The sequence below is a fragment of the Streptomyces paromomycinus genome, assembly GCF_003865155.1.
Lineage (GTDB): Bacteria > Actinomycetota > Actinomycetes > Streptomycetales > Streptomycetaceae > Streptomyces > Streptomyces chrestomyceticus.
This window is the reverse complement of the sequence record NZ_BHZD01000001.1, coordinates 2,449,171-2,506,841: the sequence shown is the minus strand read 5'-3', so window position 1 is coordinate 2,506,841 and position 57,671 is coordinate 2,449,171. Positions and strand designations below refer to the sequence as shown.

At 71.7% G+C, this 57,671-nt stretch carries 39 protein-coding genes, 1 tRNA gene and 5 pseudogenes (2 of these 45 only partly in view); 16 read left to right on the top strand and 29 right to left on the bottom strand.

All coding sequences use genetic code 11. The annotated features are described in order from the left end of the window. Positions 1 to 683, top strand: the 3' portion of a protein-coding gene (locus tag OEIGOIKO_RS10040) for a threonine aldolase family protein (RefSeq protein WP_125053753.1). Its footprint begins 343 nt before the window's first position; only the last 683 of its 1,026 coding nucleotides appear in the window; the start codon falls outside the window, past its left edge; the stop codon is at positions 681 to 683. Between the two features lie 138 nt (positions 684 to 821). On the opposite strand, the gene OEIGOIKO_RS10035 is transcribed toward OEIGOIKO_RS10040, so the two are convergent. Next, positions 822 to 1,535 (bottom strand): TetR/AcrR family transcriptional regulator, encoded by a 714-nt coding sequence (locus OEIGOIKO_RS10035; protein WP_170251681.1) that lies wholly within the window; start codon positions 1,533 to 1,535, stop codon positions 822 to 824. Between the two features lie 133 nt (positions 1,536 to 1,668). On the opposite strand from OEIGOIKO_RS10035, the gene OEIGOIKO_RS10030 reads away from it, so the two are divergent. Then, the gene (locus tag OEIGOIKO_RS10030; protein WP_170251680.1) at positions 1,669 to 3,195 is read left to right on the top strand and encodes an MFS transporter; all 1,527 of its coding nucleotides are present in this window, start codon (positions 1,669 to 1,671) and stop codon (positions 3,193 to 3,195) included. 256 nt (positions 3,196 to 3,451) lie between these two features. On the opposite strand, the gene OEIGOIKO_RS10025 is transcribed toward OEIGOIKO_RS10030, so the two are convergent. From OEIGOIKO_RS10025 to OEIGOIKO_RS09965, 13 genes are all read right to left on the bottom strand, one after another. Further along, positions 3,452 to 7,318, bottom strand: a complete 3,867-nt coding sequence (locus OEIGOIKO_RS10025; RefSeq protein ID WP_125053751.1) for a non-ribosomal peptide synthetase — start codon at positions 7,316 to 7,318, stop codon at positions 3,452 to 3,454. Further along, positions 7,315 to 8,361, bottom strand: a complete 1,047-nt coding sequence (locus tag OEIGOIKO_RS10020; RefSeq protein ID WP_125053750.1) for a TauD/TfdA family dioxygenase — start codon at positions 8,359 to 8,361, stop codon at positions 7,315 to 7,317. The genes OEIGOIKO_RS10025 and OEIGOIKO_RS10020 overlap by 4 nt, the downstream gene beginning before the upstream one ends. After that, positions 8,358 to 9,404 (bottom strand): TauD/TfdA family dioxygenase, encoded by a 1,047-nt coding sequence (locus OEIGOIKO_RS10015; protein WP_125053749.1) that lies wholly within the window; start codon positions 9,402 to 9,404, stop codon positions 8,358 to 8,360. The genes OEIGOIKO_RS10020 and OEIGOIKO_RS10015 overlap by 4 nt, the downstream gene beginning before the upstream one ends. 84 nt (positions 9,405 to 9,488) lie before the next feature. Then, the gene (locus tag OEIGOIKO_RS10010) at positions 9,489 to 10,298 is read right to left on the bottom strand and encodes a thioesterase II family protein (RefSeq protein WP_125053748.1); all 810 of its coding nucleotides are present in this window, start codon (positions 10,296 to 10,298) and stop codon (positions 9,489 to 9,491) included. 112 nt (positions 10,299 to 10,410) lie between these two features. Then, positions 10,411 to 11,745 carry an aspartate aminotransferase family protein gene (locus OEIGOIKO_RS10005; RefSeq protein WP_125053747.1) on the bottom strand — a complete coding sequence of 445 codons (1,335 nt, stop codon included), beginning with the start codon at positions 11,743 to 11,745 and terminating at the stop codon, positions 10,411 to 10,413. Further along, on the bottom strand, positions 11,735 to 13,531 hold the full coding sequence (locus tag OEIGOIKO_RS10000) for a fatty acyl-AMP ligase (protein WP_125053746.1): 1,797 nt from the start codon (positions 13,529 to 13,531) through the stop codon (positions 11,735 to 11,737). The genes OEIGOIKO_RS10005 and OEIGOIKO_RS10000 overlap by 11 nt, the downstream gene beginning before the upstream one ends. Next, the gene (locus tag OEIGOIKO_RS09995) at positions 13,528 to 13,737 is read right to left on the bottom strand and encodes an MbtH family protein (protein WP_031004704.1); all 210 of its coding nucleotides are present in this window, start codon (positions 13,735 to 13,737) and stop codon (positions 13,528 to 13,530) included. The genes OEIGOIKO_RS10000 and OEIGOIKO_RS09995 overlap by 4 nt, the downstream gene beginning before the upstream one ends. Next, positions 13,734 to 14,576 carry a methyltransferase domain-containing protein gene (locus tag OEIGOIKO_RS09990; RefSeq protein WP_125053745.1) on the bottom strand — a complete coding sequence of 281 codons (843 nt, stop codon included), beginning with the start codon at positions 14,574 to 14,576 and terminating at the stop codon, positions 13,734 to 13,736. The genes OEIGOIKO_RS09995 and OEIGOIKO_RS09990 overlap by 4 nt, the downstream gene beginning before the upstream one ends. Continuing rightward, positions 14,573 to 18,973, bottom strand: coding sequence for a non-ribosomal peptide synthetase (locus tag OEIGOIKO_RS09985; protein WP_125053744.1), 4,401 nt, complete (start codon positions 18,971 to 18,973; stop codon positions 14,573 to 14,575). The genes OEIGOIKO_RS09990 and OEIGOIKO_RS09985 overlap by 4 nt, the downstream gene beginning before the upstream one ends. Continuing rightward, entirely contained in the window at positions 18,970 to 21,924 is a 2,955-nt protein-coding gene (locus tag OEIGOIKO_RS09980; RefSeq protein WP_170251679.1) for a type I polyketide synthase, read from the bottom strand. Before OEIGOIKO_RS09980 ends, OEIGOIKO_RS09985 begins: the two co-directional genes overlap by 4 nt. Further along, positions 21,908 to 28,477 (bottom strand): non-ribosomal peptide synthetase, encoded by a 6,570-nt coding sequence (locus OEIGOIKO_RS09975; protein ID WP_125053742.1) that lies wholly within the window; start codon positions 28,475 to 28,477, stop codon positions 21,908 to 21,910. The genes OEIGOIKO_RS09980 and OEIGOIKO_RS09975 overlap by 17 nt, the downstream gene beginning before the upstream one ends. Further along, on the bottom strand, positions 28,474 to 32,961 hold the full coding sequence (locus OEIGOIKO_RS09970; RefSeq protein WP_125053741.1) for a type I polyketide synthase: 4,488 nt from the start codon (positions 32,959 to 32,961) through the stop codon (positions 28,474 to 28,476). Before OEIGOIKO_RS09970 ends, OEIGOIKO_RS09975 begins: the two co-directional genes overlap by 4 nt. Before the next feature lie 168 nt (positions 32,962 to 33,129). Beyond that, entirely contained in the window at positions 33,130 to 33,570 is a 441-nt protein-coding gene (locus OEIGOIKO_RS09965; protein ID WP_170251678.1) for an ester cyclase, read from the bottom strand. A 939-nt stretch (positions 33,571 to 34,509) separates the two neighbouring features. Between OEIGOIKO_RS09965 and OEIGOIKO_RS09960 the strand changes: the two genes are divergently transcribed. Beyond that, positions 34,510 to 35,043, top strand: a complete 534-nt coding sequence (locus OEIGOIKO_RS09960; RefSeq protein ID WP_125053739.1) for a MerR family transcriptional regulator — start codon at positions 34,510 to 34,512, stop codon at positions 35,041 to 35,043. A gap of 110 nt (positions 35,044 to 35,153) precedes the next feature. On the opposite strand, the pseudogene OEIGOIKO_RS43905 reads toward OEIGOIKO_RS09960, so the two are convergent. Both OEIGOIKO_RS43905 and OEIGOIKO_RS09950 read right to left on the bottom strand, forming a co-directional pair. Beyond that, positions 35,154 to 35,246, bottom strand: a pseudogene (locus OEIGOIKO_RS43905) (CorA family divalent cation transporter); the annotation flags it as partial. A 296-nt stretch (positions 35,247 to 35,542) separates the two neighbouring features. Further along, the gene (locus OEIGOIKO_RS09950) at positions 35,543 to 37,765 is read right to left on the bottom strand and encodes a helix-turn-helix domain-containing protein (protein WP_246177290.1); all 2,223 of its coding nucleotides are present in this window, start codon (positions 37,763 to 37,765) and stop codon (positions 35,543 to 35,545) included. A 253-nt stretch (positions 37,766 to 38,018) separates the two neighbouring features. Here OEIGOIKO_RS09950 and OEIGOIKO_RS09945 point away from each other — a divergent pair, with 253 nt between their 5' ends. Further along, positions 38,019 to 38,984, top strand: a complete 966-nt coding sequence (locus OEIGOIKO_RS09945; RefSeq protein WP_125053737.1) for a ribosome-inactivating family protein — start codon at positions 38,019 to 38,021, stop codon at positions 38,982 to 38,984. 1,183 nt (positions 38,985 to 40,167) lie between these two features. On the opposite strand, the pseudogene OEIGOIKO_RS09940 reads toward OEIGOIKO_RS09945, so the two are convergent. After that, a pseudogene (locus OEIGOIKO_RS09940) lies at positions 40,168 to 40,359 on the bottom strand (CorA family divalent cation transporter); the annotation flags it as partial. A gap of 151 nt (positions 40,360 to 40,510) precedes the next feature. On the opposite strand from OEIGOIKO_RS09940, the gene OEIGOIKO_RS44090 reads away from it, so the two are divergent. Together OEIGOIKO_RS44090 and OEIGOIKO_RS09925 are read left to right on the top strand one after the other, a co-directional pair. Continuing rightward, positions 40,511 to 41,595, top strand: a protein-coding gene (locus OEIGOIKO_RS44090) for an IS630 family transposase (RefSeq protein WP_461791925.1) whose coding sequence is annotated in 2 segments (ribosomal slippage) — positions 40,511 to 41,036 and positions 41,036 to 41,595 — 1,086 coding nt in all. Because the reading frame shifts where the segments join, the coding sequence is not laid out codon by codon here. A 67-nt stretch (positions 41,596 to 41,662) separates the two neighbouring features. Further along, a pseudogene (locus OEIGOIKO_RS09925) lies at positions 41,663 to 42,863 on the top strand (IS3 family transposase). Between the two features lie 81 nt (positions 42,864 to 42,944). On the opposite strand, the gene OEIGOIKO_RS09920 reads toward OEIGOIKO_RS09925, so the two are convergent. The 3 genes and pseudogenes from OEIGOIKO_RS09920 to OEIGOIKO_RS43900 all read right to left on the bottom strand — a co-directional run. Next, positions 42,945 to 43,424 (bottom strand): SCO4402 family protein, encoded by a 480-nt coding sequence (locus OEIGOIKO_RS09920; protein ID WP_170251676.1) that lies wholly within the window; start codon positions 43,422 to 43,424, stop codon positions 42,945 to 42,947. Positions 43,425 to 43,705: 281 nt separating this feature from the next. After that, positions 43,706 to 43,981: a hypothetical protein gene (locus OEIGOIKO_RS42635; RefSeq protein ID WP_246177289.1), complete on the bottom strand. Its 276-nt coding sequence runs from the start codon at positions 43,979 to 43,981 to the stop codon at positions 43,706 to 43,708. Between the two features lie 328 nt (positions 43,982 to 44,309). Beyond that, positions 44,310 to 44,531: pseudogene (locus OEIGOIKO_RS43900) on the bottom strand (methyltransferase domain-containing protein); the annotation flags it as partial. A 490-nt stretch (positions 44,532 to 45,021) separates the two neighbouring features. Between OEIGOIKO_RS43900 and OEIGOIKO_RS43895 the strand changes: the two are divergent. Next, complete coding sequence (locus OEIGOIKO_RS43895; protein ID WP_371859015.1) at positions 45,022 to 45,267, top strand: hypothetical protein; 246 nt, start codon at positions 45,022 to 45,024, stop codon at positions 45,265 to 45,267. 351 nt (positions 45,268 to 45,618) lie between these two features. Further along, positions 45,619 to 46,521 carry an SCO4651 family lipoprotein gene (locus OEIGOIKO_RS09900; RefSeq protein WP_125053735.1) on the top strand — a complete coding sequence of 301 codons (903 nt, stop codon included), beginning with the start codon at positions 45,619 to 45,621 and terminating at the stop codon, positions 46,519 to 46,521. 554 nt (positions 46,522 to 47,075) lie between these two features. On the opposite strand, the gene OEIGOIKO_RS09895 is transcribed toward OEIGOIKO_RS09900, so the two are convergent. From OEIGOIKO_RS09895 to OEIGOIKO_RS09865, 6 genes and pseudogenes are all read right to left on the bottom strand, one after another. Next, positions 47,076 to 47,151: transfer RNA gene (locus OEIGOIKO_RS09895), tRNA-Trp, on the bottom strand. Positions 47,152 to 47,298: 147 nt separating this feature from the next. Next, positions 47,299 to 47,547 (bottom strand): hypothetical protein, encoded by a 249-nt coding sequence (locus OEIGOIKO_RS09890; RefSeq protein ID WP_125053734.1) that lies wholly within the window; start codon positions 47,545 to 47,547, stop codon positions 47,299 to 47,301. An 18-nt stretch (positions 47,548 to 47,565) separates the two neighbouring features. Beyond that, positions 47,566 to 47,844 carry a hypothetical protein gene (locus OEIGOIKO_RS09885; RefSeq protein WP_125053733.1) on the bottom strand — a complete coding sequence of 93 codons (279 nt, stop codon included), beginning with the start codon at positions 47,842 to 47,844 and terminating at the stop codon, positions 47,566 to 47,568. Between the two features lie 780 nt (positions 47,845 to 48,624). Further along, on the bottom strand, positions 48,625 to 48,954 hold the full coding sequence (locus OEIGOIKO_RS09880; protein ID WP_125053732.1) for a hypothetical protein: 330 nt from the start codon (positions 48,952 to 48,954) through the stop codon (positions 48,625 to 48,627). Positions 48,955 to 49,320: 366 nt separating this feature from the next. Next, positions 49,321 to 49,765, bottom strand: a pseudogene (locus OEIGOIKO_RS09875) (transposase). Between the two features lie 395 nt (positions 49,766 to 50,160). Further along, a complete protein-coding gene (locus OEIGOIKO_RS09865; protein ID WP_246177288.1) occupies positions 50,161 to 50,631 on the bottom strand; it encodes a DUF4262 domain-containing protein in 471 nt (156 codons plus the stop codon). Here OEIGOIKO_RS09865 and OEIGOIKO_RS43890 point away from each other — a divergent pair. From OEIGOIKO_RS43890 to OEIGOIKO_RS09835, 7 genes are all read left to right on the top strand, one after another. Beyond that, positions 50,621 to 51,208: a winged helix-turn-helix domain-containing protein gene (locus OEIGOIKO_RS43890; RefSeq protein ID WP_125053730.1), complete on the top strand. Its 588-nt coding sequence runs from the start codon at positions 50,621 to 50,623 to the stop codon at positions 51,206 to 51,208. The genes OEIGOIKO_RS09865 and OEIGOIKO_RS43890 overlap by 11 nt on opposite strands. Continuing rightward, entirely contained in the window at positions 51,205 to 51,780 is a 576-nt protein-coding gene (locus OEIGOIKO_RS09855) for an IS630 family transposase (protein ID WP_125053729.1), read from the top strand. The genes OEIGOIKO_RS43890 and OEIGOIKO_RS09855 overlap by 4 nt, the downstream gene beginning before the upstream one ends. Positions 51,781 to 52,113: 333 nt before the next feature. Further along, the gene (locus OEIGOIKO_RS41530) at positions 52,114 to 52,290 is read left to right on the top strand and encodes a hypothetical protein (protein ID WP_170251674.1); all 177 of its coding nucleotides are present in this window, start codon (positions 52,114 to 52,116) and stop codon (positions 52,288 to 52,290) included. Between the two features lie 83 nt (positions 52,291 to 52,373). Then, positions 52,374 to 52,886: a hypothetical protein gene (locus tag OEIGOIKO_RS09850; RefSeq protein WP_148112428.1), complete on the top strand. Its 513-nt coding sequence runs from the start codon at positions 52,374 to 52,376 to the stop codon at positions 52,884 to 52,886. Further along, positions 52,883 to 53,452: a hypothetical protein gene (locus tag OEIGOIKO_RS09845; RefSeq protein ID WP_125053727.1), complete on the top strand. Its 570-nt coding sequence runs from the start codon at positions 52,883 to 52,885 to the stop codon at positions 53,450 to 53,452. Before OEIGOIKO_RS09850 ends, OEIGOIKO_RS09845 begins: the two co-directional genes overlap by 4 nt. 28 nt (positions 53,453 to 53,480) lie before the next feature. After that, complete coding sequence (locus OEIGOIKO_RS09840; RefSeq protein ID WP_125053726.1) at positions 53,481 to 54,062, top strand: hypothetical protein; 582 nt, start codon at positions 53,481 to 53,483, stop codon at positions 54,060 to 54,062. 3 nt (positions 54,063 to 54,065) lie between these two features. Then, positions 54,066 to 54,635, top strand: coding sequence for a hypothetical protein (locus OEIGOIKO_RS09835; protein WP_125053725.1), 570 nt, complete (start codon positions 54,066 to 54,068; stop codon positions 54,633 to 54,635). 457 nt (positions 54,636 to 55,092) lie between these two features. Here the strand turns inward: OEIGOIKO_RS09835 and OEIGOIKO_RS09830 are convergent, their stop codons facing one another. The 3 genes from OEIGOIKO_RS09830 to OEIGOIKO_RS09820 all read right to left on the bottom strand — a co-directional run bounded on the left by OEIGOIKO_RS09830 (position 55,093) and on the right by OEIGOIKO_RS09820 (position 57,358). Further along, positions 55,093 to 55,452 (bottom strand): hypothetical protein, encoded by a 360-nt coding sequence (locus OEIGOIKO_RS09830; RefSeq protein WP_125053724.1) that lies wholly within the window; start codon positions 55,450 to 55,452, stop codon positions 55,093 to 55,095. A gap of 182 nt (positions 55,453 to 55,634) precedes the next feature. Then, the gene (locus OEIGOIKO_RS09825; protein ID WP_125053723.1) at positions 55,635 to 55,820 is read right to left on the bottom strand and encodes a hypothetical protein; all 186 of its coding nucleotides are present in this window, start codon (positions 55,818 to 55,820) and stop codon (positions 55,635 to 55,637) included. Positions 55,821 to 56,197: 377 nt separating this feature from the next. Further along, entirely contained in the window at positions 56,198 to 57,358 is a 1,161-nt protein-coding gene (locus tag OEIGOIKO_RS09820; protein WP_125053722.1) for a magnesium and cobalt transport protein CorA, read from the bottom strand. Positions 57,359 to 57,538: 180 nt separating this feature from the next. On the opposite strand from OEIGOIKO_RS09820, the gene OEIGOIKO_RS09815 reads away from it, so the two are divergent. Beyond that, positions 57,539 to 57,671: the 5' portion of a cell division protein SepF gene (locus tag OEIGOIKO_RS09815; protein WP_241268080.1), read on the top strand. 302 nt of this gene lie beyond the right edge of the window; 133 of the gene's 435 nt are visible here — the first part of the coding sequence; it begins with the start codon at positions 57,539 to 57,541; its stop codon lies beyond the right edge, outside the window.

The following is a 57,671-nucleotide window of genomic DNA, read 5'->3' as shown; positions in this document are numbered from 1 at the left end:
GGCGGCCGTCGCCGGAGGCCGTGACGGCGGCGGCGGGTTCCCAGGGGCCGTACTACCGGCTGCGTACGCCGTTGCTGTGCCTGGAGAACACGCACAACGCGGCGGGGGGTGCCGTCACGGCACCGGCCGAGCACGCCCGGCTCGTCGAGGCGGCCGACGCCGCCGGGCTGAAGGTGCACCTGGACGGTGCGCGCATCTGGAACGCCGCGGCGGCCCTCGGTGTGAAGCCGGCGGAGCTGACGGCCGGCGTGGACAGTGTGCAGGCGTGTCTGAGCAAGGGGCTCGGTGCGCCGGTCGGTTCGGTGGTCGCGGGCCCGCAGGGCTTCGTCGACGAGGCGCGGCGGGTGCGCAAGATGCTCGGCGGCGGGGTACGCCAGGGAGGCGTCCTGGCGGCGGCGGGGCTGGTGGCGCTGAACCGGCTGGACCGGCTGCACGAGGATCACGAGGCGGCCCGGGAGCTGGCCGGCGGCCTGGCGGAGCTCGGTCTGCGGGTGCGGGGGCCGCAGACCAACATCGTGCTGGCCGAGGTGGACGATCTCCAGACGTGGCTGACGCGGCTGCGGGCGGCGGGGGTGCTGGCGTCGTCGATGGACGGCTGCGTACGGTTCGTCACCCACCGGGACGTGTCCCGTGCGGACATCGGCGAGGCGCTGCGGCGGACGGCCGAGGTCGCCCAGGGGTGACCGGGCCGCCCGGCGTCGCCCTGAGCTGATCACCGCACCGGTCACGCCCGCTGGAATTCTCCGGCGTGGCCGGTGTGCCGGTCGCGGCGTGCCGGGTGCACCGGCCTTTCCCGGTGAAAGGCCGACAGGCCGCGGCGGTCACTTCTCCAGATCGTTGCTGATTCCCGCCAGCAGCCGGTCCAGTCCGAATGCGAAGCTCTCCTCGTCGTTGGCCGTGACGAGCAGGCCGCTGAGCCGGACGAAGTTCGGGAATTCCTCGCCCGGCAGCGATTCCACGAACGAGCGCATGGTGTCGGCGTCCTCGGAGGATTCCCCGGAAGGGGCGTCGGGTCCGGTGAGCCGCTTGCGGGAGAGTTCCACCAGTACGCCGCCGATGGTGTAGTCGGCGATCAGGTTGTAGGCGTGCGCGATGGATTCCTCGGGATATCCGGTCCGCAGCAGCGCGCCGAGGGTGTACTCGACCACGCGGAGCGCGCGGGGGCCCAGTGTCGGGCGGCTCGCCGCCAGGCGCGCGGCCTCCGGGTAGCGGCTCAGTACCCGCCGCACCTCGTGCATGACCCGGCGGAGGTCCTCCAGCGGCTCGCCGTCCTTCTCGGGAAGGCGCACCTCGCCGAAGATCTCGTCGAGCACGAGGTCGAACAACTGGTCCTTGGTGACCACGTGCCAGTACAGCGACGTCGCCGCGGTGCCGAGGTGGGCGGCGAGCTTGCGCATGCTCAGCTCTTCCAGCCCGTGCTGCTCCAGGTATTCCACCGCGCCGCGGACGATCTGCTCCCGGGAGAGCGGCTGCTGTCTGCGGGGCGGCTTGTCCTCCAGCCAGGCCGCGCTCACCTTGTGCTTGCCGTCCGTCACTGCGCCTCCATCGGGGCCGGGGTGTGCATTGCGTGTGCTGGTGGTGCCAGCGTGCGATCTAGAGTACAGTGCCCGAGAGTCGTACGCTGTACTAGCGCTCGAACGGCGTACCGGAGGGGAAGTCGGAGGGGAAATGGAACAGGGACATCCACGCCGCTGGGCGATTCTGGCGGTGCTGTGCCTGGCCGTGTTCGTGGTGTCGATCGACACCACGGTGCTCAACGTCGCGCTGCCGACGATGAGCCGTGAACTGGGGGCCGGGACCGAGGAACTCCAGTGGTTCGTGGACGCGTACACCCTGGTGCTGGCCGGTGTCCTGCTCACCGCGGGCAGTTTCTCGGACCGCTTCGGGCGCAAGAGGATGCTGCTCGTGGGCCTGGCCGTCTTCGGCATCGCCTCCGCGCTGGGCGGCTTCGCGCAGGAGCCGTGGCAGGTCGTCGCCGCCCGCGGACTGATGGGTGTCGGCGGTTCGTTCTTCATGCCGGGCACCCTGTCGATCCTGGTCCACGTCTTCTCCGCCGAGGAGCGCGCCTCCGCCATCGGACGCTGGGGCGCGGTCACCGCGCTGGGCATGGTGCTCGGCCCGCTGCTCGGCGGCGTGCTGCTGGAACACTTCTGGTGGGGCGCCGTCTTCGTCCTCAACGTCCCCGTCGTGGTGCTGGCGCTCATCGGCGTCGCCTGGATCGTGCCGGAGTCCAAGGACCCCGTGGCGCGCCGGGCCGACCTCCCGGGCACCGTGCTCTCCACGGCCGGTATGGGCGGCGTCCTCTTCGGCGTCATCTCGGCGCCGACGCGCGGCTGGGGTTCGGGCGTCGTGCTCGGCCCGCTCCTCGGCGGACTGGTGGTGCTGGCGCTCTTCTTCCTGCGCCAGGCGACCGCCAAGGAGCCCATGCTCGACCTGCGGCTGATGTTCTCCCGGCAGTTCCTCGGGGCCAGCGGCACCATGGCCTTCCTGATGTTCTCCCTGCTCGGCGGGGCCTTCGTGGTCACCCAGCAGCTCCAACTGGTGCTGGACTTCTCGCCGATGTCCGCGGGGCTGGCCACCGTGCCGCTCGCCGCCGCCATCGTCGTCTCCTCCCCGCTGTCCCCGGCCGTGGCCAAGGCGATCGGCGCCCGGGTCACCATCGCGCTCGGCCTGGCCACCATGGCCGCGGGCCTGGCCGTACTGGCCTTCTTCGCGCCCGGCGCCGGGTATCCGCCCACCGCCGTGGGGCTGGTGCTGCTCGGCGCCGGCATGGGCCTGGCCGTGGCGCCGGTCAACGACGTCCTCATGAGTGCCGGGCCCCCGGAGAGTTCGGGACGGCTGTCCGCCATGAACGACACGGTGCAGGAACTCGGTTCGGCGTTCGGCGTCGCCGTCATCGGCAGCGTGCTGGCCCTCGCGTACGGGAACGCGCTGCCGGGTACGGTCCCGGCCGGGATGCGCCACTCCCTCGGGGAGGCGGCCGACGCGGTGCGGGGCATGCCCGCCGGGCAGGGCGGCCCGCTCCTCGACACGGCCCACCGCGCCTTCGCCCACGGCATGACCCTGTCCATGGCCGTGTGCGCGGCGACCGCCCTGCTGGGTGCCGTCATAGCCTTCCTCCTCATTCCCGGTGCCAAGAAGGCGCAGCCCGATCACCGGGCCGCCGAGCCGCAGGGGGAGAGCGTGCCCGCGTGACCCGCTGCCCGCCGTACGGCGGGCCCCGGACACCGGCCGGTGTGCAACCCCCGTGAACACCGCACACCGGGCCGGTACAGCCGGGTGGTGACGTCGCAGCCCGCGCGACGACCGTGGAGGCCGCCACGATGTCGCGCCGCTCCGTCACCGCCCGGCGCTTCTCGTCCGTAGTACGGGAGCAGGACGGGAGCACGGCGAACGGCCGGTGGGGACCCCTCCCCACCGGCCGGACCACGCCGCCGGACGGGCGAACCGGCTACCGCGCCGGCGCGGTCTCCGTGAGGACCGTGCCCTCGGCCTCGGCCAGTTCACGGATCGTGGCGCAGCTGAAGATGTCCCGCAGCTGGATCTCCAGCCCCCTGCTGCCGGCCGCCACCTGCACCTGGATCGCCCGGATCGAGTCCCCGCCGAGGCGGAAGAAGTCGTCCTCCACACTCACCCGGTCCAGCCGCAGCGCCTCCTGCCACACCTCGGCCAGCACCTCCTCCGTACGGTTGCGGGGCGCCACCAGCTCCGCGGCCGCCCGGTCCCGCTCGGCGGGCTCCGGCAGCGCCGCACGGTCGATCTTCCCGTTGCGGGTCAGCGGGAAGGCGTCGAGCGTGACCACCGCGCCCGGTACGAGGTGCGCGGGCAACCGCTCGGCCAGCCAGTCCCGCAGCACCCCGCCGTCCACGGGCGCCTGGGTGCGGGCGTCGGCGACGACGGGGCGCGGGTCGTCGGCGTATCCGGCGCGGACCGCGTACAGGGAGTGCCGGTCGGTGCCTTCGAGGAGGCTGTCCTGCTCCGCCGTGACCGTGAAGCCCTGCTCCTCCAGGAGGGCGACGATCTCGCCGAGGCGCCCCTCGGTGGCGCTGCCGGCGCCGTCGTGCACCTCCATCACGACCTGCTGCACCAGGCCCCAGTGGCGGGCGTCGATGCCCCGCAGCACGTCCAGTTCGGCCCGCTGGACATCGATCTTGAGGAGGTCGACACGGGTGAGGTGTTCCTCGTCGGCGAGGTCGGAGAACCGCCGTACCCGCGCGTGCAGTTCCTGGCCGCGGAACCGGTCCGCCAGCAGCTCGTCGGCCCGGTCCAGGAGCCGGCCGCTGTCCTCCAGGCCCTGCCCCCGCTCGTTGGCCAGGTAGCGCTTGATGACCTCGACCTCGGAGTCCGCGTCGGAGTACGCGCTGACGCCGGACATCATCGAGTAGCCGGGGTAGTAGGTGAACGACAGCTCGCCGTCCGCGGCCCCCAGACCGTACGGGAAGGTCTTCGCCCGCACCCCGAACCGGCCGGTGTTGGTCCGCAGGTGCTCGTACACCGGGGCCAGCGGCTCGAAGGCGTACAGCGAGGCGCTCGGGCACAGCTGGTGGACGAAGAGCGAGAACATCCCGATGTTGGCGCCGACGTCGACGACGACGGCGTTCTCGCGCAGGGTCACGTCCCCGCGCAGATAGGTGCGCTGGAGGAAGATCTCGTCGTACAGGTAGCGGGTCTCGTGCGGATTGACGCCCGCGACGCGGTCCGGGTCGAGGCCGGGCACGGCTTCGGCGACGGGCCGGGCGTAGCCGGTCAGCGAGGTGCCGTCCGCGCTCTCGCGGGCCACGACCACCGCCTGCGCGACGCCCGGGTGGGTGTCGAGGACGGCCTGGATCTCGCCGGGCTCGACCCGGAAGCCGCGGACCTTCACCTGGTCGTCGGTACGGCCGAGGTAGGCGAGGGTGCCGTCGGCCAGGTACCGCACCCGGTCACCGGTGCGGTAGACCCGCCGGGCGCCGTCCGGCAGCGCCTCGGCGGTCACGAAGCGGCGCGCGGTGGTCTCCGGGTCGCCGAGGTAGCCGCGGGCCAGCTGCGGGCCCGCGACGCACAACTCGCCCGCCACGCCCGGCGGTACGGGCCGCAGGTCAGCGTCGAGGACCAGGACGTCGTTGCCGGGCAGCGGCCGGCCGACGGTGGGCCGGGTGCCTTCGGTGATCTCGGCGGCGGTGGCGTCGACGGTGCACTCGGTCGGTCCGTAGACGTTGACGGCACGCACCCCGTCGAGGGCGGCGAGGGTGTCCCACAAGGACGGGTCGACCGCCTCGCCGCCGATCAGGACGGTGGCGGGCAGGGTGGCCCCGGTGCCGGCCGTGGCCGCCAGCACCGCGCGCAGGTGGGAGGGCGTGCAGTCGAACACGTCGACCCGCTGCTCGGCGAGGTGGGCCAGCAGCTCACCGCCGTGGTGGCGGATCTCGTCCGGCACCAGGCACAGCGTGTGCCCGGCGGCGAGCTGGATCAGCTGCTTGACGGAGGCGTCGAAGGTCAGCGGGGCGTTCACCGCGACCCGCAGCCCCGGCCCGGCGTCGGCGTACACCGTCGCCTTCAGTGCCCGCAACAGGTGTGCCACCGCGCGGTGCTCGACGACCACGGGGCGCGGCGCGCCGGTGGAGCCGGAGGTGAAGATGATGTACGCGGCATCGTCCGGCCGGACCTTCGGCAGTGCGACGGGTGCCGGCGCCTCGGCCGAGGGCGGGGTGAGGATGTCGAACTCCCCGGCCAGCCCGGCCGGTACGCCGTGCCCGTCCGGGGCCACCAGCCGCCGCGCCGCGACCGCCCGCAGCAGCGACACCTGCCGCGCCGTGGGCGCCGCGGTGTCCAGCGGTACGTACACGGCTCCGGCCCGCAGCACACCGATCAGCGCGGCGACGGTGCGCCAGGAACGCCCGGCGGGCACGGCCACCGGCTCCTCGGCGGCGACACCCGCCCCGACGAGGGCGGCGGCCACGGCGGACGCGGCGCGGTCCAGCTCGGCGAAGGAGACCGTGCCGTCGGCGGACACCACCGCCGGTGCCGTGGCGCCGGCCGCCGCGAAGGCCGCGTCGAACGCCTCGACGAGGGTGCCGGGGGCCTCCTCCGTGAGCGTGCCGCCCCGGCTCCACCGCGCCAGGAGAGCGGCCTCCTGCTCGCCGCAGACGTGCAGCGCGCGTTCGTCCTCGAACGCGGCGGGAAGGGTGGTCAGGATCGCGACGGTGCCGTCCAGCAGCCGCTGTACGGCCTCGCCGCCGTAACGGGCCGGGTCGTGGTGCAGCGCGAGCCGGACGGCCTCCGGTCCGATCTCGGCACTCAGGTGGAGCGGGGACACCGGCGCCGGGCCGTCCACCGTCAGGCCCGCGACGGGCAGACCCGCCCACTCCCGTACGGCGTCCGGCTCGGTCGCGGCGAACCCGGCGGCGAACTCGTCGTTCCCGGCGGGACCGGCGTACACGGCCGCCTCGACGGCCTGGGAGACCTGCCGCTGGACGACGTCGAGCAGCTCCTTGGGGACCGCGGGAAGCGGCAGCGGGACGCTGACGGCGAGCCGGCTGTCCAGGGCCCCCACCACGGTCTCGGTTCCGGGTGCCGAGCGGCCGTCGACGTGCAGGCCGAGCGGGAAGGCAGCGTCGTCGGCCCCGGCCCCGGACTCGTTACGGCCTGCCAGGGCCAGCGCCCAGGCGGCCAGGACCAGCGACCGTACCGGTACGCCCTGGATGGCGGCCCGGCGGTGGAGCGCTTCGGTGGCGGCGCGGCCCAGCTCGGCACGGAACACGTCCGGTGCCTGCGCCGGTCCGTCGTCGGAGAACGGCAGGGACAGCCGCTCGACCACCGTGCCCGGCGTGGCCGGTACGGTCCGTGCGCCGGCCTCGTCGGCCTGCTCCAGCAGCCACTCCGAGACGTCGAGGAACTGGAGCCGGTCGGGGTCGTCTTCGAGGCTGCCGCCCTGGTAGGCGGTGGCCAGTTCGCCGAGCAGGACCCGCAGCCCGGTGGAGTCGCTGAGCAGGGCGGACGCCCGCAGGACGAGTTCCTGTCCGCCGTCGGGCAGGTCGACCAGCGCGGCGTGGAACAACGGGCCGCCGAAGAGGTCGCCGATGGAGGCCGGTTCGGTGTCCGCCAGCGGGACCGTGGCGTCCTCGTCGATGCCCTGGAGCGGAACCCGCACGCCGGGGTACTGGAGCAGCCGCAGGCGCAGCACTTCGTGCCGCCCGGCGACCGTCTCCAGCGCCGACCGCAGCCGGTCGCGCTCCGCCGGGGCGGTCAGACGCAGCCGCGCGGTCACCTGGCGGTCGCCGCCGCGCTGCCACTCCCGGAGCTGGGCGGGCGAGAGACGGGAGCCCTCGACGCTGGTCATCGGTTACCTCGATTCACATGAAGGTCGGACATGGCGACGAGAATCCGGCGGTCGCCGGAGAAGGGCTCCCGCGCATGGGTGGCAAGGAAGTTGTCGACGACGAGGACGTCGCCCCGTTCCCACGGGAAGGACACCGCGGCCTCGCGGTACAGGCCACGGATCATCTCCGCGACGTCGTCCTCGATGGCGGCACCGTCGCCGTAGTAGGCGTTGCGCGGCAGCCCTTCCGTGCCGAACTCCCCGGTGAGCGCCGCGGCCACCTCAGGGGGGAGGTTGGAGACGTGGAAGAGATGGGCGTGGTTGAACCAGGCGGTCTCGCCCGTGCGCGGGTGCCGGGCGGTGGCCTGGCGGACGGACCGGGTGCGCAGACCGTCCCGGCCGGTCCAGGTGAACTCGGTGCGGGAGGCGCGGCAGTACGCCTCCACCTCGGCCCGGTCGGTGGTCTGGAAGACCTCCTGCCAGGGCAGGTCGAGGTCCGGGCCGTAGTTGCGGACGTAACGGACGCCGTGCCGCTCGAACCGTTCGCGGACCTCGGCGGGAATCCTGGGCAGGACGGCCCGTTCGCTGGCCACGGGGGTGGCGCCCCGGTCGGCACTGGGCAGGTCGCAGTAGAAGTACAGCCGGCTCGGCCAGTTGTGGGAGTAGGACATCTCGTGGTGGAACGGAATCCACTGGTCCTCGTTGAACTCCGTCGAGGTGAAGACCTTGTCCGCGACCTCGGTGCGGGGCGCGGCCCGCTCCAGGTAGTCCAGCAGGTCGGGGGAGATGGCGCGGGCCGCCCGTCCGAAGGCTTCCGGTCCGTCGACGGCGAAACCCCGGTAGAGAACGGCGCCGTACCGGTCGAGATCCGCGGTCACCCGGTCGTGGTGGCCGGTGATCCACCGGTCCAGCTCCAGTCCCTCGACCGCGGCGTCCACCCGCAGCAGGAACGGTTCGTCGTGCAGCGGGCGGCTGCGGACCAGTTCGGTGGCCGACCCGGCGCCGGCGCGGCGGCGCCGGGGGCCGGGGCCGGCCGTGGCGGCGGGGACGGTCGTCGCGGTCATGCGGTTCTCCCGTTCGTGTCGAAGTCGCTGATCGGGTCGGCCATGGCGGTGAGGATGCGGCGCGGGCCCTCGAAGGGCTCCCGCGCGTGCGCGCTGAGCATGTTCTCGACGAGCAGGACGTCACCGGGCTGCCAGGCGAAGGAACGGGTCTCCGCGTCCAGCGCGGCGCGGACCTCGGCGAGGGTGCGGTCCTCGATGGGCGTCCCGTCGCCGTAGTACGTGTGGTACGGCAGGTCCGCCAGCGGCAGCGAGTCGAGCAGCCCCCGGGTCACCTCCTCGGGCAGCGAGGTCACGTGGAAGAAGACCGCGTGGTTGAACCAGGTGCGCTCGCCGGTCACCGGGTGGGTGCGGACGGCCGGCCGTACCTGGCGGGTCCGCAGGTGGGTGTCGCTCAGCCACTCGGCGGTGATGCCCGCCCCGGCGCAGTAGGCGTCGACGTCCGCGCCCCGCTCCGTCTGGAACGCCTCCTGCCAGGAAAGGCTGATGCCGGGCAGGTAGTTGCGTACGTAGGCGACGCCCAGCTCCTCGAACCGTGCCACGGTCTCGGGGCGCAGCCTGGCCAGCACCTTGCGGGAGTCGGCCAGGGGGGTGCGTCCGCCGCTGGTGGCGGCCAGTTCGCAGCAGAAGACGATGCGCACCGGCCAGTTGTCGGTGTACGACTGCTCGTTGTGCAGCTGGATGTGCTGGTCGGCGGGGTGCTCGGTCGAGGTGTAGACGCCGGCGGTGACCTCGCTGCGCGGTGAGGAGCGCTCACCGTAGTCCAGGACGTGCGGGGACAGGGCGTTCATCGCGGTCTGGAACGCCGCCGCCCCCGGAACGTCGAATCCGCGGAAGAGCACGGCCGCCGCCCGGTGGGCCAGTTCGTCGACGGTGCTCTTGTTGGTGGTGATCCAGGCCGCCAGGTCGAGGCCCGGCACGTCGGCGCGGACCAGGGCGGGCAGGGTGGCGCCGTTCCACTCCTCGGACACCGAGAACAGGGAGCGGCCGCCGGAGCGGCGCCGGACGGCCGGGCCGGGGCGGGGTGCGGCGTGTGTGTGCGTCATGGGGATCCTCCGTCGTGCGGTGGCGTGGTCGAACAGGGCGCCGGGGAGCCGGGGCCGCCGGCGTGCGGGGCTCGGAGGCCAGGCTCAGGGGACGGGGAGCGCGCCGCCCGGCACGGGCCGCGGGGCGAACCGGGGCAGCAGCAGCTCGATCAGCTCCCGGGCCCGGGAGGCGAGGTAGAAGTGGTCGCCTGGCAGCGTGACGAGCCGGAAGCCGCCTCCCGCCACCTCGGCCCAGGCGCGCAGATCGCCGGCCGGGTGGGAGTGGTCCTGGTCGCCGCGCACCGCCGTGACGGGACACTCCAGAGCCGGGGTGGCCGTCGGCTGGTACGTCTCGACGAGCCGGTAGTCGCTGCGCATCGGCCGCAGGACGAGGTCGCGCAGCTCACGGTGTCGGAGCACCTCCTGGCTGATGCCGCCGAACGCCGCGAGTTCCCGCAGGAACGCCTCGTCGTCCAACAGGTGGACGGTGCCGGGGCGTTCGCGGCTGGGGGACAGCCGGCTGGAGGCCACCAGGTGGTGGGGGGTACGGCCGTGTTCCTGGAGACGGCGGGCGACCTCGTAGGCGATCGAGGCGCCCATGCTGTGGCCGAACAGGATCAGCGGCCGGTCCGCCAGGGGCATCAGCACCTCGGCGATCCGGTCGGCGAGCGGAGGCATCTCGCCCACGCACTCCTCGCCGATGCGGTCCTCGCGGCCCGGGTACTGCACCGCGAGGTGGTCGTAGGTGTCGGGCAGGAGGGCCGCCCAGCGACGGTAGAAGCTCGCGCCGCCGCCCGCGTGCGGGAAGCAGACCAGGCGCGCCGCGGCGTGCGGGCGCTCCGGTCCGTAGCGCCGCAGCCAGTCCCGGGCGGCGGGCGGCGCGTGGGTGGACGCGGCGGAAAGTGAAGTACTCATGGAACGAATTCGCCCTCCTGCGGCGAGTCGGATGGGGTCGGGGTGGGGGAGACGGGGGAAGCGGTGCCGGGCGGGGCCGGTCCGGCCGCCGGGGGAACGGCCGGACCGGCGGTCATCGGGTGGCGTACGCGTCGGCGGTGTCCAGGGCGGCGTCGACGGCCTCCAGACCCCGGCGCAGCTCCTCCTCGGTGATCACCAGGGGCGGTGCCAGGTGCACGCGGTTCATCTGGCACATCGGCCAGACGCCTCCGGCGACACAGGCGTCCATCACCTCGGCCATCGGCCGGGCCTCGGCGCCGGCGGCGTTGAACGGCACCAGCGGCTCCCGGGTCTCCCGGTCGCGGACCAGCTCGATCGCCCAGAACAGGCCGCGGCCGCGCACCTCGCCGACGCTCGGGTGCCGGGCGGCCATCTTCTCCAGCGCGGGCGCCATCACCTCCCGGCCCAGGCGCCGTACGTGCGCCAGCAGACCGGTCTCCTCGAAGACCTCGATGGTGGCGATGCCCGGCGCGCAGGCCAGCGGGTGCCCGGAGTAGGTCAGACCCCCGGGGTAGACTCGGTCCTCGAACGCGGCCGCCACCCGCTCGGAGACGATGACCCCGCCCAGCGGTACGTAACCGGAGTTGACGCCCTTGGCGAAGGTGATCAGGTCGGGGGTGACGTGCCAGGCGTCGACGGCGAACCACTCGCCGATACGCCCGAAGCCGACCATGACCTCGTCGCAGATGAGCAGCGCCCCGTAGCGGTCGCACAGGTCGCGTACGCCCTGGAGGTAGCCGTCCGGCGGGACGAGCACGCCGTTCGTGCCGACCACCGTCTCCAGGAGGACGGCGGCGACGGTGTGCGGGCCTTCCATGCGGAAGACCTCTTCGAGGTGGCCCAGCGCCCGCTCGCACTCCTGCTGTTCGTCCCGCGCGTGGAAGGCCGTGCGGTACGCGTACGGCCCGAAGAAGTGCACGACGCCGGGCAGGCCCGGCTCGTTGGGCCAGCGGCGGGGGTCCCCGGTGAGGGTGATCGAGCCGCTGGTGGCCCCGTGGTAGGAGCGGTAGGCGGTGAGCACCTTGGACCGGCCGGTGGACAGCTTGGCCATGCGGACGGCGTGTTCGTTGGCCTCGGTGCCGCCGTTGGTGAAGAAGACCCGGTCCAGGTCGCCGGGGGCGCGTTCGGCGATCAGCCGGGCCAGCCGGTCGCGGGTGTCGTTGGAGAAGTGCGGCCCGACGGTGCACAGACTGGCGGCCTGCTCGGTGACGGCCGCCAGCAGCCGCGGGTGCCGGTGCCCGAGGTTGACGTTGACCAGCTGGGACGCCAGGTCGAGGTAGCGGTTGCCGTCGTGGTCCCAGAACCAGCTGCCCTGGGCACCGGCCACGGTCAGCGGCCGGCTGCCGCCCTGTGCGGACCAGCAGCGGAACACCTGTCCGCGGGCGTCGGAGGAGGTGTCAGGCTCCACGGGCCCCGTCCTTTCCGTCCGGTCCGTGCTGCGCGGCGTACTGGAGCGTGCCGTCCAGATAGCTCTGCTTGCAGGCACGGCGCTGGATCTTCCCGCTGGTGGTCTTGAGCAGGCTGCGGCGCCGGACGAGGACCACCTCGGCCGGCAGCACCTCGTGGTGCTGCCCCACGGCGGTGGCGACCCGGGCGGCGAGGTCGTCGCCGGAGGCGGTCACACCGGGGCCGGTCTCGACCAGCACCACGAGCTGTTCGCGTCCGTCGCGCTCGACCGGGAAGGCGGCGGCGCAGGCGGGGTGCAGCGCCGGGTGGCACTTCTCCACGGTCAGTTCGATGTCCTGCGGGTACAGGTTGCGGCCGTCGACGATGATGAGGTCCTTCCACCGGCCGGTCGGGTACAGCTCGCCCTCGTGGAGGAACCCGAGGTCGCCGGTGCGCAGGAACGGGCCGGACTCCTCGTCCGCGATGCGGGCCCGGAAGGTCTCCCGGGTCTCCGCGGGCCGCCGCCAGTAGCCCTTGGCGACGCTGCCGCCCTGCACCCAGATCTCGCCGACCTCACCGTCCGGGCGGGCCCGGCGGGTCACCGGGTCCACGACGCGTACGGTCGTGCCGGTCTGGTGGGGGCCGTTGCAGACGACCGGTACGGCTCCGTCGGTGTCCGCGGTGACCGGCTCGGCGCGGCCCGCGGCGAGGGCGGTGCCGGAGACCCACAGGGTGCGGTAGTCCTGGTCGGCCGGGGTCGCGGACACCTTCAGGGTGTTCTCGGCCAGCCCGTAGCCGGGGGCCAGCGCGCGGTGCGCGAACCCGGCCGCCGCGTAGGCCGCGGCGAAACGTTCCATGCTCGGCATGCGCACCGGCTCGGCGCCGCAGACCGCCATCCGCCAGGACGACAGGTCCAGCCCTTCGGTGCCCTCCGCCTCGGCCACCCGGCTGCACATGTCGTAGGCGAAGTTGGGGCCCGCCGACAGGGTGCCGCGGTGGCGGCTGATCGCCTCCAGCCAGCGGCGGGGCCGCCGGACGAACGCCTGCGGCGCCATCAGGTAGACCCGCATGCCGCGCCACAGCGGCATGACCACGCCGTACATCAGGCCCATGTCGTGGAACGTGGGCAGCCACGAGACGCCGATGTCGTCGTCGCTGACGTGCCACACCTCCTGGTTCTCGGCGGCCTGCACGCAGAAGTTGCGGTGCGAGACCATCACGCCCTTGGGGCGGCCGGTGGAGCCGGAGGTGTACTGGAGCAGGGCGGTGTGCTCGGGGTCCGGTTCCGTCTCGGTCCACCGCTCGGCCGCGGCCGGGTCGACGGTGTCCGTGGTGAACCAGGTCAGCTCCGCCACCCCCGGGGTGCCGCCGAACTGGGCGAGGATGTCGTCGCGCGTCCCGGTGTCGGTGAGGACGACCGGGGAGCCGGTGTCCTCGACGACCCGCAGCAGCCGTTCCACGCCCGCGGCGTTGTGCGGCACCTGGAGCGGCGCACCGGCCGTCCCGGCGTAGAGGCACCCGGCGAACGCCTTGACGAACTCCAGCCCCGGCGCGTGCAGGAGCACGGCGTTGCGGCCGCCGAGACCGGCGTCCTCCAGCGCCACCGCGCGGGCCCGGGCGGCCGCGTCCAGCTGCTGGTAGGTCAGCTCCTCACCGATCGTCTCGCCGTTGTGCAGGAAGGTGTACGCCACCCGGTCCGGCTGCTTGCCGCTGCGCGTGCGCAGCGCCTCCACCAGCGTGTCGGGGGCGAAGTCACGCAGCTCGTCGGTGTCTTCCCCGACGGGCGGGGCATCGCTTCCGTACGTCATGCCGGCCTCTCCATCCGGTTCCGCAGGCTCAGCGGCCGCATGTCGGTCCACACCTGGGCGATGTGCTCCAGGCACTGTTCGCGGGTGGCGTGGCGGCTCTCCTCCCGCCAGCCCGGCGGGGCCGGGCGGTCGCCGGGCCACACCGAGTACTGCTCCTCGTGGTTGACGACGACCGCCCAGGCCGTCGCGGGCGCGTCGCCGCTCACCGGCGCTCACCGCCCTGCTTGACGCCGCTGTAGAGGAACATCAGCAGCATGAAGGAGGAGGCCGGGTCGGCCAGGAACTGCTCGACCTCCTCCTGGGTGCGCTCCACCTGCTCCTCGGAGATCACGCCCTCCTTGACCATCAGGGCGGTGCGCGCCCGCACGTCCAGCTGGCCCGCGAGGGCGTCCATGCCCAGCTCGTCGCTGGTGACGGCCACGGCCTCGACGGTGATGCCGGTGAACCCGGCGGCCCGCATCATGGCGGGCACGGCGCGCCCGACGTGACGGTTGCCGCCGCGCTGCGACTGATGCCGGCGCCGCAGCTCCATCACGTCGGCCAGGCCGGGAATGCCGGGGTGGATGCTGCCCCACAGCGCGTCGTCGGCGTCGGCGACCACGAGGCGGCCGCCGGGGCGCAGCAGGCGGCCCAGCTCGGTCAGGGCCTGGGCGGGTTCGGCGATGTGCTGGAGCACGAGCCGGGCCAGTGCCAGGTCGAACCCGGCGTCCGGCAGCGGGGCTTCGGTGATGGAACCCTGGAGCAGCTTCAGCCGCCCGCCCTCCTCGGGTGCCAGCCGGCCGCGTGCCTCCGCGAGCAGGCCCGCGTCGAGTTCGAGTCCGGTGACGGTGCCCTGCGGCAGGCTCTCCAGCAGTGCCTCGGTGATGAAGCCGGGGCCGCATCCGGCGTCGAGCACGTCCATGTCGGGACGCAGGCCCAGCTGCTGGAGGTGGCGCAGTTCCTTGGGCCAGAAGACCAGGGCCTGGGCGCGCAGCCGCTCCAGTTCGTACTCGGGGTGGGGGTGTTCGCCGGAGCTGTAGTAGGAGGACCGGGTCGCTGTGGTCATGAGTGGTTCCTCGTGGTGTCGTCGGAGAGGTGGGTGCGGACCGGGGCCGGCAGGAACCCGGTGCTGACGAAGTGGGTCAGGTAGCGGTGCAGGAGTTCCGCGTCGGTGGCGGGGCACCGGAGGGCGGCGGGTTCGAGCAGCGCGGCCGTGCCGTCCTGCGCGAAGCGCAGTTCGCCGACGGCCTCGGCGCTCGACTCCAGGACGCCCAGCAGGGGGTAGGCCGCGTTGTCCGGGTCCGCCGCGATGGCGGCCGCCCAGTCGGTGAAGGGCAGGCCGGTCAGGGCGTAGCCGAAGGTGCGGACGTGGCCGAGGACGTCGCTCAGCGGCACCGGCCGGGGATTGACCAAGTGGTGGGCCCGGCCCAGGGCTTCCGGTGTGCGGGACAGCGCGACGATGGCGGCGCTGACGTGGTCGACCGGCACCAGGTCGGTGAGCACCCGCACGTCGCGGGGGTGGACGCCCGCCTGCACACAGCCCTTGATCACCCGCCACAGGTAGTCGTCGGTCTGGCAGGCGCCGCTGCGGCTGTCACCGGCGATACGGCTCGGCCGGTGCACGGTCACCGGCAGCCCGGCCGCCGCGGCCTGCCACACGATCCGCTCGGCGACCCACTTGCTCTGCGTGTAGCCCTGGCGCAGTTCACCGGCGGGGCCGGGCAGGTCGGTCTCCCGGACCGGCCCGCCGTGCGCGGGCGGAGCGCCGAAGACACCGACGGTCGAGACGTGGTGCAGCGGGGCGCGCCGGGTGCGGCCGGCCAGCCGCACCAGTTCCGCGGTGCCGTCCACGTTGGCGGCCTTGAGCTGCTCGTAGGGGTAGACGAGGTTGACGCCGGCGCCGCAGTGGTAGATCGCGTCCACGGTGTCCGCGAGGCGGTCGAGCTGCTGTGCGGTCAGGCCCAGGCCGGGAGCGGCGAGGTCGCCGGCGAGCGGTACGACCCGGCTGTCCTGTCCCGGGTCGTCGAGGCCGTACCGCAGGGCCGCCTCCGCCAGCCGCTGCCGGGCCCGGACGTCGTCGTCGGCGCGTACCAGGCAGTGGACGGCGGCGTCCGTGGTGCGCAGCAGTTCGCGCAGGAGGAACGCGCCGAGGAATCCGGTGGCGCCGGTGAGCAGTACGTGGGTGGGCTTGGCGAGCAGGTGCGGCGCCGGGGCGGCGAAGCCGGTCAGGCCGGCCGGGAGTACGGCGTCCGCGGCCAGGTCCCGCGCCGCGGACGCGCCGCCCCGCCGCTCCTGCGCGGCTCGGACGGCAGCGGCGATGCCCGCGGCCGTGGGCACCTCGAACAGGGCGCGCAGCGGCAGTTCGGTGCCCAGTTCGTCCCGGAGCCGGAAGACCAGCCGGGTGGCCAGCAGGGAGTGCCCGCCCAGTTCGAAGAAGTTGTCCGACCGGCCCACCCGGTCCAGGCCGAGCACCGCGGCGCAGGCGGCCGCCACGGTCCGCTCCACCGCGTCACGCGGCTCCTCGTACGTGGTGGCCACCGCCGGGCGGACGCTGTCGGCGGCGGGCAGCGCGGCCCGGTCCACCTTGCCGTTGACGGTCAGCGGCAGGGCGTCCAGCACCAGCACCCGCCACGGCACCATGTAACCGGGCAGCCGCTCCGCCAGCAGGGCCCGCAGCTCGTCCTCGGACACCGGGCCGGGGCCGCAGGTGACGTACGCGGTCAGCCGCACGTCGCCGCCCGGGTCGGGCCGGGGCACCACGACCGCGGAGCCGACGGCGGGGTGGTCGAGCAACTGCGCCTCGATCTCGCCCGCTTCCACGCGGTAGCCGCGTACCTTGATCTGATGGTCGGAGCGGCCCAGGTACTCGATCTCGCCGTCGGCGGTGATCCGCGCCAGGTCGCCGCTGCGGTACAGCCGTGCCCCGGGGGCACGGCCGAACGGGTCCGGCACGAACCGGTCGGCGGTCAGCGCGGGCGCGCCGAAGTAGCACCTGGCCAGGCCGGGGCCGCCCACGTACAGCTCGCCCGTGGTGCCGGTGGGCACCGGCTGGCACCGCCCGTCCAGGACGTAGAGGTCGAGGTCGGGCATGGGCCGCCCGATCGGGCTGCGCCGCGCCGTGGTGACGTCGGCCGCTGTCATCTCCCGGAGGGTGACGTGCACGGTGGTCTCGGTGATCCCGTACATGTTGACCAGGCGCGGGGCGCGGTCGCCGTGCCGGTCGAACCAGCCCTTCAGGGTGCCCGGTTCCAGCGCCTCCCCGGCGAAGATGACCAGCCGCAGGGCCAGTTCGGCCGGGTCGTGCGGCGCGTCGGCGGCCGAGAAGTGCACAAAGGCCGACGGCGTCTGGTTGAGGACGGTGACGCCCTCGGCCCGTACCAGTTCCCGGTACGCCTCGGCGTCGCGGGCGACGGCGTCCGGTACGACGACCAGTCGGCCGCCGTGCAGCAGGGCTCCCCACAGCTCCCACACCGACACGTCGAACGCGTAGGAGTGGAACAGCGGCCACACGTCGTGGTGGTCGAAGCGGTAGCGGGAGCGGGTCGCCGCGAAGAGCCGCAGCACGTTGGCGTGGGTGATCTGGACGCCCTTGGGGGTGCCGGTCGAACCGGAGGTGTAGATCACGTACGCGGCGTTGTCCGGGCCGGTGGAGACCGGCGCGGGCTCGGGTGCGGGCACGGTGCGGGCGGCGGGCCGGTCGGTGCCGTCGAGCACCAGCAGGTACCCGTCGTACTCCGGCAGCCGTCCGCGCAGCCGTTCGTGGACGACGAGGACGGGCGGCCGGGCGTCGCCGAGGATGCGGGCCACCCGGGGAGCGGGGTAGGCCGGGTCCATGGGGACGTACGCGGCTCCCGTCTTGAGCACGGCGAGGATGCTGATGACGGTGTCGAAGCCGCGGTCCAGGTAGAGGCCGACCAGGCTTTCGTCGCCGATGCCCAACCCGCGCAGCCTGGCGGCCAGTTCGTCAGCGGCGGCGTCGAGTTCCGCGTAGCTGAGGCGACGGTCTCCGCAGGTCACCGCGACGGCGTCGGGGCGGCGGCGGGCCTGCTCCGCGAAGCCCTGGTGCAGGCTGCCGCCGACCGGGAAGCTGTCGCCGCCCCGGCCCAGCGCCAGCAGCCGCTCCGCCTCCCCGGTTTCGAGGAGCGGCAGCCGCGAGATCGGTGTGCCGGGGTCGGCCACCGCGCCCCGCAGCAGCGTCTCGTACTGCTCCAGCAGCCGGACGGCCGTGGCCTCGTCGAAGAGCGAGGTGTCGTACTCCAGGGTCACGGTCAGGCCCTGCGGCAGCCGGCTGACCGACAGCAGCAGGTCGAACGCGGCGGTGCCGTTGTGCACCTGGAGCGGCTCGACCGTCAGTCCCGGCAGGCGGAGCCCTTCCAGCGGGGCGTTCTGGAGGACGAACAGGGTCTGGAAGACGGGGGCCCGGTTGCCGTTCCGGCCGGGGGCCAGCTCCTCGACGATCTTCTCGAAGGGCACGCTCTGGTGCGCGTAGGCACCCAGCGCCTTCTTGCGCACCCGGCGCAGCAGTACGTCGAAGGCCGGATCACCGGACAGGTCGACGCGCACCGCCATGGTGTTGACGAAGTAGCCGACCAGGTCGTCCAGATCCTCGCTGGTGCGCCCCGCGACGGGGCTGCCGACGACGACGGAGGACTGGCCGCTCCAGCGGCTGAGCAGCGCGGCGTATCCGCCCAGCAGCACCATGTACGGCGTCACACCCTGGGCGCGGGCCAGCTCCGCGAGCGCCTCCGCGTCCTCGCGGGACAGGACCCGGCTGACGGTCGCGCCCTGATAGGCAGGTGTCTCCGGGCGGGTGCGGTCGGTGGGCAGCTCCAGTACGGGCAGTGGGCCGGACAGCTCGTCCCGCCAGTGGGCCAGGTCGTCGGCCATCTCGCCGGATGCGAAGGCCGCACGCTGGCGGGCGGCGAATTCCGCGTAAGTCAGGGGGAGTTCGGGCAGCTCGGGCTCCTGCCCGGCGAGGTGGGCGGTGTAGCGGGCGCCCAGCTCCCGCATCAGGACACCGACCGACCAGCCGTCGAAGGCGATGTGGTGCACCGTGACCGCGAGCAGGTGCTCGTCCTCGCCCACCCGCGCCAGCGCGGCCCGTATCAGCGGAGCCCGGTCCAACGGGATGGGCGCGCGTGCCTGTCCGCGCAACCAGTCGCGGGCCGCCGCCTCGGTGCCGGCGGTGTCACCGGCGCGCAGGTCGGTGACCGGGACGGGCAGCGGCCCGGGGTCCTCGACGCGCTGGACCGGGACGCCGTCCACGACGGTGACCGACGAGCGCAGCACGCCGTGCCGCCGCACGAGTCCGCGCAGCGCCCCGGTCAGCGCGGCCGTGTCCAGCCGCCCGGTCAGCCGTACGGCCAGCGGGATGTTCTGCAACGCGGTGCCGGGGGTGAGCTGTTCGAGGAACCAGGCCCGCTCCTGGGAGAAGGAGAGGGGGCCGGTGGGGGACGGGGTCATCGCTTCTCCGTGTGGTCCGTCGAGGCGTGGTCGATGGCGCCGCCGTGGGCCGCGACGAGCTTGGCCATCCGCTCCAGGGACGGCTCGTCGAACAGCTCGTCCAGGGGCAGCCGGACGCCGAGGGCGCCGTGGATGCGCGAGGCGAGGCGGGTGGCGAGGAGGGAGTCGCCGCCGAGGACGAAGAAGTCGTCCCCGGGCGCGATGTCCTCCACGCCGAGCAGTTCGCTCCACAGCTGCCGGGTCCGGGCGAGGACGGGGTCCTCCTGCGGGGCGTCGGTGCCCCGGACCGAGGCGGGCTCGGGGGCCTGCGCGGTGTCCTGCCCCGGGTGGTCGTCCTCAGGAGCGCCGACCCAGTGCGTACGGCGCTGGAACGGGTAGGTGGGCAGCGGGACGGTGTGCCGCTCCTCGGGCGCGGAGAACGCCGCCCAGTCCACCTCCACACCGTGTTCCCACAGCCGGGCCACGGCGTTCAGCAGCGTGCGCTCGTCCGGCCCGGCCTGCCGCCGCCCGCGCACGGTGGCGACCGCCGCCGTGCCGGACCCGTTCACCTGGGCCGCGAACCGGCCCATCGCCCGGCCGGGACCGAGCTCCAGCAGCACCGGCCGCCCGCCGTCGGCGAGCGTCCGCAGCCCGTCGGCGCAGCGCACCGGGCGGCGCGCCTGCTCGGCCCAGTAGGCGGGGTCGGCCGCCTGTGCCCCGGTGATCCAGGTGCCGGTCACCCCGGACACGAAGGGCAGCCGGGGAGCGTTGCGCGGCACCTCGGCGACGAGCGCCGCGAACGGGTCGAGCATCGGGTCGAGCGAGGGGGAGTGGAAGGCGTGCGAGGTCTCCAGCAGCCGGGTGAGCACGCCGCGCCCGGTCAGTTCACCGGCCGCCTCCGCCACCGCCTCCGGCGTGCCGGACAGCACGCACTGGCCCGGGGCGTTGACCGCCGCCAGCACCAGACCGGGCCGCTCCAGCGCGCGGGCCTCGTCCTCCGGCAGCTGCACCGCCAGCATGTCGCCCGGCGCCATCCGGGACATCAGCCGGCCGCGCGCCGCCACCAGCCGCAGGGCGTCGGGAAGGGCGAAGACACCGGACAGGGCCGCCGCCACCCACTCGCCGAGACTGTGCCCGAGCATCCCGGCCGGCTCCACGCCGAGCGCCTGCACCGTACGGGCCAGCGCGTACTCGACCGCGAACAGCACCGGCTGAGCCAGCTCGGTGGAGGTCAGCGGGTCGGGCCCGTCCTCCGGAGCGGGCCGCGCCAGCAGCTCCCGCAGGTCGCACCCGACCTCCGGGCGCAGCAGCCGGGCGCACCGCTCGATCTCCGCGGCGAAGACCGGCTCGGTCGCCAGCAGGCCGGCGGTCATGCCGCTGTACTGGCTGCCCTGCCCCGGGAAGAGGAAGGCGACCCGCGCCGACTCGGCGGCCTGCCGCCCGGACGCGTCGGTCAGGGCTTCCGCCGCGCCGGGACCGGTCGTGTGCACGACGGCCGTCCGGTGCGCGAAAGCCCGGCGGCCCCGCTGGAGCGTGTGGGCGATGTCGGGCAGCGCGCCCGGCTTTCCGTCGCGCAGCACCGCCACCAGCCGCTCCCTGGCTTGCTCCAGCGCCTCGGGGGTACGGGCGGACAGCGGGACGATCTGGTGCGCGCGCACCGTACGGGCGCCGTCCTCGGCACGGGCCGGGGGCTCCTCCAGGACGACGTGGACGTTGGTGCCGCCCACCCCGAAGGAACTGACGCCGGCCCGGCGCGGCGCGTCCCGCCGCGGCCAGGGCCGCGGGGCGCTGTTGACGGTGAACGGGCTGTCGTCCGCGGTCCTCGGGTTGCGGGCCCGGTAGTGCACGGTGGGCGGCACCTGGCCGGTGCGGACCGCGAGCACCGCCTTGATCAGGCCGATCACGCCGGACGCCGCGTTGAGGTGCCCGAGGTTGGACTTCACCGACCCCACGTACACCGACGCCCCGGCAGCTCCGGCGGCGCGGAACACCTCGTCCAGCGCGGCCAGTTCGATGGGGTCGCCGACCGCCGTACCGGTGCCGTGGGCCTCGACGAACCCGACGGTGGCCGCGCTGATCCCGGCGGCACGGTACGCCTCGGCGATCACCTCGGCCTGCCCGTCGACGCTCGGTGCCGCGTAGCCGACCCGGCGCGCCCCGTCGTTGTTGACCGCGGCGCCGAGGATGACGGCGTGCACCGTGTCCCCGTCCGCGAGCGCGTCCTCCAGCCGCTTGAGGGCCACGACACCGACACCGCTGCCGAACACCGTGCCGCCGGCGTCCGCGTCGAACGGCCGGCAGTGCCCGTCGGGCGACTGGATGCCGCCCTCCTCGTAGACGTGGCCCCACTCCTGCGGGAGCTTCAGGGCCGCCCCGCCGGCCAGCGCCATGTCGCACTGGTAGTCCAGCAGCGCCTGGCACGCCTGGGCGACCGCCACCAGCGAGGTGGAGCAGGCGGTCTGCACGGACAGCGCCGGGCCGGTCAGGCCGAGCCGGTATGCCGTACGGGTCGCCAGGTAGTCCTTGTCGTTGCCGTGCAGCAGCGCGGCCGGGTACTCCCGCAGGAGATCCGCACGCCGGTAGTGCGGCAGTACGTTGAGGACGAGGTAGGTGTTGACGCCGCAGCCGCCCCACACGCCCACCCGGCCGTCGTAGCGGGCCGGGTCGCAGCCCGCGTGTTCCAGCGCCGTCCAGCAGTGTTCGAGGAACAGCCGGTGCTGCGGGTCGGTCAGCTCCGCCTCTCGCGGGGTCATCCCGAAGAACTCCGCGTCGAAGTCGCCGGGCCCGTCCAGGGGTGCCGCCGCGGGGACGTACCCCTCGGGCTCGTCGCCGGTGACCGGGAGCCGGACGATCGACTCTCGCCCCGCCAGCAGGTTCTGCCACAGCCGCTCGGTGTCGTCGGCGCCGGGGACCCGGCAGGCCAGTCCGACCACCGCGATCCGGTCGAGGCCGTCGTCAGGCGTGGTGTCCACCGGTGTGCTCCTCTCTGAGCCGGCGCCTGCGCTGCGCCCGCCGGTCGTTCCTGAGTGCCGCGTCGGCCGCCGCGCGCTGCGCCGCCGCCGCGTCGTGGGGCGCCGGGTCGCCGAGGGCACGGGCGAGGGCGGCGACGGTGGGGTAGCGGAAGAGTTCGACGATGCTGAGCGTGCGGCCCAGTTCGCGTTCGATGAGTGCTTGCAGACGGACGACGAGCAGGGAGTGGCCCCCGAGGTCGAAGAAGTTGTCCTCGCGGCCCACGTGGGGAGTGCGCAGCAGGTCGCGCCACAGTCCGGTCAGCCGGTTCTCCAGGTCGGAGACGGGTGCGGCGTCCGGCGTGCTGCCCGCCGCGTCCCGTCCGTCCGGCAGCAGGAGCAGGGCACGCTCGTCCACCTTTCCGTTCGGGGTGAGCGGGAAGGCGGCGACGACGGTGAGGGTCGCGGGCACGAGGTGGGCCGGGAGCCGTTCGGCGGTGTGGGCGCGCAGGGCGCGGGCCGTCGGGTTCTCGTCGCCGCCGTCGGCCGTGACGTAGCCGCGCAGCACGGTTTCCCCTGCGGCATCGGTGTCCGCCAGGACCCGCGCGTCGGCGACGGCCGGGTGGGCGCGCAGCACGGCCTCGGTCTCGGCCGGGTCCACGCGGTAGCCGCGCACCTTGACCTGCCGGTCGGCGCGGCCCGCGAAGACCACCGTGCCGTCCGGCCGCAGCCGGCCGAGGTCGCCGGTGCGGTAGAGGCGTTCGCCGGGGCCGGTGTGCCGGCCGGTGGTGAAGCTGCGCGCGGTGGCCTCCTGGTCGTTGAGGTAGCCGTCGGCGAGGTGGGCGCTGCGTACGGCGATCTCGCCCAGCTCGCCGACGGCGGCGGGCTCGTCGCCGCGCAGCACCAGCAGCCGGCTGCCGTCGATGCCCCGGCCCAGCGGCTGGCTGCCCACCGGGTCGTCGCCGACGACGTGGTAGGCGTGGGCCTGCGGGGTCTCGGTGGCGCCGTAGAAGTTGACGACCGTGACGCCGGGGGCGAGCCGCCGGATCACCTGGACCTCGTGGGCGCCCAGGACGTCGCCGCCGAAGAAGGCGTAACGCAGCGACGGCAGCGAGCCCTTGGGCAGGGACGACAGGAAGCGGGCGGTCGGCGGGGTCAGGTGCAGGACGGTCACTTCGTTGGCGGCCAGCCAGGCGGCGAGTGCCTCCGGGGCGGCCAGGTCCCCGGGACCGGGCACGTGGACCGGGGCCCCGACGGCCAGCGGCACGAACAGGTCGCGGAGCAGGGGGTCGTGGCTCAGGCCGGAGGTGAGCGCGAACCGGTCCCTGGCCCCGATGCCGAAGGCGGTGGTGTACCAGTCCACGAAGTGGGCCAGCGGCCCGTGCGGGCCCACGACCGTCTTGGGCACGCCGGTGGATCCCGAGGTGAAGGCGAGGTAGGCGGTGTCTTCCGGACGGGTGCCCTCCGGCCGGGTGTCCTCCGGCCGGGTGTCCTCCGGCCAGATGTCCTCCGGTCGGGCGGGAGCGTCGGTGTGCCCGGGTGCCGGCCCGGCCGGTCCGGCTACCGTCCCGTCCGCGCCGATCCGCAACGTGATCTCGGTGCGACCCCCCAGCGTGGCAGGCCCCTCCGCGACGCCGTCGACCTCGATCCAGGCGCGCGCCGCCACCGCTTCGGCGTTCGCCGTGCGGCGGGCGACGGGGTGTTCCCGGTCGAGGACCGCGAAGGCGGCCCCGGCCCGCAGCACACCCAGCAGCGCCACCACGAGCCCGGCGCAGCGCGCGCTGTGCACGGCCACCCGGTCGCCGGGCCCGACACCGGCAGCCCGCAGCAGGCCGGCGACCGTGGCCGAGGCGTCCTCCAGGGCCGCGTAGTCGAGCCGGCCGGCGGGGTGGAGCAGCGCGGCGGCTTCCGGACGGCGGCGTGCCGCAGCGATGAACTTCTCGTGCACCCCGCCCGACCAGGGCAGTGACGGCAACGCAGCATGGACGTCGTCGGCCGGTGCGCTTCCGTACGTGAGCGTGTCGACCGGCCGGTCCGGGTCGTCCCCGGCCGCCACCAGCAGACCGTGGAGCTGGTCGAGCAGCGCCTGTGCGGTCCCGGGCGCGAAGAGGTCCGCGGAATAGACCAGTTCGAGGTCGATACGGCCCTCGCGGGGCTTGGCGTACAGGGTCAGGTCGAACTTGGACGTGGTGTCCCGCGCCTCGACGAGGCGGGTGGACACACCCGGCATACCGATTTCGAACGCGTCCAGGTTGTGCATGTTGAACATGACCTGGAACACCGGGGTGCGCGACATGTCGCGCTGCGGGGCCAGCCGTTCCACCAGTTCCTCGAACGGCACGTCCTGGTAGGCGTCGGCGTCCAGTGCCGTACGCCGTACCCGGCCGAGCAGGTCCGTGAAGGTGGGACTGCCGGAGGTGTCGCCGCGGATGACGACGGTGTTGACGAAGAGCCCGACGGTGTCCTCGACCTCCCGGCGGACCCGTCCGGCCACCGGCATGCCCACCAGCACGTCCTGCTGCCCCGACCAGCGGGAGAGCACCAGCTGGAACGCGCCGAGCAGCACCATCGACGGGCTGGCGGCGTTGCGCGCGGCCAGTTCGTGGATCTTCCCGGTCAGCGTGGCGTCGAGGGGCCGCACGGCCCGGCCGGCGGTCCGGCCGGACAGTTCACCGCGCGGGAAGTCCGTGGGCAGCTCCAGCGCGGGCGGACTGCCGGCCAGCCGTTCCTGCCAGTGCGCGAGGGACCGTTCCCCTTCCGCCGTACGGTGCCGGGCCCGCTGCCAGGCGGCGAAGTCGGCGTACTGCACGCCCGGCTCGGGCAGTGGCGACGGCCTGCCCTCCCGGAACGCCGTGTACAGAGCACCGAGTTCGCGCAGCATGACGCGCAGCGACCAGCCGTCGGACGCGATGTGGTGCAGCGCCAGCAGAAGGACGTGGCGGCGCGCACCGAGCCGGACCAGTTCCGCACGCATGGGAGCGGCGGCCAGGTCGAACGGCCGGGCGGCGAAGGCCGCGGCACGGTCGCCGAGCAGGTCCGGGTCGTCGAGCGCGGCCGTCGGCAGCACCTCGGCCGGGACCGGGGCCACCACCTGGCGCGGCTCCCCGTCGACGGTGGTGTACACCGTACGCAGCGCCTCGTGCCTGCGCACCACCTCGGTGAGGGCGGCGCGCAGCGCCGGGACGTCCAGCTCGCCGTCCAGGTGGAGTTCGCCCGCCACGTGGTAGGCGGGGTTGCCCGGTTGCAACTGTTGGAGGAACCACAGCCGGCGCTGGGCGAAGGAGAGTTCCGCCCCGCGCGGATCGCGCGCCACCGGCTCGACGGGCCCGGCCGACGTCCCGTCCCGCGCCGCCCGGTGCCGCTCCACCCGCTCGGCCAGCGCCTCGACGGTGGGGGCGTCGAAGACGTCGCGGAGCGGGAGTCCGACCCCCAGCGTGTCACGCAGCCGGGTCACCACCCGGGTCGCGAGCAGCGAGTGCCCGCCCAGCTCGAAGAAGTTGTCCCGGACGCCGATCCGCTCGATGCCCAGCACCTCGCGCCAGACGGCGGCGACGCTCAGCTCCAGCGGCGTACGGGGCTCCCCGCCGGCCAGGTCCTCCCGGGCCCGCTCCAGGTCCGGCTCGGGCAGCTCGGCCCGGTCCAGCTTGCCGTTCGGGTTGAGGGGGAAGCGGTCCAGGATCACGAGGAAGGCGGGGACCAGGGCGGCCGGCAGCCGCTCGGCGAGGTGGGCGCGCAGCACCGCGGCGTCCACCGGCCCGGCGGTCGGTTCGCGCAGGGTCGCGTAGCCGACCAGGTGGAGGTCCCCGGCCCGGGACGGGCGGGCCAGGACCACGGCGCGGCGCACCGCCGGATGGGCGGCCAGGACCGTCTCGATCTCGCTCGGCTCGATGCGGACACCGCGGATCTTCACCTGGTGGTCGGTACGGCCGAGGTAGTGCAGGATGCCGCGTTCGTCCCAGCGGACGCGGTCGCCGGAACGGTAGAGCCGGCCGCCCGGCTGCGTGCCGAACGGGTCGGGGACGAAGCGGTCGGCGGTGATGTCGGGACGGCTCTGGTAGCCGCGGCCGACGCCGAGGCCGCCGATGTAGAGCTCGCCGACCGCGCCGACCGGCACCGGCTGCATCGCCGCGTCCAGGACGTGCAGTTCGGTGCCGGGCACGGTGCGGCCGATCGGCGGGGTGCTGCCGTCGGCGGTCAGCGGCGCCATGGTGGTGCAGAAGACCGAGATCTCGGTGGGCCCGTACGCGTTGACCATGCGCCGGCCGTCGCGGGCCCAGCGCTCCACCAGCGCGGCCGAGCAGGGCTCACTGGCCGAGGTCACCTCGGTGACGGAGGGCAGCTCGGCGGGGTCGAGGGTGGACAGGACACCCGCGGTCAGGTTGAGCGTGGTGATCTCGTCCCGGGCCACCAGGTCGGTCAGCGGCGGCCCCGGGCGCAGTTCCTCGCGCGAGGCCACGTGCAGGGAGCCGCCGGTGGTCAGGGCGAGCATCCACTCCCAGGTGAAGTAGTCGAAGCTGATCGACGCGAACTGGAGCACCCGCCGGCCGGGCCGGGGCGGCAGCGCCTCGCGGTGCACGAGGTCGAGGTTGACCAGGCCCTGATGGGTGATCATGGCGCCCTTGGGGCGGCCGGTGGTGCCGGAGGTGTAGATCACGTAGGCGAGGTCGTCCGGCGCGGGGGCCGGGCCGGTGAGCCGCCCGCCCGGCGCCGGGCGCAGCTCGTCCAGGAACAGCACCGGTATGCCGGTGGGCGGCAGCTGCCCGGCGTGGCGGCGCAGGATGAGCAGCAGGGCCGCCCGGCAGTTCTCCAGCATGTACGTGAGCCGGTCGTGCGGATAGGCCGGGTCGAGCGGCACGTACGCGCCGCCCGCCATCAGCACCGCCAGCATGCCGACGACCAGTTCCAGCGACCCTTCGGCACTGAGACCGACCCGTACGTCCGGCCCGACACCCCGCCCCTGCAACTCCGCCGCGAGGTCCGTCGCCCGCCCGACCAGCTCGCGATAGGTGAGACTGGCGCCGCCGTGCACGACGGCGAGGGCGTCCGGTGTACGTGCGGCCTGTTCCCGTACGAGGTCGTGAGCGCAGCGCCCGGTACTGCGGGCACCCTCCTCCAGACGGTTCCACTGCCGCAGCAGCGTCTGATCGGCCTCCGGGACGGCGTTCAGCAGGGCGTGCTCGCGGTCCGGGGCGGCCAGGCACCGGGCGGTGAGGGTGGCGAAGGAGTCCGCCAGCCGCCGTACCGTGCCGCGGTCGAAGAGATCGGTGGCGTACCGCAGCGAGCAGCACAGATCACCGTCGACCTCTTCGACGAACAGCGACAGGTCGTGCTCCGTGCCCTGAACGGCGAGCGGGTAGGGCCGCAGCGTGAGATCACCCAGCCGCAGGGAGGCGTCGGTGAACCCGGTGCCGAAGAGCGAAAGGCCGCTCTGCGCGGACCACGCCGCCGACTCGTAGTAGAAAGCCACGTTGAACAGCGGGGAGCCGCCGGACCGGCGCAGGCCGGCCAGCCGCTCGGCCAGCAGCGGGAAGGGGTGGTCCTGGTGCTCCAGCGCGCCGAGCGCGGTCTCCCGCACCGCGTCGACCAGCTCGCCGAAGCTCTGCCGCGGGCTGATGCGTGTCCGCAGCACGGTGAGGTTGGAGAAGTACCCCAGCACCTCCTGGAACGCGGCACGGCTGCGCCCCGAGGACACCGACCCCACACAGATGTCGTCCTGCCCCGTCCAGCGGTGCATCAGCACGTTGAAGGCCGACAGGAGCACGACGTACGGGGTGGTGCGGTGCTCCTTCGCCAGCGCGGTGACCTGCTCGGTCACCGCGGAGCCCAGGCGGAAGGTGTGCACGGACCCCAGATGGCCGGGCACGGCCGGGCGCGGACGGTCGGTCGGCAGGTCCAGCACCGGTACGGCGCCGGCGAGCTGCTCCTCCCAGTACGCGGCGTCGGCGGCGGCCTGTTCCCCTTCGAGCATCCCGGACTGCCAGCGCACGTAGTCGAGATAACCCTGGCCGGGGTGTACGGGCTCGTCCTCGCGGCCCTCCGCCGCGGCCGGGTAGCAGCGCTGGAGGTCGTCCATGAACAGCCCGAAGGACCACAGGTCCATCGCGATGTGATGGGCCGACAGCAGCAGGAGCACCCCGCCCGCGTGGCGGATCGTCCGTACGCGCAGGAGCGGGCCCTCGGACAGGTCGAAGGGCAGCGTGCAGAACTCCGTGACCGCGGCGTCGACCTCCTCGACCGTACGGCCTGTCAGGTCCGCCTCGGTGAACTCCAGCGTGCCGTGGCGGGCGATCCGCTGCCGCACCTCACCCTCGTACTCCGCCAGCGTGGTCCGCAGTCCCGCGTGGTGGTCGATGATCTGCTGGAGGGCCGTACGCAGCGCGCCGGTGTCCAGCGGGCCCTCGACCCGCGCGGCGAAGCTGAGGTTGTAGGCAGGGCTGCCCGGGCGGATCCGGTCGAAGGTCCACAGAGCCCGCTGGCCCTGGGACACGGGCTGCGGCTCGGCTGAGCGGCGGGCCCGGTCGTGCAGCAGCGCGCGCAGGGCCTCGCGGCGCTGGTCCTGTGAGAGCTCAGTCGTCATGACTGTTCCGCTGCCTGCGGCGCGAGCCGCTGGAGCAGCGAATCCACCTCCTCCTCGGGCAGGTCGTCCAGTTCGGCCAGAAGCCGTTCGATGTCCGCGGGGTCTTCCAGCTCCGCGTTGCGGGGAGCGGCGGCGCCGTCCGCCGGGCCCCCGGAGCCGTCGGCGAGCGACGCGGCCAGTTCGGCGGCGATGTCCGCCGTGGTGGCCCCGCGCAGGAACCGCACGACGGGAACCTCGACGCCCAGCGCCGCCTCCAGCCTGCGGTGCAGCTCCAGACTCATGATCGAGTCGAGCCCGAGGGCGTTCATGGGCACCGCGGGGTCGACCGAGGCGGCGGGCATGCGCAGCACCCGGGCCGTTTCCTTGCGCAGGTAGTCGGTCAGCAGGCCGGGCCGCTCGGCGGGGCTCGCGGCCAGCAGCTCGTGGATCGGGGCGTCGGCGACGGCCAGCAGGGCCTCGTCCTGGTGGAGCAGAGCGGCCGCCGCGGCCGACTCGGCGTCACCGAGCGGGGTCAGGGTGATGCGTCCGATCCCGCCCAGTACCTGCCCCTCGGCGTCGAGAAGCTGTACGCGGAGGGCCAGCTCCTCGGCTGCGTCGTCGGCTCGTCCTTCCAGGATGGTGACGCGGGCCCATGCGGGCACTGCGCGGTCTGTGGCGGCGGGGGGCGTGGTACTCGGGGGCGTGGTACTGGGGTCCGCGTCGTCGAAGTCCGTGCCGCGGGGGTTCGGGGCGCCGGGAATCGTGGGGCCGGGGTCCGTGGCACGGGGTCCCGCGCCACCGGGGACGGAGACGCCCGCCAGCCCGGCGGGCACCAGGGCGGCCGCTCCGCCGTCCACCAGGTGCGCGGCCACCACCGCTGCCAGCATCGCGGAGTCCAGCAGCGCGTGCCGGTTCCAAGCGGCGGCGGCTCCCAGCCGTACCAGCGCCCCCTCGGGCCCGTGATGCACCTCCTCGGCCCGCTCGGGTTCGGGAAGGCTCCAGCCGGCCGCGACGAGGCCCGTACGGAGCGCTTCGCCCTGCGTCCGCTCCGGGAGACGGCCGAGCAGCGCGGCGATGTCCACCGGCTCCTGCGGCGCCGCGACGGCCGGGTGCTCCTCGACGAGGGCTGCCTCGGCGTACGCCAACCACTCGCCGTCCCCCTCCCCTTGCCCTTCTCCGCGGGTGTGCAGAGTGAGGCGCGCTCCGGCCCCGACCGGCTTCAACGCCAGCTGAGTCACGGCGTCCTGTGCCACTCGTACGGCCGTCGGGCCGGGCCGCACGTCGACCGCGAACGCCCGCCCAGGAAGGGCCGTCTCGGCTGCGTCGAGGGCCGCGGCCGCCAGGCTGTCCGGCAGGTGCAGCGGAACCCCCGCCAGGCTGTAACGGCCCGCCTGGCACGCGGGAAGGCGCGGGGTGTGGGGAGCCAGCGCACCGTCCCAGTAGTGCACGTCGCCCGCCGCCACACTGAACCGGCGGCCCAGCAGACCGGCGGGCGCGGAGGAGACCGCCCGGGACACCCGCGCCGCGAGGCGCGCCCGGTCCCCGAACCGCTGCCTGTTCCACTGCCGCACCGGGAGCCGGAGCACACCGGCCGAGCCGGGGTTGACGGCGGCGAAGTCGAGCCGGGCGCCCGCCTCGTACAGCGTGGCCGCGGTGTGCAGGAGAGCGGTACGGGCCGGCTCACCGCGTCGCAACGTGGGAGCCACCACGACGTCGGCACCCGCTGCCGCGGCCGTCTCCAGAACGGCGGGGGTGAGCGTGGGATGCGCGCCGATCTCGACGAACGTCCGGCAGCCCGCGTCGGTCACATGGCGCACGGCCTGCGTGAACCGTACGGGCTCCCGCAGGTTCCGGGCCCAGTAGGCGGCGCCCAGCGCACTGCCGTCGACGGGGCCGCCGGTCACGGTGGAGACCAGGGTGGCGGCGACGTCCTGCGGCGCCAGGTCCTGTACCTCCGCGGCGAGCCGCTCGTGCAGCGGCTCGACGAAGCGGCTGTGGAACGCGGTGGTGCCCGGCAGGACACGGGCGAAGGCGCCGTCGGCCGCCGCCTGCCGCACCAGCCGCTCCACCGCCGGGCCGTCGCCCGCGACCAGGGTGGAACGGGGGGCGTTCCACGCCGCCGTGTCGACCGCGCCACCTGCCGCCCCGATCCTGGCGCGTACCTCGTCGGCGGGCAGCCCGAGCAGCGCCGTTCTGCCGGTGCCCGTCGCCGCGCGCATCACCTCGCCGCGGGTCACGGCGAGGAACAGCGCCTCCTCGGTGCTCAGCGCGCCGGCCGCGGCCGCCGCCGAGATCTCCCCGAGGCTGTGGCCGACGTAGTGCTCCGGAGTGATGTCCCAGCTCTCCAGGAGCCGGGCAACCGCCAGTTGGACGGAGACCAGGACCGGCTGGAGCACGGCCGGGTCCTCGTGTCCGGCAGCCGCCTCCTCGTCGGCGGTGAGCCGCTCCAGCAGCGACCATCCGGTCAGCTTCTCCAGGATGTCGTCGCACTCGCCGAGCACCGCCGCCGCCACCGGCTCGTCGCGCAGCAGCTCGCGGCCCATGCCCGGCCACTGGTTGCCCTGCCCGGAGAAGACGAAGGCGGTCGGGCCGGGACGGCCCGGGGGCACCGGCCGGTCCGGCGGCTCCGCCGCGACACCGGCCAGCAGGTCCCCGGTCTCCCGGGCGTCGCCGGCCACCAGGGCGCGGCGGAAGCGGTGATGGGTGCGCCGGGTGCCGGCCGTGTACGCCAGCGCGCTCAGGCGCGACGGATCAGTCTCCAGCAAGTTCCGGTACGCGATGGCCTGGTGAGCAGCCCCGCCCGGATCGGTCCCCGACACGGGCAGCAGCACGGCACCGGCACCCACCCGGCGCTCCTCCGGCCCGTCCTCGTCGTACGCGGTGTCCGTGTCCGTGGCCGTGGCCGTGTCCGCGGACACCGTGGCTGGGGTGGCGGGCGGCTCACCGAGCACGATGTGCGCGTTGGTACCGCCGAAGCCGAAGGAACTCACTCCTGCGACGGCCTCGGCCTGGCCCTCGGGCCAGGCCAGCACCCTGTCCGGCACACACAGCCCGAGGTCCGCGAAGCCGATCCCGGGGTTGGGCGTCCGGTAGCCGGCGGTCGGCGGGATCGTGCGGTGGCGGACGCACAGGGCCGCCTTCACCAGCCCGGTGATGCCCGCGGCCGCCTCCAGGTGGCCGAGGTTGCTCTTGACCGAGCCCACGTACAACGGCTCCCCGGACTCCCGTACGCCGCCCAGCGCCCGGCCGATCGCCCGCGCCTCGACCGGGTCGCCCAACGGGGTGCCGGTACCGTGCGCCTCGATGTAGCCGACGGCGCCGGGCGCCACACCGGCCCGGCGGCAGGCCTCGGTGAGCAGGCGCTCCTGTGCCGTGCCGCTGGGGGCGGTCAGACCGTTGCTGTGCCCGTCCTGGTTCACCGCCGTGCTCTTGACGACCGCGTGGACGGGATCGCCGTCCGCGAGGGCGCGCGCCAGCGGCTTGAGGACGACCACGGCGCAGCCTTCGCCCCGGCCGTACCCGTCGGCGGTGGCGTCGAAGGTCTTGCACCGCCCGTCGGGCGAGAGGAACCCGGCGCGCGCGAAGGCGTCGCTGACCGCCCCGTCGAGGATGACGTTCACCCCCGCCGCCAGCGCCAGTTCCGATTCGCCCTCCCACAGGCTGCGGCAGGCGAGGTGGACGGCCACCAGCGACGACGAACAGGCGGTGTCCACCGCCAGGCTCGGGCCGGTGAAGTGGAAGGCGTACGAGAGCCGGTTGGCGGCGATGCTCAGCGCGCTGCCGGTGCCGATGTGCAGATCGGCGCCCGGTGTGCCGAAGTGCAGCCGCCCGTGGTCGTAGCCGGAGATCCCGACGAAGACACCGGTGGCACTGCCGGCGAGCGCCGCGGGGACCTGGCCCGCGTCCTCAAGCGCTTCCCAGGCCGTTTCGAGCAGCAGTCGCTGCTGCGGGTCCATGGTGGCGGCCTCACGCGGGGAGATCTCGAAGAAGGCCGCGTCGAAGGAGTCCACGTCGTCGAGGAAGGAGCCTTCGAGCCGGGCCCGCGTCCCTTCGGAGGTGTGCAGCTCCAGCCCGTCGGCGGTCGTCCGGCCGTCCAGCAGCAGCCGCCACAGCTGCCCGGGCGTCGAGGCGCCGGGGAGGCGGCAGCCGATACCGATGATGGCCACCGGCTCCCGGTCCGCCGGCGGGGTGTTCCCCGACGGCTCCTGCCGCTCGCCGCTCAGGCCGTGGCCGAGGATCCGGTCCACGACCCCCGCCAGGGTGGGCGTCTCCCAGAACACGCTGGTCGGCACGGGGTGGCCGGACCACTCCGTGAGCGCCTCGCTCAGTGTGACCGCGTGCAACGAGGTGAGCCCCAAGGAGGAGAGGGGCGCGTCGGGGCCGACCGACGCGGCCGGGACGTCCAGCAGTTCGCCCACCTGCCGCAGGAGACGGCCGGTCAGGTCGCTCGCGGAGAGCGGCCCGGAGGGCACGAGGGCATGGCGGTCCGTAGGTCTGGCATACATGGATGCTCCGTCGGACAGGGTCCGGTCTGGTTGGGTCACGAAGGGGGGCCCGGAGCCACGTCCGTGGCTCCGGCCGGGCGGCCGCGCGCACTGCCGGCGGTACGGCCTGGTGCCGCCGCCCGCCCCGGCCGGGTTCCGGGCGTCAGACGGGCACGGGTGCCGCGGCGGTCACGCGCTGAGGATGGCGGCGAGCTCCTTCTCGTCCCACTCGCTCTGCGCGGCGATGATCCGGCCGTCCTTGAACCGGGCCCAGTTGGGGTAGCTGAAGGTGAACCGCCGGCCGGTGGGCGGGAACCCCATCAGCGTGCCGGTGTGGATCCCCCCGACGGTCCACCGCATGCGCAGGACCTCGCCGTCCCACCGCATTTCGGTGCAGGTGTAGCGGAGCTCGGCGACCTTCGACCGCAGCTCGACCATGAAGTCGCGGGCCGCCTCGATGTCGTCGCCCTGCGTCTCCATCTCCAGCGCCGACTCGTCCGTCTCACCGCGGAAGTCGGGGTGCAGAATCTCGGTCAGCAGGTCGTCCCGGTGCCCGTTCAGGACCTCGTCCTGGTAGCGGATAATCAAAGCTTCAAGAGATTTCTTGGCTTCAAGAGATTTCTTGTTCACGGAAAATTTCACCTTTCGTGGCCAGGCGCAGCCAGCCGGTTCGAATTCCGGGCAGCGCTGCGTACCGTGAAGAACGGCGTGTCACGCCGAAAAGGAAAACCAGGCAACGGCAAGGGAGGGACGGCGGATCGGCCTGCGCAGAACTCCTCGACCTGCGAAAGTCGACGGATGTGCGCGGGTGTGCGCGGATCTGCGCGGATCTGCAGAGTCCCGTAGTTGCCCGGGTGAAAGATGACGAAAGACTGACGGCAGGCGGGCCGGGCACGCTGCGGGCCCGACGCCCGACGTCACAAAGAGAAGCGGCTCAGCTCACCGCAGAAAAAGGGGCGGCGCTGGAACGCGTCCTTCTGGAAGTACCCCCGACACTCCTCGCCCCCCGGCACGAGAAATCACTTTTTACCCCCAATTATGCAGCCCGATACGGACTGCCACCCGTGAAGTTGCTTTTCAGCCTAACAGCGAACCGGCGGCGCGAAAGCGGTCGGTTCTCTTCTTTGCGAATGCTTGGTGATCCCTTGATGAGCCGTCCGGCGGAGGGGTGCGTGGGTGAGCACCTCCGGTGTCGGGTGGAATGGCGAATGACCCATTCCTTCACGAGGCGAGGCCGCGCCTCGTGAAACCCCGGCCCCCGGCCCGCCGGTCGACTGTACCGCTGCGGAACATTGTACGAGTCTCGTACAGCAACCTCAAGCCTTCCGGGCACAGCCGGCAGCCGTCTCCCCGCCCTCACGGAGGAGCCGCAGCTCACCACGCGTCACGCGCGGCACAGATCGGACCCGTTCGCAACCAGGTGGCCGGTTCTGCTCCCTGCGGGAGCGGCCGCCGATCGGCGCGCAAGGAGCTGAGAGCGGGACTTGAAGCTGCCGCAGCGGAAGCCGCTACCGTCCGGAACAAGGCGGGAGGGACCGGCCCGGCGAAGCGCGGACGAGGGAGGCGGCGATGGCCTGGCCGACCGCGGAGGTCGCCCGGATGTCGGGGGTGACGGCCCGGACGCTACGGCACTACGACGACATCGGCCTGCTGACACCGGCCTGGACCGGGGCCAACGGCCACCGCTACTACGAGGAGCGCCAATTGCTGCGACTGCAGCAGATTCTCGTGCTGCGGGAGCTGGCCCTGGGTTTGCCCGAGATCGGCCGCATCCTGGCCGCGCAGGTGGACGAGCTGGCGGCCCTGCGGGGCCATCACCGTCGGCTGCTCACCGAGCGCGAGCGCACGGCACAGATGATCCGGCTGGCAGACCTGCTGGCCGCCGGCCTCCCCGCCGACGCCGACGCGGTGCAGGCCGAGATCGACACCCAGTACCGGACACTGGCCCGCATCCGTCCGGCCACCGCCGAGGAGTACCGCGCGATCGGACGCACCTGCGTGGAGAACGAACACTGGCACGCGGCGTACGAGACGATCGCCCCGGGCCTGGCCACGTACCAACGGGCCGCCATCGATGCGTACACCGCAACTCGGCTGCACTGAGCCGGGATGGGGCCGCCGTCACGGGGGTGCGGCGGCCCGGTCCGGAGTTTGTCCGGGGGAGTCGTGACTCCTCGGGGCTCACGTGCTTGCGCGCTGCGGGCGCTTTCCGCGATCTCCGGCTCGTGGCCGAAGTTCATGCCGTAGATGGTGCCGACGAGGGTGGGGGCGAAGAAAACGGCCGCCCAGGAGGACATCTCCTGAAGTCCTCTGCCGGACGGCCGTCACCTGAGCTTTTGGTTGCGACGGCAGTCTGAAGGGCCCGGCGCCGGCGGTTGACCGACATCCGCGTGACCCGAAACCGCCGGGCACGCCCCGTGGCGGTCAGCTCGCCACGATCGGGATATCTCGTCCCTCCGGCATACCGGGTCTGCCGCCAGCAGGAAGCAACGGTTGTCGATGCCGAAGAACCGGAGCCAGCCCCCCAGGGCCCACCGCCGCCTTCAACGCGGCCCAGAACCCTCGCCCGGATAGCCGGGACCCTCGCTCGGACAGCCGGGGCTCAGGTTCGTGTGCTGAGTCGTGCGAGAGCCGTGTCGTAGCGTGCTTGGACTTTCGCGTTCGGTGTTGCCCGCAGGAGGGCGCCGAGGGCTCGTACCGCGCCGTCGTCGTAGCCGGCGGATTCCGCTTCGCGGGCGGCGAGGTCGAGTTGGACGATGCCCTCCGTGCGGTTGCCGAGTCCCAGCAGTGCTTCCCCCTTGATGGTGAGCAGCAGGATGTGGGGAATGTCGGTGGTATCCGGCCGGTCGTTGAGGGCCAGGGCGTGGGTCGCGGTGGTGAGGGCCTGATGCCAGTGTCCGGCGTCGGTCTGGTGGCGGGCGAGGTGCTGCAGGGCAAGGCGTTCGATCCTCCGGTCGTTGCCCTCCCGTGCCAGCTCGGCCGCGCGTTCGCAGCTCTTCGCGGCGTCGTCCGGGCCGCCGAGGGCGGCTTGGGCCATGGCCAGCACGATCAGGGCGTTGGCCTCGGCGAACGCGTCAGCGGCTTCGACGGCGAGCGCGGCGGCCGCTTTCAGGTGGGTCAGCGCTTCCGGGGTGCGTCCTTCCTCGGTCAGGACCCAGCCGAGGACGTTGAGCACCCGCGCTTCGCCGTGCGGGTCGGCGTCGGCCCGTGCCGCCGCGAGGGCGGTTTCCAGGAGCGGTACCCAGCCGTCCCGCACGCGCCACACGATCAGCGGCCACATCGTCATGACGATCCGCCACGTCCTGCCGTGCAGCGCGGCGGCGTGCGCCGCGGCGACTGCCAGTGCGAGGTTGTTGCGTTCGGCGGTGTACCAGGCCACGGCGGCGGACCGGTCGGCGAGCTCGCGTACGGCGGCGGGCGGCAGGAAGTCCGCCGGCAGCGGGAAGCAGTACTCCGAGCCGGGTTCGGCCGCCGCGACGGCACCGGTGGCGGCGGTGATGTAGTGGTCGAGCACGCGCTTGAGCGTGTCGGGGTGGGCGTCCAGGCCGCGGGCGTAGAGCCGCACGAGATCGTGCATCGTCCACCGGCCGGGTGTGGTCTCGGTGATCAGGTGCGCGACGGCCAGGCGCTCCAGGGCGGCATCGGCGGCCGCGGGGTCCGTGCCCGCCAGGGCGGCTGCCGCGTAGCGGTCGACGTGCGTGCCGGGGTGGCGGCCGAGGGCGGCGAACAGGTGGGAGACGTGCTCGGGGAGCTGTCGCAAAGTCAGGCGCAGTGCGGCCCTGACGCCGGTGTCCTCCAGGTCCAGCAGGCTCAGCCGGCGGGTCTCGTCGGACAGTTCGGCGGCCATCGCGGCCAGGGTCCAGTCGGGCCGCCCGGCCAGGCGGGCGGCTGTCACCCGCAAGGCCAGCGGCAGCCCGCCGCACAGCTCGCCGAGCCGGAGCGCGGCGGCCGGCTCGGCGTGCACCCGGTCGGTGCCGAGGATCCGGGCCAGGAGCATGGTGCCGTCCTGGGGCGCGAGGACGTCCACGGCAACGGGGCGGGCGGTGTCACTGACGATCAGCCCGGACAGCCGGTGCCTGCTGGTGACGACGGTGACGCAGCGGTCTCCGCCGGGCAGGAGGGGCCGGACCTGTTCGCAGTCGCGTGCGTTGTCGAGTACGACGAGGAGCTGGCGGTCGGCGGCCAGCGACCGGAACAGTGCGGCCGCGCCGTTCTCGGACTCCGGTATCCGGTCGGGAGGCACACCCAGGGCCAGCAGGAACTCGCGCAGCACCTCGATGGCGGCTGGTACCCCGGTGTCGCTGAAGCCGCGCAGGTCGGCGTAGAGGCGTCCGTCGGTGAGTCCGGCAGGGTCGTGGTGGGCCCAGTGCAGCACGAGGGCTGTCTTCCCTACCCCGGCAGGCCCGACGACCAGGCAGACGGGCGCCTCGCCCGCGGTGGCCCGGGACAGGGCGGCGAGTTCCGCCGTCCGGCCGTGAAATCCGCGCGGGGCGCGCGGCAGCAGATCGGGCGTGCTCCTGCGTGCCGCGGCGTCCGGTGCGGCGGCAGGCGACGGAGCGTCCGTCTGGCGGGCCGGGCGGGGACGGCCCAGGCTCGCGGCCCGTTCCAGCTCCCGGGTACCGGCGGCGTCGAGCTTCAGCGCGGCGGCCAGGGCCTGCACGGTACGGCGCTGTGGTCCCCGGACGCGCCCGCGTTCCAGGTCCGACAGAGCCCGAACGCTCACCCCCGCCGCGTGTGCCAGATCCTCCTGGCTGAGTCCGGCTCTCGCCCGTAGACCGTGCAGGCGCTCGCCGAACCCGGCAGTGGCCGGTGTACCGGTGCTCATCCTCGAAAAATCCCCTGATCCGTGTGGACCGGCAGAACACCGGAACCATCCGGCAGAATTATGGCAAGACATTACTTCTGCCGGTGAAACTGCCTGGGCTGCCCCATTCCCCTCCGATTGACTGAAGGTGCTTCGGACGGAGGGCGGGCCCCACCCGGCCCCCGGTCCGACGCGCTGTGCACGGAGTCTTCGCACTCGCAGGGGATCTCCGTCGCACGGCTCACCGCTCGTTTTCCCCAGGAGTACCTTCCGCATGAGACTTTCCCTGTCCGCTCGCCGGCTCATGAGCCGCGTCCTGATCCTCACCCTGGCGCTGCTGGCCGCTGTCGGCTCGACCCAAGGATTGTCCCCGAAGGCCCACGCCGACCCGGAAAGGCGTTGGACCCGCATCGACTGGGACATCACCAATCTGCAGCCGGGCACCAGCAGCTTCTCGGCCGGCAACGCCTACGACGCCATGCTCGAAAGCCTGCGTCGTACCGTCAGCCATGCGGTGTACCCCAACTTCCCGCACAGTGCCACAACCCGGCAGACGGGCTACTACGTCGAGGTCGCGCTGGTCGACCACACAGTGACCGACCGCCCCCACCGCCTCTCCCTGATCATCGAGGCAAGCAACCTGTACGTGGTGGGCTACTTCACCCCGCAGGGCAGGTACATGTTCCGCGAGCTGGACTCGGCTCCGGTCCGCGCTGCCTACAACTCCGTATTCCCCAGGAACCGTCTGGAGCAGCGCGACTTCCAGTCGCTTCCGTTCGGGGAGAACTACAACAGTTTCTCCAGGGACGAATGGCGGATGAACGACTCCTTCCTGGGGCTTCGCGGCGACATCAACCACCTGGCCAACATGCCCGCACGTGCTCCGGGGCAGAACACTCCGCCGGCACTGGCAGCCGGCCGGGCACTCACCTCGGTTGTCGCGGCGGTTTCCGAGGCAACTCGCTTCCGGTGGATTCAAAACCGCATCGGCAACACGATCCGGACCGGCTACGACATGGATGAAAACGGCCGGCAGACCACTCTCGGTCGTTTCGGCCTCGACCTCGAAACCAGGTGGAGCAGGCTCTCCGCGATGCTGGCGGCCAACCTCGAAAACCGTGCCGCTGCACCCATCACGATCGACGGCCGGGTGTACCGCAACAGCAGCGACATCGAGCTCGGGAACGGCCGCCGTGTGCCGTCCCTCGGCTTGGCGGTCGCGCTGGGCTCCCACTTCTGACGAGCCCCTCGGTGGCGTTCGCCTCCGGGCGCCGATGGCAGGTGTGACTCCGCTCGGTGTGCAGGGCGGGAACGAAGCAAGGTGGAAGGCCGCCTCGACGACAGAAGTCGAGGCGGCCTTCCACCTTGCCGACAGGCAGGCAGCCGACCCGAGGTCAGAGACGGGCGCGACTCTGCTCGGTGTGAAGCAGAAAGAGGGAGGCGCCCGAGCCGGGCGTCACGACCCCGACGCCGGAGCTGAGAATCTGCGCGAGCCCTCGCGCGGCAGCAGTTGCCCAGCCAGTCCGAGGAGACCTCCACCCCGGGCTCGTCCCGCGGCCACGCACTCAGGGCCGGGACAGCCCACGTGATCCCGGCCCGCGCGGAGTCGTCCACAAGCCCGCCCAGCGCGGCGCGGACCTCCGCCCTCAGCAGTCTCGTCGGCCTGCCCGGCCGCGGCGGATCCGGCAGCCCCTCGATTCACCGCGCCGACGGGGCAGGTACGCAGCCGGCAGGTCAGCCGGGACCGGTGTCCGCTCCGGTGGCACCGCAGGCCGCCACGGACGCCCGGCCGCCGCGGCTGCCGGGCCCACGCACCACCGGAGTGCGTCCGCGCGGCGCCCAGGTGCGCGCCCGGGGCGGGATCACGGTGCGCCCGCACCCGTCCCCGAAGCAGACCCAGGCACCCAGGTCCGCAGGTACCCCTCCAGCCTGGCGAACTGCGCCGCGCTCAGCTGCGGCCGGCACGGCGGGCCCTTCGAGGCCGGCGCAGTGCTGCCGTCCCCACGCCAGGCCCGCCGCCACCGGTTCACCGGCACCCGCGTCACCCGCCGCTCCCGGGCCACCTCCACAGCGCCGCGGCCCAGCGCGAACAGCTCAGCCGCGCGCAGACGCACCCGCTCACACCGCGCCCGCTCCACATCACTCAAGCCACCGCCCTGCGCATACCTCATGCCCAGGGCACAGCCCCCGAGACCGGCCGCCCTCACCCCACCGACGAACAACACAAGTTGAAGATCAGTAGTCATGCAGGACGCTCGTCGTCGGCCCAGCAGTGCCGGGGCGGGCAGCGGTCTACAGCTATACCGGCCAGAGGGCTGCTGAGCCCATTCTCCCCGGATTCTCCCCAGCGGGCTGAAGGAGGCGTGCCGCATGCGCTCCCCGCGCCGTTCACCCCGCAGCGTGCTTGTGCTGGCGCCGATTACTCAGAGCCAGTCCCGGCGCTTGAAGATGACGCACAAACTAGTACATACGACGGCCATCAGGACGATGGCGAAGGGGTAACCGAATGCCCAGTGCAGCTCCGGCATGCGGTCGAAGTTCATGCCGTAGATGGTGCCGACCAGCGTCGGTGCGAAGAGGATGGCCGCCCAGGAGGAGATCTTCTTGAAGTCCTCTTCCGGTCGGCCCGCACCTGGGCTCTGTGGGTCGATGGCAGTCTGACCAGGGTAAATAGATCTTTCAGGGTCTTTCGTCATGGCTTACTGAGGTTGTCTGCGCGTTGTCGTCGGTGCTGACGATCGGCGGTCGTTGCGGTACGCCGGAACCATGAGGTATCCGCAAGGCGGTGGCCTGAGTGCCGACCGGCGGGCGTTTCGCGAACACATCCGCATGGATGCGGGCGCGATGTTCGTCGCCGGGCAGGGCAACGACGTGATCGCGAAGCAACTGCGGGTCAGCGTCCGCTCCGTGCAGCGGTGGCGGCGGACTTGGGAGCACGAGGGGCCACATGGCCTGCGCTCAACGGGGCCGGCCTCCCGCCCCGCGCTGCGCGAAGCCCTGTTTGCGGTCCTGGAACAGGAGTTGGCCAAGGGCCCGGTTGCACACGGCTGGCCCGACCAGACCTGGACCCTGGCCAGGATCAAGACGCTGATAGGGCGCCGGTTCCACAAGTGTTTCACCCTGTCCGGCATCGCAAAGATGCTGCGGCGCCACGGCTTCAGCCACCAGGTGCCCGCCCGGCGGGCCCTGGAACGCGACGAGGACAAGGTGACCGGCTGGGTGAAGGAGACCTGGCCGCAGGCAAAAGCGCCGCGGCGGCGCTCGGAGCCTGGATCTGCTTCGAGGACGAGGCCGGATTCTCACTGACGCCGCCTACCCGCCGCACCTGGGCCCGGCGCGGGCACACCCCGGTGATCCGCGTCCGCGGCCGCACCCAGCGCCGCTTCTCAGTCGCAGCCCTGGCCTGCTACAAGGCGGGCGAACGCTCCCGGCTGATCTTCCGGCCCAGACTCCATGGACGCCACGACAGCAGTGCCCGCAGAAGCCTCGCCTGGACCGACTACCGGGACCTGCTGACCGCCGCACACCATCAGCTCGGCGCACCGATGGTTGTGATTTGGGACAACCTCAACGTCCACAAGGACGCGCGCCTGCGGACCTTCATCGACGCTCGCGACTGGATCACCTGCTACTACTTGCCGCCCTACGCTCCCGACCTCAACCCGGTCGAGGGGATCTGGTCGCTCCTGCGCAGGAATTGCCAGGCCAGCACCGCCTTCAGCGACCACGACCAACTACTGGCAGCCCTCCGCCGCGGCCTCCGCCAACTCCAGTACCGAAGCAACCTCATCGACAGCTGCCTCGCCGCAACCAGACTCGCACTCACGACAACGCGCAGACAACCTCAGTAGCCGGCCTTGACCCTTGATCCTGGACACACGAGACACTGGATCCTGCGGATCAGAGAACGGACATCTCGTGGTCATGAAGAACTGTCCGCCGCAGTTCAAGGCGGTCGCGGTCGCGCTGTACCGGTCGCGTCCCGAGGCGACGATCAGGCAGGTCGCCGCCGATCTGGGGATCAATCCCGAGACCCTGCGGAACTGGGTCCGAGCGGCCGGTGCGAGCCGGCCGCGAGGGCGCCGGGCGGAGGTGCCGACGGAGCCGCCGTCGCTGTTGGAGGCGGAGAACGCGGCTCTGCGGAAGAAGGTCCGTGAGCTGGAGGAAGAGCGCGAGATCCTGCGGAAGGCGGCGAAGTATTTCGCCGGGGAGACGCGCTGGTGAACCGCTTCCAGTTCGTCGCCGACCATCAGCGCCGCTACGGCGTGAAGCAGCTGTGCAGCATCGTGGGCATCGCCCGCTCCAGTTTCTATTACTGGCGGGTGACGGCCGCGGACCGGGCCGCCCGGCAGGCGGCCGACGCCGCTCTCGCCGCACGGATACGGGCCGTGCACCGCGAGTCGGACGGCACCTACGGTGTCCCGAGGATCACCGCCGAGCTCCGCGAGGACGGCGAGCGCGTCAATCACAAGCGGATCAGCCGCGTGATGCGGAGCATCGGCCTGGCGGGCGTGCGACTGCGCCGCAGACACCGCACCACGACTCCGGACCCTGCCGCGGCGAAGGCCCCGGATCTGATCGGCCGCGATTTCACCGCCACCGAGCCGAACACGAAGTACGTCGGTGACATCACCTACCTCCCCTGGAGAGCGGGAAGTTCCTCTACCTGGCCACCGTCATCGACCTTGCCTCACGCCGCCTGGCCGGCTGGGCGATCGCGGACCACATGCGAACCGGTCTCGTCATCGACGCCCTGGCCGCCGCCGAGCGCACCCGCGGCAGCCTCGCCGGAGCGGTCCTGCACACCGATCACGGCGCCCAGTACACCAGCCGGGCCTTCGCCGACACCTGCCACCAGGCCGGCGTCCGCCAGTCCATGAGCGCGATCGGCAGCTCGGCGGACAACGCACTCGCCGAATCCTTCAACGCGACGTTCAAACGCGAGACCCTCCAGGGCCGCAAGCACTGGTCCAGCGAGCACGAGGCCCGTCTCGACGCGTTCCGCTGGCTCAACCGCTACAACACCCGACGCCGTCATTCCCACCTTGGACAACGGAGTCCCATCGCCTACGAGACAGCACTCGACACGACATCAACTACCCTGGCCCAAGCCGCATAGCTCGTGTCCAAGATCCCGGGTCAAGGCCCGATGCTCTGAAGTGACGGGCGGTATCAAGCAGTGAGGCTGTAGTCCTGCTGTTCAGGGCTGGGGTGAAGGCGTTGATGTTTGCGGGGTACCGGCCTCGGGCGTCTTCTGCTCGGATTCAGACGGCCAGCGATGTCCGGCCTCGTGCAGTTTGCTCAGTGCCGTGAGGTCGTTGGTCACCAGGACCTGTGCCAGCCGGGCTGCCGCAGCAACGACAGCGGGCCAGCTCGGCGAGTCCAGGTAGGCCTCGTCCTCGGCATCAGCACCGACCGCGCCCTGCACTGCGTCGTAGGCAGCACCCAGACGTGCCATCAGCTCGGTTTCCTCCTCGGTACGGAGGCTCTGACCGAGCCAACGCGACGGATTGTCCGCCTCACAGAAGTCGTCGAACAGCACGTGCACCACGTAATCGAGGTTTTCGAACTGATCCGGGTCAAGCCACACCTCTCGTTGCCAGGTTGGGCTGGCCAGCGCCACCACTGCAGGGACGACGTGGAGACGGTAGTGAGGCAAGGCAATGCCGTAATCGATCACATTCCGAGGGTACTCACCTCATGATCGGAAAGCCCCTGGGCCTCGTCTTCGGATCTCTTGAGGCGGAGCATGTCGAGCTGGTGCAACGCTTCCCTTCAAAGGATCCGCACCCAACGCCTTTTTTGTGCACGGAGGTTCATGTCGGGCCCGGTTGCGTGCGCAGCCTTACGCCGGCCCCACGGCGAAGGCTGGGCAAGGCTGGTGTGTGACGGTCGCCGATCTGCCGGGAGCGTCGGTGACGGGGGCCGGGGGAGGCTCCCGTTTGCCGTACCGGTTTGCTGTCACATGCGCCAGTGATAGCGGTGACCGTCCTCCGTGGTGTAGGTGACGGTCTGCCCGGTTCCGCTCACGTGAAAGGTGAACCATTCGCGGCGGGGCTGGTGCAGGGCCTGCCAGTGGTGGTGGGCTTCTTCGACGATGCGCCAGAGGTCCCGGGGACCCGCGCTGGTGACCTGTACACCGCTGGGGTGGTCGGCGATGCGCGTTGCCGAACCGTCGGCGGCGTCGTGCAGCATCGTGGCATGGCCCGCGGTGTCCTGGCGGTAGACGCGGGTCACGGTGGGCGGCAGGTGCAGCTGGGCGAAGAAGGAGAAGGACCAGTCGTCCAGAATGCGGGCGGACAGGCAAGACGCACGCGGCGGGTTGTCGAAGGCGGGGAAGGCCGGGGGCGGGGCGGGGGCAGCAGGGGCATGAAGGCGGCGGGCGTGTGCAGAAAGCGCCCGGCCGCGGTGCCGTCGGGCAGCCTGGCGAGCCGGGCGATCGCCCCGCCGGCCAGGATGCCTTTAAGCGGGGACGACGAGGAGGCCGCCGATGCGGCAGCGCTCCAGCCAAAGCCGCGGCAACGCCGGGCACGGGGGCGGTAGCGATGATGCGGTCGTAGACGGCGCCGTCCGGCAGACCGCGCACCCCGCCACCGGTCAGCACCTGCGGGGCGCAGCCGGCGGCGCAGAGCCGGGAGCGGGCCACAGCCGTCAGGGCGGGGGAGTGGTCGATGGTGGTGACGTTGCAGTCACCGGCCAGCCGGCACAACAGGGCCGCGTTGTAGCCGGTGCTGGTGCCGACCTCCAGCACCTGGCTGCCGTCGGCCGCACCGAGGGCGTCCAGCATGTCCGCCATCAGCCCCGGGGCGGTCGAGGACGAGGTGGGCACCCCGCAGCCCCGCGGCGGGGGCTTGCTCGGCTGCACACCGTCCACCTCGGTGATCAGGGAGTTGTCGTATACGGCTGCCAGCCACGCCTCCGGATCCCCGTCGCTCATGCGCCAGGGCACGAACAGGTCGCCGTCGCGTCGGTAGAACACCGGCACGAAGGGGTGCCGCGGCACGTTCAGGAACGCCTCGGCGAGGGCGACCGGCAGCACCACGCCGCTGCGCTCGATCTGCCGGGCCAGGCGGATGCGCGCGTTCACCAGCTGCCGGTCGTTCTCCAGCAGGCCGGTCACCGTGGCTCTCCTTCTAGGTAGTCGCAGATCGCCGCGGTGATCGGCAGGCCGGTGGCCTGCTCGGCGAAGCCGTACTGCCCGCTGGCATTCAGCTCCAGGAACCACCAGCGGGGAGGTCACCGCACTCGTCGGGGAGAACGGCTCCGGCAAGACGACGCTGGCCCGGCTCCTGACCGGCTTGTACCTGCCCACGGGCGGCCACGTCACCTGGGACGACATCGACCTGGCTGATCTCGGTCCGGTGTCTGTCTGGAAGGCGACCGCCATGGTCCCCCAGGACTACACGCGCTGGCCCCTGGCCGCGCTGGCCGGCAGCGTCCGCCTCGTGTGGCATCACGAGGACGACAGTCGTCAGTGGGCCATGCCCCGGTCTGGGGGAATACCTCAATCGTGCGCTCGATGAGGGTGCTGAAGACTGGCACCGGTAGTCGGCCGCAAACCGTACCGGCGGAAGCCGTGCGCCGCTTGTGAACCAAGCTGTGATGGACCTGCGGGCGTTCAGCCGCTGCAATGCTCGCTGTCCTCGCCTGACACCGTCAAGATGCGGGCCCATCGTGCATGGCGGCGGCCGCGCGGGGTCTGGCGAAGCGGCCCCGGCAGGGCAGCGTCCGGCCCCGGCGCACTTTCAGGTGGCTCATGAACCGGTTGCAGAGGGCCGGAAAGGCGTCAGTCGTGACCGAGCCAAGGATACATGTCAGTGCCATGTACTACTGTTACGGATGTACATGACATAGACGGATATCAGGGTGAAAAGATGCGCAAGGGCATCGCGCGACGCGCGGGTGTCTCGCTGGCGGCCGCCACCGTGCTGGCCGGCATAACAGGCTGCCAGTCAGACAGCTCGGCCAAGGCCGGCCACGAGCCACGAACGCAGCGCACTCCAGCGCAGGCGCTCACCGCGGCGTACCAGAAGACCGCGGGAGTGCACTCCGCGAAGGTCACGATGACGATGTCCGTGCCCAAGGGGATGCCGGACAGCGGTGAGACGAAGATGACCGGCACCATGGCCTGGAAGCCCACGGCGCTGGACATGACCATGAGCGACGACGGAGCCAAGGCGAAGTCCGGGGACGACAACCCCAAGCGGATGATCTGGGTCGACGGCGTCGCCTACATGGACATGGGCGACTTCGGCGGCAAGAAATGGGGCAAGCTCGATCTGAAGGCCGCCGCCAAGGAGGCCGGCGACGAGGAGATGACCAAGGCCGTGACCGCCGGCCTCGACGATGCGGAGCAGGACCCGGCCCAGCAGCTCGCGATGTTCCTCGGCTCGCCAGACATCCAGCACCTCGGTTCCGGCCAGGTGGGCGGTGTACGCGCCGAGCACTACAAGGGCTCGCTGACGGTCGAGGAGGGCCTCAAGGGCGCCAAGACCGTCGACGCGCTGAAGCCCGCGGACCGCGAGAAGCTGCTCGCGAACGTCAAGAAGAGCGGCATCAAGGGCTACGACTACGACGTGTGGGTCAACGGCGACGATCTGCCGGTGCGGATGACCGTGGACGTCCAGACGCCGATGGGCACCATCAGCACCTCCGCGTCCTACTCCGAGTACGGAACCACGGCAGCCATCAAAGCTCCTCCGGCCGCCGAAACCACCGACCTGCTCAAGATACTCAAGGAAGCCGCCGGCCGCGGCGGGACCCGCTCCTTTGCCTGAGTCTCCGGCTGCGGCCCGGCCCAGCAGGGGGCGGGCCGCAGCCCCGCGTACGGCGGCGGGGCTGCCTGCGGGAGGTCACGGGCTATGGCCGGCCGCCTCGGAAACCGGCAGCGCTTTCGCGCCCGACCGGTTGGGCTGTGCCGCCTGTCCCGTGTCCCTGAACCATCCGCGCATCGACCTGATCAATAGGCACGTCTGATCTGCGAAGCCGCTCAGTGCGCTGCGCAAGGACGGGAGCTGGTGGACGCTGCGCAGCGGCCGGACCGCAGAGCACTTCGTGCTCGGCACGAAGTCCACCCCTGAGCGAAGTTCCGCTCGGCCGCCAAGTCCACGAGCGCGCGACCGATGGTGCCGCGTAACCATACCTCTACGGGGCGATCTGGAAAGTACTGAGCGCACTGACCGGAGTAGCGATACCAACCTGGTCAACGGACCGCTCGCCACCGTCGTTCGCGCCACCTGAGCGCCCCGAGCCGGGGCCCGGCCGTGTTCGCCCTGGCCGGTGTGGGAGGGCGGCACCGACGGCGGGGCCGCGGGCGCGAGAACGTGAGAAGTGGCAGGGGTGACAGGAGTCGAACCTGCGGCATCCGGTTTTGGAGACCGGCGCTCTGGCCTCTGAGCTACACCCCTTCGCGTGTGACCAGTGTTGCAGGCCGGCCCGCCGGCTTCCAACGCAATATCCAGCCTCGGTACGGCAGGGAGCTGTGGCGGGGCGTCATCTCTTGCCGAGGATGCTGCGTACCGTGGTCCGGGACAGCCCGCTCAAACGCGCGATCTTCACCTCGGAGAAGGCTGCGGCGGCCGCCCTCCTGACCATGTCGTCCCTGCCCTCTGCCGATAGGTCTGCAGTTCCGCGTGGGTGTCCTCGCAGGGGGAGGCGGTATTGGCGCGACGGGCGCTGGCCTGTGGGCCGCTGCGCTCTTCCAGCAGCTCCTGGAGCTGGCTCAGCTCTTCATCAGACACGTCCGCCAGGTCCTGCAGAATCTTCTCCACGCCGACCGGTGCCTCCTTGGGCAACAGAGTCATGACCGCGTGGAACGGCCTCTAGCTGCCCTGCCCCAGCATCTCGACGGCAGGAACGGGATAGCCGCACTGTGCGAGGAGTTCGACCAGCCGCAGGCCGGCGTCCTCCGCTGGGCCACGGTGGTCGTCGAGGAGCAGCGCCAATCCACGCAGGGCGTCCAGTGCATCCTGCGTATCGCGGCGGGCCGTCTCGAACTGGCCCTGCCGCAACCGTCCGACCAGCCGTGCCACCGACTGCGGCACAGCCACCAGCACCGCCGCGGTCAGCCGTCCTCGCGCCCTGCCCGTCACCGCGACCATCACTGGGCTCTCCTTCGCTCACCAGGGTGTACTTCCCGTTCAACGAGCCGGCCTTCCTGTTCGGTATGCGCACACTGGGCAGCCTGGCTGGGGCGCAGCGGTCGCGGTGCATGGTGACGTCCGCAGTGAAGTGGTGAACGACGACGGAGGATGCCTCGCCACGTGGAGAGTCCAGGTCCCCGGTGCCCACGCGACTACGCCCTGCCCGACCCGGGGGCGGGTCCTGGCGGGCCCCACGCGACCAAGGGGCCGTGGTGCGCCGTGGCGGATCACCCTGGTGTCAGGGTCGCCCGCGATCTGGTGATGCGCCTCGCCTTGTGCCGTGCAGTCAACGGTTGGTCGGTCGCCGAGCTGGCCCGGCGGCGTCAGCCGGCTTTCCGGTTGGCGGGGAAGGAAGCCAGAAGAGCGGTGTCGTGCCGTGCCCGAGCGAGGGCCGTGTCGCGCTGCTGCTGCCAGCGCGCCCTGTAGGTGTCGCAGTCACGTCCTGTCACGGCACCCTGGGGCCCGCACACGGACCGGCCGACTGCGGTTCGTCGCGCACAGCCGCATGGTGGCTAACTGGCCTGCTGCCGACATCCTGACGAACCGTCCCCGTGCGAATGGCCCACGGCTCTTCGTAGTGGGACCCCGCGTCTCGTCCGGTAGCCAGCGCCTCGGGGCCCGGTCACCTTGGTCACAGGCCCGAGAGGCAGAGGCGCGCGGCCTGGCCTTCGCAGCCGGCCGCGCGGGAGCGCTCTCGCGTACATCACCGCTTGATCGATCAGGCGGATTCGCCGGCGATCAGCAGCTCTTCTTGTACGCGAACTTGATGGGCTTCGTGAAGAACGCCTTGTGCCCCTTGGCGTTCCCTGCGACCGATATGCACTCGTGAGAGAGACCGGAATTGGTCGTCACGTAGAGGCCGTGCCGGCCTTTGCATGTGTTGTGGTAGTACACGGTGTAGGTCGCGATGCCAGCAGGGTTCCACGAGTAATTGAAGCATGTGACGCTGCCGCGCTTGATGCTGCGCAGCGAGACGTCGCTGTCGGAGGCGGCGTTCGCGGGGGTCGAAAGTGTTCCCGCGGCCAGCGCTGCGACGGCGAGCGTTCCCAGAATCTTGAACTTACGCAAGGTGATGCGCCTTTCCCTCGTTTTGTCCGGCCTATGCCGGGCGGGTGATCACTTTGCCAGCAAAGCGGAGGGAAAGCAACGCCGATATGACGGGTTTTGGAGGGAAGGAGCGAAGAGGGGATTTTGGGGGATTGTTGCGCTTTGCGCGTGGGTGATTCGGGGCGCATCCGGAGCTCAACTCCCGGCGTGTCAGCATCGTTTGGGAACGCTCAGCGGCGAACGCTGCCAGCGAATCGGACGTACTCGCCCTCCTCGTATGATGCGAAGGTCGGCGAGTTCGGCCACGACCGCGATGTGTACACCACGGTCCACCGCGACATGGGCGCCCGCCCCGCCCCCGTGTTCTGCATGACCACCTGCTGCGCCTCACGGAGCGTCGTCACCAGCTTCCCCCTGGCCCTGGCCGATCAGGTCGACCAAGACGCGGCGGACCTGGGCCGCGGTGATCACGGCGCCATCGTCGTCGGGGCCGAGCCGGACCGCATCCACCAACTGACACCACGAGGTGCGGCCCTTCTTCAGCGCGGCGACGAACGAGTACGGCCAGCCGGGACGAACTGTCACTGGAGCGTTTCGAGTGTCCGTAGACGTGGCAGAACGAGCGATCCGGGCTGGTCGGCGCGTCGGGCCGCAGCCAGGCGGAGACATCGACGGCCAAGATCAGGCGTCCGTCGGCGGCCCTGGGCTGCGGGAGCACGGCTGGCGCCTTGCGCAGCCGGTCCCCGTCGATGCGGCCGTGCTGAGGGCGCCGGTGCTCGGCCAGCAGTGTCAGGTTGACCGGCGAGGCCACCGGGCCGTCCTCGCAGAGCATCGCGTCCGTGAGCTCGAACAAGATGCACCCCGTCGGGACCGGTATGCGTGGAAGTCCTCCCGACAGTGGGATGTGAGGTCGAACGCCTCGTCCCGAGCATCGGGGTGCACCAGACTCACCCCTGCGGCCTTCGGATGAGTGCGGTTGTGCGGCGCGTGGATCGACGCCGCCGACGCCAGCCAGCTGCCCGGCCTCACTGGCTTGGCACTCCACCTGCTCGGCGACCTCGACGCCGTGGTCACCGGGCTCACTCTGCACTGGAGCTCTGGCGGCACCGAAGATGCAGTGAACCGCTGCGAGAAGATCAAAGGCAGTTTCAAGGGCGAGCCGGATTCCAGCTTCTTCGTCAGAAGATCTGCTCCAGTGACCTCTGCGGCCACTGCTCAGCATCTGCGTCAGAGTTCGGAAGTCCAGACTCCGACGGGGTGCTCTTGAGGCGGCAGCCACAGTTGAGGCTGCGATTCTCGGTGCCTCTGCTCAGCCTGGTTCTCCCAGTGGAAGCGGCCTCCCGCGTCGGGCCACGCAACCTGAAGGACGGTGAAGGGAGGGCGCCGGTAGAAGCCGATGGCCTGCCCGAAGAACGTGCGATACCAACGCAGGTCGGCATTCCTGAGCGTGACCAGGCGGCCGTCGGCAACGTCTTGATGTTGTTGGCCGTCTTCCAGCAAGGCACCGAGGGCAGCTGTTTCTCCGAGGGTGTTGAGCATGGCGTGCATAGCGTGGACGTCGGGCCCGAACATGGCGAGTTCAGGTGCACCATGCGTATGCGACAGGCCGATCGTGTAGGTGAAGCCCGGACCAACTGCGTCCTCGGGGACCAAGACGACGTGCCAGCCGTGCTGCTGCACATTCTTAATGATCGTCATGTCTACTGATCTTTTCATTAGCTCTATGGGTGTGACGGGCTTGTTGGTGGGAGTCTGTTGTCGTGTCTTTCAAGCCTTCGCCTGTTGTCTCCGGACCTGTCGTTTCTCGCCTGACGCGGCCGCAGTTGGCTGGGGCTCGGCGTGTGCGGGCGGCCGAGTTGTTCGAGCAAGGGCACTCGAATGCCGAGATCGCACGGGTGCTGGGGTCAGTGACGAGAGTGTGCGGCGGTGGAAACGGGTGTGGGAGGAGGGCGGCACCGGTGCTTTGCGGCGATGCCCGGCCACCGGCCGCCCGCCCAAGCTGGACGACACCCAGGTCGAGCGGGTGCGAACCGCGCTGGAGCAAGGCGCCCAGGCGCACGGCTTCGAGGCCGATCTGTGGACCTTGGAGCGGGTCGGCCTGGTCGTCGAGCGGGTGACGGGAGTGCCGCTGTCGCAGGCCACGGTCTGGCGTCTGCTGACCGGCCGGCTGGGGTGGAGTCTGCAGCGGCCGGAGCGCCGGGCGGTGGAGCGGGACGAGTCCGAGATCGCCCGCTGGATCGCGCACGAGTGGCCGCGCATCAAAAAGGGGCGGTGAACACATGTGCCTGGATCGTGTTTCTCGACGAATCGGGCGTCTCGCTGTTACCTCAGATCCGCCGCACCTACGCACCCCGCGGCCGCACTCCGCTCCTGCGGCACCGGCTGAACTGGAAACGGGCGTCGATGGCAGCGGCCCTCGGCTACCACGCCACCGACCCCGAACGTGGTCCGCGCCTGTGCTTCCACCTCAAGCCCGGCAGCTACAACACCACCGCTCTCATCGAGGTCCTGAACGAGCTCAAAGCGTTCTACCGCGAAGAGCCGGTGGTGCTGGTCTGGGACGGACTGTCCGCCCACCGGAGCCGGGCCATGCGCGCCTGGGCCGCCGAACAGGACTGGCTCACCCTCGAGCGGTTACCCGCGCACGCACCCGAGCTCAACCCGGTGGAACTGCTGTGGTCCTCGCTCAAGAATCGCGAACTCGCCAACCTGGCCGGCAGCCACCTCGCCGACGTCGCCTATGCCACCGAACAAGGCATCCACCGCATCAACGCCAACCCCCGACTGCCCTGGTCATTCCTCACCCACACCGGCCTGACCATCCGCCCACCAACCTCACAGAACTAACGAAATCCTCAGTATGTCGGCATTGCGCGGGCGCGGGTGGCAGATTGCGTGGTGCACGTCGGTGGCTCATCACCGGCGTCCGCCTCATGCTGCCGTCGGCGGAGCAGGAGCCAGCTGCGAAACGTCCAGACGCCACCGAGGCGTCGTTGGGGCTGATCGTTCTTCGGGCGTTGGCAGGTGAGCCGTACGGGGCGAGGACCGCCGCACACCCTTCTGCGGGGTATTGGCCCGTTCCTCGTCGGCACGAGGCTTCGGCGCTCGGGCGCGTGACGCGCTCCCGAGAGACGGGAGCTTCTGTGTTCGCCCGGCACGCCCGGGCGGAAGGACGACATCATGGTCGCGAAACGACGCGACGGCATTTTCCCGCGCATCGGCACCGGCGTCTGGGGCCGGAACCTCGCGGACGCCATCGAGAACACCTGTGCGGAACACGGGGTCGCGCCCCGCCCCGGCAGGCGATCACCGAGGGGCTGGCCACTGCTCTTCCGGACACCGAGATCAGGGGCCTGATTGCCAGCCGGAGCGGCAAGAAGGTGCTCAAGCCCTCGGCCTACCGTCTCGTGCAGGCTGGCGATGAGCGGGTACTCCTGCTGATGTGTGACGTCCATGGCGCTGCCGTGGTCCCGTGGGACCTCAACGACCGCACCGTCAACTGCTGGTCGCCGCCCGTCGCTGAGGCCAGTCAGCGCGTCAAGGACCTCATCGCCGTCGAGCTGGCGCTGCACGAGGCCAGGAAGGCCGAGAAGACTGCTGAGAAGGAGCGGGAAAGTTACCACCGCGCGGTCGGCGACGACACGTACGCCGCGCAGGCTCTGGCGGTGGTCACGCAGAAGCACGAGGATGCCGAGCGCCGCGTGACGGAACTCGAAGGCGAGCGCCAGGCCCTCCTCATCGCCCTCGGCGACCGGCGGCCGCGTCCTGTGGTCCGGGCCGCGGAGGAGGACGGGGAACCGAAGCTGGCGCTTACTCTCGCCGAGCAGCCGTACGCGGTGGCCGTCCACATGCAGCGGTACGCCGCCGAGAACCTGGAGCGCGCCGGCAAGACCCGCGGCTACGACCTGCCCGAGTCCCTCGTAGACGCGGGTCAGCTCTCCAAGAGGGCATGAACGTCCTGCAGCAGTGGCAGATCGCCCGCCCCGACGGCACGGTGTCGAAGCTGTGGCGGCTGGCCGCCGTGACCGGGAACAACCGGGCACTGGCCCGTCTCAACATCTTCCGTGTGCGTCCGGAACACCTGGTCACGGGGATGCCCCAGTCCCTCCTGCCCACGCCGAAGGGCAAGAAGGCCGACCCCGAGCTTCTGCTGCTGGGTCAGCGAGAGATCCTGAACCGACTCTCCGACCGGCTCAACGAAGCCGCCGCCAAGCCAGAGCCGGAGGCGACTGATCCAGCGGTCCAGGCCCAGAAGATCGCCACGGTCTCAGCGGAGATCGTGATTGGCTGCACCAAGCCGACGGCTCTGGAACATGTCCTGCGGACGCTAAACGTCAACGACCACCTGCGCGGGATCCAGCCCTACGACGAGGATGCGCGCCTGATCGCCCTGTTCGCGACGCTCGTCGACGCATACGCCAGGGAATCGCTCCTCGCGGACGCGCTCGCCGAGGCATTCCCCGACGCGCGCGGCGCAGACCTCCTCGACCTGGTAGGGGTGCGCGACGCGTTGACCTAACGGGCCGCTCGACCCGCTTGTGCCGCTCGTGCCCGTAGGCGACGACGTCTCCCCCACCGTGCTCCGCGACATCGCGGTGCGTGCCATCACCGCACTCGTGTTTCCTGAGATCCCGCCCAAGGCTCCGAAGCGGTCGGCCGTACGCACCGTCCGCGACACGGGGCGCTTATGGCCGATTGTCAGGGGCACGCCGCGGGAGCCGGCGTGGAGCCAGACCAAGGCGAAGACAGCAGAGGCACGTACCCGTCTGGGGGCCGCCGCCATCGCGCAGCTGTTCCTGTACCGGGGCAACATCCTCTGCGCCCTCGGCTTCTTCGGCGTCCCGGAGGCTGCCAAGGGCGCCGGGCAGGACCCGCGGTCGCTCAAGGTGCTCCTCCTCGGGGCAGAGGCCGGCGACGCGACCGCTTGGTCAGCCCTCGTCCAGCGCATGGCGCCGGTGCTGATCCACGCTCCGCAGCCCTTCATCACCGCTGGCCAGGGCAGCGAGGCGGGTGACGGACGGAAGGGCGTGCGGCGCACCCCTAAGAGCGCCCTCGTCTCCCTCACTCTGGCGTACACGGCAACCAGCGCTCCGAACATCAGCAGGGCACTCCTCCTCGCGTTCGCGTAGGCCGTGCTGGGGCACCCGGACGCGACGCAGCCGCCCAAGGCGGAAGGCGGTGAGCCTCTGGTCTGCTACGGGGAGCGGCGGCACCGGGTGGAAGGCCGGACGCCGATCACCGCGGGGGTGGTGATCGCTCCCGACACCGAGGGCCGGCCCACCCACTACGTCGCGGACAAGGCTTGGTTCGACGAGACGTTCCCGGTGGAGCTCGGCCGCCCAGTCCCAGGCAGCTCCGGAAGCACCACCACGTCCCCCACGGCCACGACCAGCACGGATCCCACTGCCACCGCGAACGGCGGTCCGCCAGCCGACCCGCGCGATCAGCTGGCCACGTTGCGCCGGGAGCTGCCAGCTCGTGTGGAACTCGTCGAGAGCGGCTACCAGCAGGCCGTGGACTCCGCCCATACCCTGATGACGGATTTCGAAGAAGCGCACCGCCTGCGAGTCCAGCTCGGAGAGGACGCACTCCCGGCCGAGCAGCGGATCGAGTGGATGGAGAAGGTGACGAAGGCCCGGGCCGCGGCCCAGGCCAGCGTGACGACGCTCGAACAAGTGGAAGCGCTGATCCTTCAGGTCTGACCGACGCGGTAGAACCCGAGACCGGTATGTGCCGGAGGGCTCCTTCAAGGCAGTTTGGAAGCCCACCTCATCAGCCGCGTGACCGGACGGTCATGCGGCTGGTTCAGTCACGTGCCGAGAGCGGACAGACCCGGCCGAGGCAGTCAAAGTTCGGTGAGAACGCTCAACCTTCGGCGTGACGGGACACCTTCTCGTCCGCCACCTCGCTCCAGGGGATTGGACTCACCCGCTCACCAAGCAGGCCGACGCCGCAGTGGTGATCACGCTCCACCGACTCCTTCGCGACTACTTCATGATCCGAGAGCAGCCGGATGGCCTCGCGAGGATCTACCTGGACTGCCAGTCCTGGACGGCCTCCCAGGACTGGTATCAACTCGAAGCAACAGAACCCGCCCACGGCAACTGAAGTTCCTGGGCGACTGTCCTTGGCCACCGAAGTTGACCGGTGGCTCGTGACTCACTCTTCCAGCGACGATGGCCAGGTATACCCGAAGGCTTCGGCGCACTCTCGATAGCCCGCACAGACCACCGCGCCGTTCAGGGGGTGCGGGCGCCGGACGGCGGCGACGATACGTTCGGCCTGGAGCTTCGGGCTTTCCTCTGTCACCGCAAACCCGATCTTCAACTGGATGAACGGATCGGCGCTCTCACGCGGAACGTGCAGAGAGACAAGGACCTGTCCAGGGTCCGAGTCCCACACGGAGACCCAGAACGTGTCGCTGTTCCAGGCGGCCAGGGGATTCGGCACGACCAGCAATTGCTGAGCCACCAGGTCAGCGACATCCCACGCCAGCGAAGGCCGCTCTGCCAGAGTCACAGTGCTCCCTTTATTCGAACCTACACGCCCCGGCCTGGAGCACACGAGCCGTTGCCGCGAACGTGATCGCCCGCATCTTACCGGCGCGGTGGCTGGTCACGCGGGCGAGTGCCTAAGCCGTCAAACCTCAGCGTCAAGGACAGCGACCTCGCACACAGGCAAACCGCCGATCCGTTCGCGTCTCACTCAGTCCAGTCCGCGCAGGTCAACACGAGCTGGTCGACCAACTTCGTTGCGACAAGGAACTTCTCCGGCGCGGACTCCTCGATCGTCGGGTTGCCGTACTGCATGTCGATGACGACCGACTTCAGCATGACCACATCGATCTGCACTACGGCCAGCGCCCGTTGTAGAGCTGCAATCAACATGAACTGCCTGGTGTGTAGTGGCGGAAGATAGAGCCGTGGCTGTAGGCCAATGACCGACCGGGCGGGGCGGCTGCCCGACCTCACGGTGGGCAACGCGGTGCTGTTCCTTGGGCGGCTACGCATCGGAGGACTCTGACGAGGGTGGTTGCAACGTTCGCAGCAACTGTCCCTCACTCGGCTGTCTCCCCGGTCCAACCGTCACTCTTAGTGATGCAGAACGTTCGTCGTCGGCCTGGCAGGGCCGGAGCGGGTAGCGGCCTATAGCTATACCGGCCAGAGGGCGGCTGAGCTCATTCTCCCCAGCGGACTGAAGGAGGCGCGCTGCACATGCTCCCCGCGGCGTTCCCCCGCAGCGTGCCTGTGCTGGCGCCGATTACTCAGAGCCAGTCCCGGCGCTTGAAGATGACGTACAAACTAGTACATACGACGGCCATCAGGACGATGGCGAAGGGATAACCGAATGCCCAGTGCAGCTCCGGCATGCGGTCGAAGTTCATGCCGTAGATGGTGCCGACCAGCGTCGGGGCGAAGAGGATGGCCGCCCAGGAGGAGATCTTCTTGATCTCCTCGTTCTGTTCGAAGCCGGCTTCCGCGAGGGCGCGCATCTCGGCGTTCTGTTGCTGGTTCACGAGGGTGGCGTTGACGGTGAGGATGTCCTGGAGGGCCTGGCGGAAGCCGTCCACGCGTTCGGTGGTGTGGGTGGCGTGGTCGGCGACGTCGCGCAGGTAGCGGCGGAGTTCCTCGTCGATGCCGTATTTCTCGAAGCCCGCGGTCAGGCTTTCCAGCATGCTGTTCAGGGGGCGGGTCGCGCGCTGGAATTCCACGACCTCCCGGGACAGTTCGTAGATACGGCGGGAAACGCGCGGGTCGCCGCCGAAGACCTCGGTCTCGATCTCGTCGATGTCGTTCTGGACACCGGCGACCACCGGAGCGTAATCGTCCACGACGGCGTCGAGAATCGCGTACAGGACCGCCTCGGGGCCGCGGTCGAGCAGTTCCGGGGCGGCTTCCATGCGGCGGCGTACGGCGGGCAGGTCGGGGGCGCCGCCGTGCCGGACGGTGATCACGAAATCGGGGCCGACGAAGACGTGCAGTTCGCCGAAGTCGACCTCCTCGGGGTCGTCCAGGTAGCGCGCGGCCCGCAGGACGACGAAGAGGGTGTCGCCGTAACGCTCCAGTTTCGGCCGTTGATGGGCCTCCAGTGCGTCCTCCACGGCGAGCGGGTGAAGGTCGAATTCCGATGCCAGGGTGACCAATTCGGAGGACGACGGCCGGTGCAGGCCGATCCAGGCCATGGAACCGGCGGTGGTGCGCAGGTGCCGGAAGGTGTCGGCGAGGGTTTCGTGGGTACTGAGGCGATGTCCGTCGCGGTAAAGAGTGGCATTGATGACACTGCCCGCGGACGGTGTCCCGGCGTCCGGCGCCGGCGGCTCGTCCGTGGTGCCGGTGGGTGAGGCCGCGGTGGCCGGCCGCTTCTTCGCCGGCTTGCGGAGCCCGCGCAGGCCGCGCAGCCCGCGTCCGGGAGGATCGACGCTCATGACGGAACCGACCTACGTGACAGAGGGAGTGAACAGGAACAAGGCAGGGATCTCGTCGCAGGATATATGTCCTGGGTGTCGGCGGTGATCAGTGGGCATGGTGCAGGATGGGGGAGCCGGGTGAGGCCATCCGTGTGTCGCACCCGAAGACGTATAAGTGTTTATCCCTACAATTGCGCGATGCAGATAGCGAAGTTGTCCAGCCCCTCCGGGAGAGGTGATTCGGTGAACGGGCCCGACGCCACCGACGAACAGTGGGAAGGGCTCGCCGAGGTCGTTCCCCTTCGCAGCGGCAGTGAATGGCCCTCGTGGC

Bases quoted from the DNA above. Each gene is read 5' to 3' on its own strand.
- OEIGOIKO_RS10030 (WP_170251680.1), top strand. From the start codon at position 1,669: ATGGAACAGGGACATCCACGCCGCTGGGCGATTCTGGCGGTGCTGTGC.
- OEIGOIKO_RS10025 (WP_125053751.1), bottom strand. From the start codon at position 7,318: ATGACCAGCGTCGAGGGCTCCCGTCTCTCGCCCGCCCAGCTCCGGGAG.
- OEIGOIKO_RS10020 (WP_125053750.1), bottom strand. From the start codon at position 8,361: ATGACCGCGACGACCGTCCCCGCCGCCACGGCCGGCCCCGGCCCCCGG.
- OEIGOIKO_RS10015 (WP_125053749.1), bottom strand. From the start codon at position 9,404: ATGACGCACACACACGCCGCACCCCGCCCCGGCCCGGCCGTCCGGCGC.
- OEIGOIKO_RS10010 (WP_125053748.1), bottom strand. From the start codon at position 10,298: ATGAGTACTTCACTTTCCGCCGCGTCCACCCACGCGCCGCCCGCCGCC.
- OEIGOIKO_RS10000 (WP_125053746.1), bottom strand. From the start codon at position 13,531: ATGACGTACGGAAGCGATGCCCCGCCCGTCGGGGAAGACACCGACGAG.
- OEIGOIKO_RS09990 (WP_125053745.1), bottom strand. From the start codon at position 14,576: ATGACCACAGCGACCCGGTCCTCCTACTACAGCTCCGGCGAACACCCC.
- OEIGOIKO_RS09985 (WP_125053744.1), bottom strand. From the start codon at position 18,973: ATGACCCCGTCCCCCACCGGCCCCCTCTCCTTCTCCCAGGAGCGGGCC.
- OEIGOIKO_RS09975 (WP_125053742.1), bottom strand. From the start codon at position 28,477: ATGACGACTGAGCTCTCACAGGACCAGCGCCGCGAGGCCCTGCGCGCG.
- OEIGOIKO_RS09970 (WP_125053741.1), bottom strand. From the start codon at position 32,961: ATGTATGCCAGACCTACGGACCGCCATGCCCTCGTGCCCTCCGGGCCG.
- OEIGOIKO_RS09960 (WP_125053739.1), top strand. From the start codon at position 34,510: ATGGCCTGGCCGACCGCGGAGGTCGCCCGGATGTCGGGGGTGACGGCC.
- OEIGOIKO_RS09950 (WP_246177290.1), bottom strand. From the start codon at position 37,765: ATGAGCACCGGTACACCGGCCACTGCCGGGTTCGGCGAGCGCCTGCAC.
- OEIGOIKO_RS09945 (WP_125053737.1), top strand. From the start codon at position 38,019: ATGAGACTTTCCCTGTCCGCTCGCCGGCTCATGAGCCGCGTCCTGATC.
- OEIGOIKO_RS09900 (WP_125053735.1), top strand. From the start codon at position 45,619: ATGCGCAAGGGCATCGCGCGACGCGCGGGTGTCTCGCTGGCGGCCGCC.
- OEIGOIKO_RS09890 (WP_125053734.1), bottom strand. From the start codon at position 47,547: ATGACTCTGTTGCCCAAGGAGGCACCGGTCGGCGTGGAGAAGATTCTG.
- OEIGOIKO_RS09885 (WP_125053733.1), bottom strand. From the start codon at position 47,844: ATGGTCGCGGTGACGGGCAGGGCGCGAGGACGGCTGACCGCGGCGGTG.
- OEIGOIKO_RS43890 (WP_125053730.1), top strand. From the start codon at position 50,621: ATGATCGTCATGTCTACTGATCTTTTCATTAGCTCTATGGGTGTGACG.
- OEIGOIKO_RS09865 (WP_246177288.1), bottom strand. From the start codon at position 50,631: ATGACGATCATTAAGAATGTGCAGCAGCACGGCTGGCACGTCGTCTTG.
- OEIGOIKO_RS41530 (WP_170251674.1), top strand. From the start codon at position 52,114: ATGGTCGCGAAACGACGCGACGGCATTTTCCCGCGCATCGGCACCGGC.
- OEIGOIKO_RS09850 (WP_148112428.1), top strand. From the start codon at position 52,374: ATGTGTGACGTCCATGGCGCTGCCGTGGTCCCGTGGGACCTCAACGAC.
- OEIGOIKO_RS09845 (WP_125053727.1), top strand. From the start codon at position 52,883: ATGAACGTCCTGCAGCAGTGGCAGATCGCCCGCCCCGACGGCACGGTG.
- OEIGOIKO_RS09825 (WP_125053723.1), bottom strand. From the start codon at position 55,820: ATGTTGATTGCAGCTCTACAACGGGCGCTGGCCGTAGTGCAGATCGAT.
- OEIGOIKO_RS09820 (WP_125053722.1), bottom strand. From the start codon at position 57,358: ATGAGCGTCGATCCTCCCGGACGCGGGCTGCGCGGCCTGCGCGGGCTC.